The following is a 55,312-nucleotide window of genomic DNA, read 5'->3' on the forward strand; positions in this document are numbered from 1 at the left end:
CGGCTACCAGCCACCCGCGCCGGAGGTCGTCCTCTGGCCAACCGAACCGAGCGGATCAGTGCCGTCCGCGCGCCCTGCCATCGTCAGCCGACCGACGATGCACTAACTTCGAACTCGGGCCACCGAATGGGGGCAGGCCAGTCGCCGGCCGAGTCTCCGGCCGGCGCCGGGCGGCCGCGCGGCGGCGCAGGACGTAGAGCGTCAGGCCGGTCGCCGCGAAGCCCGGCATGGCCAGCGCCGCGAGGCAGAACAGCAGGGCGAACAGCTCGCCGAAGAAGCGCCCCCGGTGGACCTCCAGGATGTTGTCCATGAGGCGCCGGCCCAGCGGCATGTCGGCGGCGCGCTCGGCGGCCAGCAGCGTGCCGGTGGCGGCGTCGTAGCGGGCCTCGTTGCGGGCGCTCGGGTCATCGACGCCCTTCGGCAGCCAGCGGATCCGGATCGCCTTCGCGTCGGGGCTCGGCAGGGTCAGGATCGCGGTGCCCGCCGCACGCCCCTCGCCGCCCCGGAACGCCGCCCAGGCCCGATCGACGGCTGCCGGGCCGGATGCGTCGGTCGGCGCCGCGGGGGCGGCCCTGCGGCCGGCGGCGCGCATCGGCGTCGCCGTCTCCCGCTCGCCCACCAGCAGCCACGCGGCGCCCTCCTTGAAGGACGGGTAGGACCATGTCAGCCCCGTCAGCGCCATGACGCAATAGACCGGCATCAGCCACGTCCCCGCTACGGCGTGGAGCGACCACCAGCGCGCCCGGCCCGGCCGGGACAGGCTCGGCTTCAGCCAGACCCGCCAGCGGTGGATCTTGGGCCAGCGCAGGTAGAGGCCGGTCCCCAGGAAGACGAGGAGCGCCAGCACGCAGGCGCCGGTGATCGTGCGGCCCCAGCCCTTGGAGCCGCCGGGAAGCAGCAGCCACCGGTGCAGGTCCCGCACCGTCGTGAACGCCCCCTCCAGCCGCACCGGGCCCAGCACCGTGCCGTCATAGGGGTCGGCATAGACCGAGGGCGGCCGCTCGCGGGTCGCGGGGTCCCGGGCGAAGCGAACGGGGACGCTCGCCGCCGGGTCGTCCGACAGGGTGAGGCTGTTCACTGGAAACCCGGCTTGCCCGGCGATCCGCGCCGCCAGGACAGAGGGCGGCAGCGCCTGCCGATCGCCCGCCGTCACCGTCAGACGGTCGCGGTTGGCGAAGGCGGTGACCGCCTCCTCGTAGCTCATCAACGCCCCGGTCAGGCCCATCAGCGCCAGCACGAGGCCGGCCGTGAGGCCGAGCGCCCAGTGCAGGCGGAACAGGATGGTCCGGAGGGAGGGAATCACGCGCGGCATGGCAGTGCCGGCTGCCTAACAGAACCCGGCCAAGCTGACGATGCCGCTTGGCGCATGCCCGGCGGCCGAGGCCGCTTCCATCAGGTAATCGGCGCGGGGTTGAACAGGGTCAGGTCGTTGAACAGGCCCCACTGGTCGGACCAGGGCCGCTTGCGCCCGCTCGCCACGTCGAGGATCAGGTGAAACAGCTCCCAGCCGACCGCCTCGATCGTGGCCTCGCCGGTGGCGATGCGGCCGGCATCGAGGTCGATCAGATCGGACCAGCGCTCGGCGAGCTCGGTCCGGGTGGCGACCTTGATCACCGGCGCCTGGGCCAGACCGTAGGGCGTGCCGCGGCCGGTGGAGAACACCTGCAGCGTGATGCCGGAGGCGAGTTGCAGCGTGCCACAGACGAAGTCGCTCGCCGGGGTCGCGGCGAAGATCAGACCCTTCTCGCGCACGCGTTCACCGGGGGCCAGCACCCCGGAAATGGCGCTGGTGCCGGACTTGGCGACCGAGCCCAGGGCCTTCTCGACGATGTTGTTGAGGCCGCCCTTCTTGTTGCCGGGCGAGGGGTTGGCCCTACGGTCGGCCTCACCCTTGGCGAGGTAGGCATCGTACCACGCCATCTCGCGGATCAGGGCCTCGGCGACCTCCGGACTCTTCGCCCGGGGGGTCAGGAGGTGGATCGCGTCGCGCACCTCCGTCACCTCGGAGAACAGGACGGTCGCGCCGCAGCGGACCAGCAGGTCGGCCGCGAAGCCGAGCGCCTGGTTGGCGGTCACCCCCGAGAAGGCGTCGCTGCCGCCGCATTGCAGGCCGACCACCAGATCGGAGGCCGGGCAGCTCTCGCGGGTCCGGCGGTTCAGCACCTCCAGGCGGGCCTCGGCCATCGCCAGGATGCTGTCGATCATCGCGGAGAAGCCCCGGTGGCGCTCGTCCTGCAGGCGCACCACCCCGTCGCCGGCCGCGCCGGCATCCGGCAGCAGGCGCTCCGAGACCAGCTTCTCGCAGCCGAGGCCGACGACCATGACTTCGCCGCCGAAATTCGGGTTCTGCGCGAGGCTCTGGAGCGTCCGGATCGGCACCACCGCCTCGGGGGCGTTGATGGCCACGCCGCAGCCATAGGCGTGGGTCAGGCCGACCACGTCGTCGACGTTGGGGTAGCGCGGCAGCAGCTCCTGCTTGATCCGGCGGATCGCCACGTCGAGGGTGCCGGCGACGCATTGCACGCTGATCGAGATCGCCAGGATGTTCTTGGTGCCCACCGACCCGTCCGGGTTGCGGTAGCCCTCGAAGGTGTAGCCCTCGAGCGGGGGCAGGGGGGCCGGCACCCGGGTGGCGTGCTCCAGGGCGTCGAGGGCGGGGGCGACGGGGGTCGCGACGCGGGATTCCTCGACCCAGGCGCCCCGGGGGATCGCCTGCGTGGCGATCCCCACCACCTCGCCGTAGCGGCGGACCTCGCCGCCCTCCGGGATGTCGGAGAGCGCCACCTTGTGGCCCTGCGGCACGAACTCGACGAGCTCCAGCCCGTCCGGGAACATTGTGCCGGCCGGCAGCCCGAAGGCGTTGACCACGATGGCAACGTTGTCGGTCTCGCTCAGGCGGATCGTGCGCGGCACGTCGCCGGTCGCCTGGAGACGGGTCGGGGCTTCGATCTCGGCCTGCATCGGAAATCCCCTCAGGTCGCGGAGCGGAAGCGCCCGGCCAGCGCCTCGGCGTTGCGGGCGAGCAGGCCCAGATCCGAGCCCACAGCGGTGAACCGGGTGCCCGCCGCGATGTAGCGCTTGGCCAAGTCCTCGCTCGGCGTGAGGATGCCGGCATGCTTGCCGGCCTTCACGATCCGGCCGACGGCCTCCTCGATGGTCCGGACCACCTCGGGATGGCCCTGCTGGCCGAGATGGCCGAGGCTGGTCGAGAGGTCGCCGGGTCCGATGAACACGCCGTCCACGCCCTCGACGGCGGCGATCGCGTCCAGATTGTCCAGCGCGCGGCGGGACTCGACCTGCACGATCACGTAGATCTCGGACTCGCAGCGCGTGTGGTAGTCGGGGATGCGGCCGAACCGGGCGGCCCGGGGCGCCTGCGAGAAGCCGCGGATCCCCCGGGGGGCGTAGCGGGTCGCCGCGACCACGCGCTCGGCCTGCGCGGCATCATCGATGTTGGGGATCATCAGCGACTGCGCGCCGGCATCCAGGATGCGCTTGATGGTGATGGGATCGTCGCTCGGAACCCGCACCACCGGGTTGGTGGCGTTCTCCATCATCGCCTGAAGCTGGAAATAGATATCCCGCAGGTCGTTGGCGGAGTGCTCCATGTCGAGGAGCAGCCAGTCGAACCCGGCCCCGGCGACGATCTCGGTCGAGATCGGGCTCGCGAGGCTGCACCAGAGGCCGATCTGCTGCCGGCCCTCGGCGAGGGCCGCCTTGAAGCGGTTGGTGAGGCTGTCCATCGCGAGTCCTTCCCTGCGGCTCCGGGCGTCTGCGCGCCGTCCGCCCCATCACGCGCAGCCTTTGACCGGGAGGTCAAAGCCAAAGGCTGGATCGATCGATGCAACGGCTGCATCAACCGACGCGGCCGGGCCCGTTCGACAGCCCGTCCGACAGGATCGCGACCAGCCGGGCGATCAGCGGGTCGTCCGCGTCGCGCCGCCACGCAAGGACCAGCTCGACCGGTCGCGGCGTCGGCAGGACGAGGGGCCGGAAAACGACGCCCTCGAAGCGCAGGCACTCGGCCGCGGCCGGGATCAGGGCGATTCCCAGGGCGGCCCGCACGAGGGACAGGATCGAGTGGATCTGCGTGAGCTGCTGGACGATCCGCGGCCGGATTCCCGCCTCGGTGAACAGGCCGAGGACGAGGTCGTGGAAGTAGCGGGCCTCGTTCGGCGCGTAGGCGATGAACGCTTCGCCGCCGAGATCGCCGGGCACGAGGCGGTCATGCCGGGCCAGGGGATTGGCGGCAGGCAGCGCGACCACGAGGGGTTCGGCGAGCGCACGGACGGCGCGCAGGTCCGGATGCGTCACCGGCGGCCGTACCAGGGCGGCGTCGAGGCTGCCGGCGAGCAGCGCCTCGACCTGATCCCGGCTCACCATCTCGCGCAGCGACAGGGTGACGTCCGGCAGGGCCTGGCGGAGCGCGGTGACGAGGCGCGGCAGGAAGTCGTAGGCCGAGGCCGCCGTGAAGCCGAGCTTCAGGATGCCGGCGCGCCCCGCCGCGACCTGCCGGGTCACGTGGGTCGCGCTCTCGGCGAGCCGCAGGATCCGCTGCGCCTCGGGCAGGAAGCTGCGCCCGGCCGCGGTCAGCCGGACCGAGCGGCTGCTGCGCTCCAGGAGTTGCACGTCGAGGACGCGCTCCAGCACCTGGATCTGCCGCGACAGGGGCGGCTGCGTCATGTTCAGCCGGGCGGCCGCGCGCCCGAAATGCAGCTCCTCCGCGACCGCCGCGAAGCACCGGAGCTGGCTGAAGTCGAACATGGGGGCTCCGTGGCGCGTGGCGTCGGGGCCGATAAGGCCCGAAGCGACCGCGCGCGCTCAAGGTATGCCGCACCCGGATGGGGCGGCACAGCCCTGGACCCGGATCAGCAGCTCAGCCGTCGACCTTCCTTGCGCCCGAACACCCGCCAATGCGCGGCGCCGGATTCCATCTGACCGTTGGCCACGGCGCGGCGGACATCCGGGTTGCAGCGCAGATACTCGCGCTCGTCGAACCCATAGGCAGCGCGCCCGCCACGGTAGTCATCCCGGTCGCGATAGCCGCGGTCCCCCCGGTCATCGTAGTCGCGATCCCGGTAGCCGCGGTCGCGATAGCCGTAACCGTCATCATAGGGGCGGGGCTGCGCCGTGACCGGGCCGACCACGCCCAGAATGCCGATGCTCACAGCGGCCGCCGTCAGAAGCGCCTTCATGGTTCCAATCCTCCTATCGGTGGGCTGAAACGCGCTGCGCCGGGAATGGTTCGATCGGCTTGGCCGTGCGGCGGCATCCCGGCGCGACCCGTCCCGCTGAACGTGATTCGGGTGCGGAGCCGGCTTCGACCGATTGAGCCCCACCGAACCAGGGCCATCCGGCTTCTTGCCGCCCCGCCAGCTCACCATGCAAAATCTGCATGCATCCGCTCAGTACAATACATAGATACTAATATGACTTGTTTTTATTTGAGATTTTCTAGCGTTCATCGCTTTTAAATTGATTCATTGAGGAACAGTTGAATTGAATTTATTGTAAGGTAAAGCAGAAAGTATTGACTTAATGCTTTCGTAGATCTTAGCGGTCGGCCGCATCAGCTCAGAGATATGGTGGGTCGATGCGTTTGAACACTTGGTACGGTCCCCGGCGCCTCCGTCAGCGCTTGCAAAAGTCTGCCGGAGGCTGCCCCGCATCGCGGACCGTGCTCGTCGCCCTGGCACTCGCGGCGACGGACGCCCCGGCGACGGGACAGATCCTGACTGGACGACCGGAGGCTGCCGATCCGGTCGCGTTCCGATCCCGAGGTTCCGCGCCGCCGGACATGGTGATGCTCGACGCGGTGTCGGTCGAGTCCCGAGGCGGCGCAGCGAAGCCGGGGTTTCCGCCGCCCACCGGCACGGTCGGACAGCCGCCGGCGGCCTTCGCGGGCGGCCAGGTTGCGGGTGGCGGCCGCGTCGGCTTTCTTGGCAGCCGCAGCGTGTTCGACACGCCTTTCACGCAGGCCAATTACACCGCAGAGTTGATCCGCAACCAGCAGGCCCGGTCTGTGGGCGATGTCCTGGCTAACAACGCCTCCGTCCGGGAGACGCAGCCGCCCTACAGCGCCCAGCGGAACATCATCATCCGCGGCTTTCCGGTGAATGCCAAAGACTTCGCCTTCGACGGGCTGTACGGCCTCGTGAGCGTCCACCAGCCCGCGCTCGACGGGATCGAGCGGGTGGAGGTGCTGAGCGGGCCCGGCGCTTTCCTGTACGGCTTCCCGCCCTCCGGGAGCGCCGTGGGCGTCGTCAACCTCGTCCCCAAACGGGCGGCCGAGGCGCCCCTCACCCGCGTGGAGGCCCAGTTCCTCTCGGCCGGCACGGTCGGCGGGTCCTTCGATGTCGGCCGCCGGTTCGGGGACGGCAACGCCGTGGGGATCCGGATCAACGGCGCCTATCGCGACGGGGCGACACCGATCGATCATCTGAATCAGGGGGCGGGCGCCCTGACGCTCGGTCTGGACTACCGCGGCGAGGCCCTGCGGCTCAGCCTCGATGCCGGGTACCAGCATCTCGCCGTCGACGCCCAGAGCAACGGCTTCACCGTTAACCCGGGCTTTCGGATTCCGAGGGCCCCCCGGCTCAGCCTCAACGTACAGCAGCCCTGGGAACGGGCCGAAATCAACCAGGGCTTCGGCGTCCTGCGGGCGGAATACGACCTCACGCCGGACATGACGCTGTTCGGCGCCGTCGGCGGATCGCGGGCGGATCGCGACTTCTTCGGATCGAACGGCACGATCACGAGCGGGGCCGGCGCCGTACAGCTGCAGACCGGCCGGGTCGCGGGCAAGTATACGCAATGGTCGGGCGAGGCCGGCCTGAGGACGCATTTCCAGACGGGCCCCGTCGATCACGGGCTGGCCGTCGTCGCCACCCATTACGCGGGCGACGAGCCCTTCTACCGCACCGGGATCGGCTTGCTCCGAACCTCGCTCTACGCGCCTGTCCTGTATCCGCCGCCCGATCGGCCCGCCCGGCGCCTCGAGGTCACGACCCGGTCCGACCTGGACGGCGTGGCCGTCACCGACACGGCCTCAATCCTCGACGGCCGCTTCCAGGGCATCACGCGCGACCTGGCCCTGCCGCAGGGGGGCTCCCAGTCGCGCTATGACAAGTCGGCCGCGACCCCGGTCGCGGCCCTGATCGTCAAGCCCTGGGACAAGCTGTCCCTGTATGCCAGCTACGCGGAAGGGTTCGGCTTCGGGCCGTCCGCGCCCGCCCAGGCCCTCAACGCCTCCGCGACGCTGCCGCCGGCGGTCACCAGTCAGATCGAGACGGGGGCGAAGCTCGACCTCGACCCGGTCGGCGTTACCCTCGCGGTCTTCGAGATCAAGCAACCCTTCGGCACCCTCGAACCCCGGACCCGGGTGTTCGGCCTGAACGGCGAGCAGACCAATCAGGGGCTCGATTTCAACGTGTTCGGCGCGCCGACGGAGGGCGTCCGCGTGCTGGCGGGCCTGACGCTGATCGACGGGCGCCTCGGGAAGACGGCCGGGGGCAGCTTCGACGGGCATGTGGCGCCCGGCGTGCCCACCGCACAGGCCAATCTCGGCGGCGAACTCGATCTCCCGCCCTGGCTCGCCAAGGGCGTGACCCTGACCGGGCTCGTGATCTACACGGCGCCGCAATATTACGATCAGGCCAACCGGCAGAAGATCCCGGATTATACCCGGCTCGATCTCGGCATCCGCTACAGCTTCGTGGCGCATGGAATGCCGCTGACGGCGCGCTTCAACGTCGAGAACGCGGCCGGCGCACGCTACTGGGCGTCGGCAGGGGCGGGGGTTCTGAGCTACGGGACGCCGCGGACATTCCTGGCCTCGTTGACCGCAGACCTCTGAGCCCCGGACCCAGCGGCTTCGGCCGGCCACGACGGGCCCGGCATCCGCGGGACCGCCCGGGCCGGCTGCCGTCGCGGACCGTAGAGTGCGGTCCGCGACAGGTCGGACTTACATCCGGTGCATCATGCGGTGGCGCATCTCGCGACGCATCATGTGACGCTCCATCCGGTGGCGCATCATCCGGCGCTCCATCCGGCGGCGCATCATGTGGCGCTCCATCCGGTCCATCTGGACCGTCGAGACCATGCCGGCGGGCGCGGCGACGGCGGCAGGCGCGAGCGGGGCGGCGGAAGCCGGGAGCGCCAGGGTGCCGCCGAGGGCGGCGAGCAGCGCGGCAGTGATGATCGAATGACGCAAGGGAAATCCTTTCTTGCCGCCCCGGTGAGGACGGACATGCTCCACGAACCCACGACGGCAGAAGATCCATCCGAGGCCCGCCCAGGAAGCCGGAGGCGGCCGAAATGGTTCCCAGGCTTGAACCAGGGCTGTCGATTTCGCCTCAGGCGGTGATGCCGGCCTGCATCGACCACCACCGCCATCATGGAGAGCAACATCCCGGCGCGAAGCGAGCGATGCGCCGTCGGCCCTCTCCGCAACGAGACGCGGCGCCATTTGATTGATATTCGAATCGAAAGACGAATTTTGTAGAATAATTATAAATATCAGCGTCTCAATTCCAACGTAAGAGGCTGCATTAAACGCCATATACAAAGCACTGATTGCCTGAGATGCGTCGCTTGAAATCGCGATTGCTCCACAATCTATGCCTCGTAATCAATGATCGATGCAATTTTTACCATGCGTTTACCACGAAGCCGTAGCGCATAACGAGACGCGGCGCGAAAACCACGCGCGATGGGGGCTTCCTCGGATGAAACGGACCGTCAGTTCAGGGCTTCTTCTCGTCCTCCTGTCGCAGACCACCCTCGCCGCGGATCTTCCCCAGGCGTCCAGGCCGGATCTCATCAAGCCGGATCGCGCCCTGCCGCCGCACGTCACGTGGTCGGGCGCCTATGCCGGTCTGTTCGCCGGGTACGGTGCGCTCGGCAGCGCCACGCGCTTCATCTGCACGGATCAAGCCGGTCGCGCCGGTGGCGATTGTCCGATCCTCCCGCCGCGGAACGCCTCGGACGGCAGCTTCATCGGGGGCGGCGAGATCGGCTACAACTGGCAGGCGCCCTTCGGCCTGGTGGCCGGTGCCGCCGCGGATTACCAGTTCACCCGGCTGTGGGGCTACGGCCGGCGGCAGGGCGATTTCCCGACCGCCGACGGCTCCACCATCCCGAACAGCGTCGCCAATGTCGGTCAGCGGCTGGATGATCTCGCGACGTTCCGCGGCAAGCTCGGTTTCGCCATCGACCGGACCTTCGTCTACGCGACCGCCGGCTTGGCCGTCGGCAACGTCCGGATCGACAACAACCTGTCCCTGATCCTGCGCGATGGCCTGAGGCTGCCGCCCGTGGCCTCGTTCGACGGTCGCGGCGGGGCGGTGCGCCTCGGCTACGTGGTCGGTGCCGGCATCGAGCATGCCTTGAGCGAGCACCTCTCCGCGAAGGTCGAGGGTCTGTACTACGATCTCGGCTCCCGGGCGGTCGTGCCCGGGCAGACGGCCGGAGACCTGCCCGGCTATCGCGCCGGCACCCGCGTCACGACGGACGGCTTCCTGGCCCGGGCCGGCCTCAATTACCGGTTCGGAGCCGGGCTGCCCGACCTGGCGCCGGCGGACTCAGCCGGCCCCGCCACCTGGGCGTTCGAGGGCGGGCTGCGCTACTTCTACAGCTCCGGCAGCCCCCGGGAGACGCTGAACGACAACTACAGACCGACGCAGGTAATTCCCGCCTGATCTATGGCGGCTCGCAGGCCCATGCCGGCGAGAGCTTCGCCCGGCTCGAGCACAACCCCACGGGCCTGTTCGTCAAGGGCTTCCTCGGAACGGGCGGCGTCACGGATGGACGCCTCTCGGACGAGGATTTCCCGCCTGCTCTCAACCCGTATTCGAAGACGATCTCGACGATCAAGGACGGCGATATCAGCTACGGCGCGGTCGATTTCGGCTACGATCTGCTGCGCCGGGACGGTTTCAAACTCGGGGGCTTCTTCGGCTACCAGTCGTTCTCCGAGCTGTATAACGGGTACGGCTGCCGGCAGGTCGCCGAGAGCCGGGGCTGCGTCCCCTCATACCCGGCCACCCTCAAAAGCCTCGGCGAGAACATGCAGTGGAACGCCCTGCGCGTCGGCGTGATCGGCGAGGCGCGGTTCGACCGGGTCCGGCTGAGCCTGGAGGGTGCCTACCTGCCGGTCGTGGCCGTGGACGGCGTCGATCACCACTGGCTCCGGCCGGACATCAACCCGGGCCCCGAAGGGGGGCGGGGCGACGGCTACGTCCTGGAGGGCATCGTTTCCTACGACCTGATGCCGTCCGTCAGCGTCGGCGTCGGCGGCCGCTACTGGCGGATGCAGGCCGACAAGGCACAGACGACGTTCCCGTTTTCGCCGCCCAGTCCGATCAAGTTCGAGACCAACCGCTACGGCGGCTTCGTGCAGCTGTCCTACAGGCTGGCCGATTTCGGCCTCGGTGAAGCCGGCGCCCAGCCGGTCCTGATCCGCAAGGATTGAGGCTGCACCGGTCGCTGCCCCCCGCGGGTCACCGGCCTCTGATCCCGGCGGACCGGAGGATCCCGGTCGCCGAACCGCGGCGCGCGACAGCGCAGAGATCCGATCCGAAGAGGCGACGATGCCGTTCCACCCCCCGTCGCGGCTGCGCGCCGCCTCTCTCGCGATCGTCATCGGGCTCGGCCTGATCGCGGGCCGCGGCCCCGCCCGGGCGGAGCCCGCCTCCGACACCATGGTGGCGTGGCACTGCTACCGCAACGCCGCCGCGACGGTTCTGGCGACTGAGAAGACCGAGTCCGTCGGCAGCCGGTACTGGCTGCGCAGGAGCACCGCCGATCTCAAGGCCGATTGCGCCGTCGAGCAGCGGCCGAGCGACCGCGTCCTGGGCGCGGACGATCCGAACGACACGAAGGGCTGGAGCGCCTACAGCACCATCGCCCTCGTCAGAGGCCTCCTGATCCTCGACGAGGGAACCAGCCCGGACCGGAACCTCGTGATCGTCGAGGTCCCGGCCGGCCGCAAGATCCTCGACATGGGCTATTCGGTGCAGGAGGGCTGCAGCCCGAGTTCCGGCTGCCAGAGTGAGGAATTCCGGTTCGACGACAAGGAGCTCACCTTCTGGCGGCAGCTCGAGGACAAGCCGACGCCCAAGAATTGCCAGGGCTATGCCGGCTTCATGAAGACCACCGGCTCGGCCGCCCTCGAGGAGCAGTCGGTCTTCACCTTCGCGACCCGCACGGTGGCGGGGAGCGGCACGAAACGGTGTACCGCGCGGCAGTAGCCCGGAGGAGGGCCGGGCAGTCGTCACGCGCGGCGCCCATGCCGCAGGCGGGCGGCAAGGAATCCGCAACCATCGGATGAGAAAGCTGAGCCCAACAGCACCGCCGGTGCTTTCGGGGCGCGGTTCGCGCCGGTCGAACGGATCCGCCCGCGCCGATGCAGACAGACGCGCCTTCCCCGGCCGCGCCGCCGATCCTCGTCGTGCCCACCTCTGGACACGATCCGGAGAGCTGGGACGGCGCGGCCGGCTTCGGCCAGTGGCGCCTCGATCCCTCGACCCGCCGCGTCACCCGCTCGATCGGGCTCGCACGCCTCTTCGGGATGCCGGACGCGCGCGATCTCGCATTCGAGGACCATTTCGCCTGCTATCATCCGGACGATCGCGCGAGCGTGGTCGCCCGGGTGGAGGCGATCCTGTCCGGAGACCGGCCGGCGGGCCCGTATCAGGCGCGGGCGCGCATCGTGCGCCCGGACGGCAGCGGCCTCGACGCGATCATCCAGGGCGTACCGGAATGCGGGGCCGACGGCACGCTCGTCGCCCTGCACGGCATGCTGCTCGACGTGAGCGACCTCGTCCGGTCCGAACGGCGCGCCCACGAGACCGACCAACTCCTGCGTGGCACCCTGGACAGCATCGACCAGGGCCTCGTGGTGCTCGACGCCGCGCAGCGGGTCCGCGTGTTCAACCGCAGCGCCGCGGAGTTGCTCAACCTCCCGGGCGACGTGCTGCGCGCGGGCGTCGCCTTCCCGGACATCCATGCCTACCAGCGCGCCCGGGGCGACTTCGCGGCGGCGGAATCCGAGCTGCGGCTCGGGAGCGTCGGGCGCGAGCCAGGGGCGCTCCCACCCCTGTTCGACTGGCGCCTGCCCACCGGGATCACCCTGGAGGTCCGCCGCTCAACCCTCGCGGATGGCGGCGCGGTCCTGACCTTCACCGACGTGACGCAGCACCGGATCGCCGAGCAGGCGATGGAGGAGAGCGAGCGCCGCTACCGGCTGCTCACCGAGAACAGCACCGACATCGTCATCTGGTCCGACCTGACGACCTGCCGCCGCTACGTGTCGCCCGCCGTAGGCACCGTCCTCGGCTACGATCCGGAAGATCTGATCGGGACGCAGCCCCTCGACTTCGTCCATCCCGACGACGTGGCGGCCTACCGCGCCGTCCTCGACGGGCTGACCAGCGGCCGGACCGCGCAGGCCCTGACCTGCCAGCGCTACCGGCACCGGGACGGACGGTGGGTCTGGCTGGAGATCTCCTTCAGCCTGACCCACGACCGGGCGACGGGGGCGGCCGACGGCTACGTCGCCACCTTGCGCGACGTGAGCGCCCGCAAGGCTGCCGAGGACGCCCTGCGCCTGAGCGAGGCGCGCTACCGGGCGCTCGCGGACGCGCTGCCGCAGCTCGTCTGGATCGCCTCCACGGAGACCGGGGAGGCGACCTACGTCAACCGGCGCTTCGAGGACTTTTACGGTCCGATCGGTCCGTCCCGGGCCGCCCGACTCGCCCGCAACCACCCCGAGGATGCGGAGCGGATGGAGCAGCTGTGGCGCACGGCGCGCGCGCAGCGGACCGGCTACGAGGTCGAGGGGCGGCTGCGGCGGCACGACGGCGCCTATCGCTGGCACAAGGTCGTGGTCCTGCCGATCTGGCAGGGCGAGGCGATGGTCGGGATGCTCGGAACCGCCCTCGACATCGACGAGATCGTGACGGCCCGGCGCGCGGTCGAGGAGGCGAGCGGCCTGCTGCGCCTCGCCCAGCAGGCGGCCAGCGCGGGCACGTGGCAGATGGACCTCGACAGCGGCTTGATCACGTGGTCGGCCGGCAGCGCACGCCTGCATGGGATCGAGACCGATCGGGAATACGGACTCGACGCGCAGACCTGGCTGACCCTGATCGACCGCCAGGACGGCGCGCGCGCCCTGCAGACCGCAGCGGCCGCCGCCGAGACGGGCGAGACCTTCTCGATCGAGTTCCGGGTCCCGGACCCGGAGGGCGGCGTGCGCTGGATCAACGGCGTCGGGCGTGCCGCGCCTCAGCCGGACGGACGGTCACGGCGGATGATCGGCCTCAACATCGACATCACCGCCCGGAAGGCCGCCGAGGCGGATCTCCTCGCCGCCAAGGCCGTGGCGGACGCGGCGCGGCTGGAGGCCGAGCGGGCGAGCGCGGCCAAGAGCGAGTTCCTGGCCGCCATGAGCCACGAGATCCGCACGCCGCTCAACGGGGTGATCGGCTACGCCGACCTGCTCCTCGACGAGCCGGATCTCGGGCCGGCGGCGCGCCGGCACGCCGACCGCATCCGCACCGCCGGGGCGGCGCTCCTGACGGTGGTCAACGACGTCCTCGATTTCTCGAAGGTCGAAGCCGGGCAGATCGAGATCGTGCCCCGGCCCTTCGCCCTCGAAGCGCTCATCGACAACGCGGTCTCGATCGTGCGCCCCTCGGCCGAGCGCAAGGGTCTCGCGCTCGTGGTCACCCGCGGGCCGGACCTGCCGGCCTGGGTCGAGGGCGACGAGGACCGCCTGCGTCAGGTCCTGCTCAACCTGCTCACCAACGCGGTGAAGTTCACCCCGGCGGGGCGCATCGGCCTGACCGTCATGGCCGCCCCCGGCCGCCTGCGCTTCGAGATCCACGATACCGGAATCGGTATCCCGGCGGACAAGTGCGACCGCCTGTTCCGGCGGTTCTCACAGGTCGACGGCTCGATCAGCCGGGAATACGGCGGGACGGGCCTGGGCCTTGCCATCTCCAAGTCGCTCGTCGAGCTGATGGGCGGAACGATCGGCGTCGCGAGCGCGGTGGGGTGCGGCTCGATCTTCTGGTTAGAGGCCGTACTCCCGGAGGTTGCGTCGGCGACGCCGGTCGCGGCCCCGTCGGTCGCGACCGTCCGGGCGACCGGCAAGCGCCTGCTGCTGGCCGAGGACGTGCCGCTGAACCAGGATCTCGCCCGGACGATCCTGGAGCGGGCCGGCCACGCGGTGGACGTGGTGGGCGACGGGGTCGACGCGGTAGCGGCCGTCCAGGCCCAACCCTACGACCTCGTGCTGATGGACGTGCAGATGCCCGTGATGGACGGGATCGCGGCGACCCGGCGGATCCGCGCGCTGGGCGACCCGCGGGACCGCATCCCGATCGTGGCGATGACCGCGAACGTCCTGCCCGAGCAAGTCGCCGAGCTGCGCGCGGCCGGCCTCGACGACCATGTCGGCAAGCCGTTCCGGGCGCAGACCCTGCTCGCAGTGATCGACCGCTGGACCGGCGCGCGCGCGGAGCCGCCGCCCCCCGCCGGCACGATCGACCGTGCTGTCCTCGACGAGATGATCGAGATGGTCGGTCGCGCCCGGATGAACGACCTGCTGGCGATGCTGGCAAAGGAACTCACCCAACGGTTCGGGCCCGCCGCGCCCGAGGCGAGCCGCGACCGGCTCATGCTGGACGCCCACGCGATGGTGTCGGCGGCCAGCATGGTGGGCTTTGCCGGGCTCGCCGAGACCTGCCGGGCGGTCGAGGCCGCCTGCCGGGCGGGCGACGATGTCACGTCGATGCTGGGCACGCTCCGGGCCCGCACGGCGGTCACGCTGGCCGAGATCGAGGCCCTGCGGGCGGCCTGAGGCGGGCCGGACCGGCGCCTGGAGCCGTGTCCGACCGCGTTGCAACCCGGCACGGCTCCAAGTTTGTGTCCTGGCGCGCGCTCTGACGCCGAACCGGTGTCCAGCTCGACGGAGAGCGCTCTAGGCGGGCGCGAGCGGGACGTGCTGGACGGCGCGGATGCGGCGACGGTGGTGGTGCCGGCGCCGTTGCAGCACGGCGTAGCGCAGCCGGTTGTAATACGCGTACAGGCGCGACCTGTGCGACCGCCGATGGGCGAGGTGGACGCGGGCCGACCGCGCCGGCGCGGCCACGCGGCGCGCCACGGCCATGTCCCCCACAGCGGGTTTCGCGTTCAGGATGGCGACCGGATCCACGTAATTGACCCTGCGCACGGCCGGCCCCCCGACGCAGCCCGTGCACAGGGAGCCGTTCAGCCGGCCCCAAAGGCGCTGCTCCCGCGCCAGGACGCGCCGGTCGGCCGCGTTCGACAACTCGATCGGTGCCTTCAGCAGCAACGCGCGGCTTTCAAAACCGGGCTTCTTGGGGATGACGCCGAAATCGTCGGGCACCTCCAGCATGGGCAGCCGGACAGGCTTCGGCTTCGCGTAGACCGTGACCGGGAAGACGACCGTGGACGCCAGCAGAGACAGCACTACGAAGTCGAGTGCTAGGCGGCGCATCCTGGTCTCCGATTTGCGTGGACACCGTCACATAGCGCTGAATCGGCAGGCCCCCTACAACTAATTTCTCTCCCGAATGTCTAAAAGCACGCTCCAGATCCGCGAACTCACCGCCAGCACTAATAATATGGCCGCGTCTCAGTAGCGATTGCGGAGAACAGCCGGGCACAGGCGTCGCGGGTGGATGCGCGGGGTTGGTTCGACCCGCCGCAGCGGCTTCGATCAACGCGCGAAGACCGGCCCCGGGGCAAAGCTTTGCCCTATTGCGCGCGCCGGGTGCGTGCCGCGGTGTGGCCGGCCGAGATGGTTACGCGGCTTTGTTGCGCCTCTACAATGACGCCGCGCGGGACGCGTTGAATTCGGTGCGCGCCCCGCCAGATCGGCGTCGGGCGCAGGACGGTCGGTGGTCGGACGAGCCCGGCGCCGGGCGCGCAGGCCGAATGCAGACGAAGCATAAACCTGCTGTAGACACGCATTGCTCGATCATTGATTTCCAGTTGCAGAGCCGAGTGGCATTCCACCGCGGACAGCCCGGTCGGGCGAGGGACAATTCAGATGGATCAGGCGGCGGACGACGTCGTATCCGAGGCCGCCCTCGCCGCGGCCCTCGAGACTTCCGGCGGCGTCGGCTTCTGGATGTGGGACATCCGCGCGGACGTGGCGCGCGCCGATCCGGTGAGCGCCCTCCTGTTCAACATCAGCCCCGCCCGGTCGCGGGCCGGGGTCAGCCTCGCGGAGATCCTGAAGGCGGTCCATCCGGACGATCAGGCTCATATCTCGCAGGTGATCCTGGACTGCGTTCAGTCCGGCGGCTCCTACACGGCCGAGTACCGCGTGCGCTCGCCGGAAGGCCGGCTGCGCTGGCTGTTCACCCGCGGCCATTTCTACCACGACGAGCACGGCCAACCGACCACGGGCCGGGGGGTGATCGTCGAGATCTCGGACAGCAAATCCGCCGGCACGGCCTTCGCACAGCGCGACGGAGGCCCGATCGATGCTCTCAACCAAGCCGCGGACCTGTGCCTGTCCCTGCATAACACGCTCTCGCAGTTCGGGAATGCGCCCATGCTGGCGCTGACCGAGACCCTGCTGCTCGAGATCGGGCGGCACTTGGCGGCGCGGCAACGGATCGCGCGCGGCCACGCCCTCCACTGACAGGCCCTGGCCGGCCTTAGAGCTCCCGGATCTTCCGCTCGATGCGCGCCGCCTCGGCCTCGTCGACCTCCACCGGCCGCCCGGTGTCGTTGGGCAGGCCGCGCCCGGTCTGCGCGATGGTCTCGTCGCGGGGGCGGCCGCTCTGCCCGTCCGAGATCGGCGGCTCCTTCGATAGGTCGCGATCCTGATCCATCAGGTCCTCCTGGCGCGCGACAGCATCGCCTCGGTTCAACCCGCCGCGCGCCGGTCGGGGGACCGGATGCCGTCCGTCGAGGGAGAACCGTGCAGGCCCGGTGAAGATCCGGCCACCGGGCGGTGCTGTTTCAGCCAGAGCCCGAACGCCTGCACCGCCGCCACGACCGTCTTCAGCCGCATCCCGTCCTCGGTCAGGGCATATTCGACCCTGACGGGCGTCGACGGGTAGACGGTCCGGCTGACGAGGCCGGCGGCTTCGAGGGCGCGGAGATCCAGCGTCAGCATCCGCTGCGAGATGCCCGGCAGGACGCGCTTGAGTTCGTTGAAGCGCTTCGGCCCATCGATCAGGAAGGAGACCAGAAGCAGGCGCCAGCGTCCGCCGAGCAGATGCATCGCATACTCCACCGAGCAGCCCGTCACCGTGTCCTTCATCGATTTCCTCAGATCCGGCTCGGTATAATTTCTGTACCCAGCGCTCAAAATAGTGCGCTCTTACATCATCCGATCGACTCGGTTAATCACGATCTGCCCCGCTTTACACGGCCCGCGCAGCGGATCCACATCCGGGAGACCGATCGTGAAACTGTACACCATGCCGGCGAGCTGTGCCCTGGCCCCGCACATCGTCGCCCATGAACTCGGCCTCGATCTGGAACTCTGCCGGGTCGATCACACCCGGCACGTGACCGAGGAGGGCGACGATTTCCTGTCCCTCAACCCGCACGGCTATGTGCCCGTGCTCGTGCTCGACGACGGCAGCCTGCTCCGGGAAGGGCCCGCCATCCTGCAATATCTGGCCGACCTCAAGCCGCAGCACCGTCTCGCGCCGCCGAACGGCTCGCTGGCGCGCTACCGGCTCCAGGAGATGCTGGGCTTCCTGAATTCCGAGATCCACAAGGGGTTCGTCCCGCTGCTCTACGCGCGGCTCGCGGGCCGCTACATCGAGACGGCCCGGCCGAAGCTCGAAGCGCGCTACGCCTGGATCGACCGGCTTTTGGCCGACCGCGCCTTCCTGATGGGCGCGGATTTCACGGTGGCGGATGCCTATCTCTACGCGCTCACGGGCTGGGGTCAGGCGTCCTGGCTGACCTCGTACTATAGGGCCGACATCCATTTCGACGCCCTGCACCATCTGGCGGCCTGGTACGGCCGCGTGCGCACCCGCGACTCCGTGCGGCGCGCGCTCCGGGAGGAGGGGCTGGAGGCGGCTGCCGGCCCTGCGCCTCAGAACGGGTAGTAGCGCAGGGAGGTCAGGCCGGTGACAAGGTGGGTGGAGGGCGCGATCCCGAAGGCCCCCCGGAAGGCGTCGCGCTCCGTGTAGGAGACCTGGGCGCCCGCCACGAGGCGGCCGTAGCCGCCCTTGTAGAGGTCGTGCCAGAAGCCGCCGGTGATCTGGCGGATGTCGCGGCTCTCGGCCTGGCAGGTCCCGCTCGCCGCCCCCTCGACGTTGCAGCCGGTCACCACCAGCGTGGGCGAGCCGTAGCCCGTGGCGTTCAGCGCGCCAGCCCGGGCGGCATGCTCCCAGCCGGCATAGACGTAGACGTCGGTGCCCGGCTGGACGTGGGCGACGGCGCCGGCGAGCAGCTGGAAGGCCGGGATCGGCGCGATCGAGCCATCGGCCTTCAGGGCGAAGTCCGGCAGCTGCGCCGAGCCGTAGCGGCCGATACCCTGGCCGACGAGGCCGCTGACCTGGAGGTCGAGGCGCTTGTCGATCACCGGCAGGGTCGCGGCGCCGCCGATGCCGTAACCCAGCGCGGTGTCGGAATGGCCGGGGAGTCGGGTCGTGGCGGTGAGGTTGGTCGGGCTCAGCCGATCGTCGAAGAACCGCACCAGACCCTTGAGCTCGAAATGCCCGAAGCCCGGCTCCAGGGCGACCTTGCCGATGAGGTCGGGGGCGCTGTTGTTCGAGTAGGTGGTGGAGGTGTTGAGCTGGCCGACCGCGTCGCCGGCATTGCTGAGGTTGACGAGGCCGGGCGCCGCGAAGGGGCTCGGCGGCAGCACGCTCTGGGGTGACTCCGCCGACAGGCCGACCCATAGGCCGGGCGCCACATCCTTGACCACGCGCAGCTGCGGGTTCCGCGTCCAGTTGAAGCCCGGGACGTACTGCACATCGATGGTGAGCGGGATCTGCTCCTTGAGCGGCGTGATGCCGGACAGATCGGTGGTGAGCAGGCTCCAGGCCTGTCCGGCGAGCACGTGCCAGCCGGTGTCGAGGGCATCGACGGTGGCAAAAATCTGCCGGATGCGCGGGTTGTAGCTGTTGCTCTCGCGCGAGTTCGCGTTGGTGGCCGCCCCGAGGAAATCGATCTCGTAATAGCTCGAGACCTGGAGCGTCGGCTCGACCTTCGCGGTGAACAGGCCGCTCAGGCGGCTCTGCCGGGCGGAGAAGCGGAACTCGTTCTCCCGCGAGCGGGGATCGTTGCGGAACGGGATCCCCCCGAAATCCGTGCCGACATCCGAGACGAGGTTGGGATGGCGGGCAATGCCCGCCAGCTCGACGAAGCCGCCCGGGGTGAAGCACACCGCCGGCCCGAGGGCATAGCTGCCGGCGTTGCAGGCGAGGTCGTTGGCCAGGATCACCGGCATGTGCGCGCTCACGGCGGGCCGGGCCCCGCCGGGACCGCCGACCTGCGCCACGCGCTGCTGATGCTCGGTCCGCGCGGCCAGGCGCGCCTGCTCCCGCGACAGCACCCGGCGCTCCCGGACTTCGCCGACGATCGCCGCCTTCTGCGCACCGGATTGCCGGCGCAGGGCGGCGAGTTCCTGCTGCATGGCCAGCATCTGGCGCTGCATCGCATCCATCCGCGCCGCCATCTCGGCGACGCTCTGGGCCTGGGCCGGCAGGGCGCCGAGGCCGAGGGCAAGTCCGGTCGCAGCCGCGGTGGCGCGGGTGCTCGGCAGGTTCAGACGCGGCATGGACCTTCAGCCAACGGGTTGGAATCCCCTGGCGGGATCCTCGGCGAACACCCCAAAGTTGAGGGATGCGCCACACGACGCTCGCTTGACAATTTTCCGCGGGGTACCCCGCCGGTGTGGGAAACCGGCGGCCGGCCGCCGGTTCCGGCCCGCTGTGGCACAGCGGCCACGGACCCTAACTCTTTGTCTTCACATGGATTAATTCTGCGTCTGACCGAGCTGGACGGGTCCGGTCGCGGCCGCGCGCCGCAGAGAGCGGCGGTGCCCGCGACCTCCTGCCCGGGCTGCGCCGCCAGGAACTTGGCCGTGCGGAGCCTGCGTTCCCTGGTTGAATGGGCCGCAGAGCCCGCAACCAGACAGAGGTACCCCATGACCACGGACGCGCGCGAGATCTACGTCACGGCCCTCAAGAACACGCACGCCGTCGAGATGCAGGCGCTGCAGATCATGGAGCGGCAGGTCGAACGGCTGGAGCGCTACCCGGAGATGGAGCAGGCCCTGCGCCGCCACATCCAGGAGACGCACGGCCAGCGCGACCGCCTGGAGGAGGCGCTCCAGAACCTCGGCGACAGCCCCTCGGCCCTCAAGGAGGGGTTCCTTGGCTTCGTCGGCAACATGATGGCGCTCGGCCACGCCCCGGCCCAGGACGAGATCCTGAAGAACACCTACGCCAACCACGCCTTCGAGAATTTCGAGATCGCGGCCTACGAGTCGCTGCTCGTCATCGCCGACGCCGCCGGCCAGCAGGGCCACCGGACGGCGTTCCAGCAGTCGCTGAAGGAGGAGCAGGGCATGGCGGAGGCGGTGCGCAAGCTGATCGGGCCGACCACCGAGCGCTACCTCCAGCTGACCACCTCCGGCGCGAAGGCCGATCGGTAACGCTCCACCGAAGCGGGCGCCGGCTCGGCGAGGGAGAGCACGTCAATCCGAGACCTCAGGACGCGCCCGGTCGCCACGCGATCGGGCGCTCGTGTTTGAACGCCGCGGCCGGTGCGACCTCGGAGCACCCTCCATTCTGCCGCAGGAACTCCCCCCGTCCTGCTTGATTGCGCGGTCATGGGAACTGGAAACGCTCGACCGACCGACAGCCGCGCGCAAGACGGCGGGTCCTCCGTCAAACCTTTCGGCGACAAGTGCGTCCACCTGTGCGTGGACATGCAGCGCATGTTCGCCGCATCCACCGACTGGAAGACCCCGTGGATGCCACGGGTCCTGCCGCACGTGCATCGCCTCGCCGCGGCGCATCCGGAGCGGACCATCTTCACCCGCTTCATCCCGGCAGCCCGGCCGGGGGAGGGTCGCGGCACCTGGGCGACCTATTCGCAGCGCTGGGCCGACATGACCCGGGAGCGCCTCGATCCCGACCTGATCGATCTCATCCCGGATCTCGGACGACTCGTCCCGCCGGCGGAGATCCTCGACAAGGACGTCTACTCGCCCTGGCTCAACACCGATCTCGACGCGCGCCTGCAGGCGCGGGGGGCCGACACCCTGATCATCACCGGGGCGGAAACCGACGTCTGCGTGCTGGCTGCGGTGCTCGGCGGCGTCGATCTCGGCTACCGCATCGTGCTGGCCACCGACGCCCTGTGCAGCTCCTGCGACGAGGCGCATGACGCGATGCTGCTGATGTACCGCATGCGCTACGGCCATCAGGTCGAGACCATGACCACCGCGGAGATCCTCGACCACTGGCGGTGAGCGGAGCGCGAGCCCGGCACGAATCCAGTTATGGCCAAGCTTAAGCGCGCTCAGCGCCGGTCCGTTCCGTCGACCTCCGACTTCCGGAGACACGAGACCTCTGGAACCAGGCACGAAAAACAGTCGCACCGCGCGAACCTGCGGCCGGTGTGACCGTTGTGTCTCCAAACACCGTACCGGAGGACAGGTTATGGCCAAGCACGAGATCCTCGGCTACTTCGAGCACCGCCGCGACGGGGCCTGGGTCTGCGTCCGGCCCTTCACCCTGACCACGCGGGATGCGAGCATCGATATCCGCCAGGGCATGCGCTTCGATTACGGCAAGCGGGTCGGCGGCGTCGATCTCGCCGAGTACCTGGAGCGGCTGGGCTCGCAGTTCGGCTCGTAGGCCAAAGCCAGGCAATTGCGCGCGCTGACGAGAGGCGCCGGATCGGATCCGGCGCCTTGTCGCGTTCAGGCGCCGCCCCACTGCATCGTCAGCCCGCCGTCGACCACCAGGGTATGGCCGGTGACGTAGGCGGAGGCATCCGAGGCTAGGTAGAGGATCGCCCGGGCGATCTCCTCCGGCTGGCCGGCCCGGTGGAACGGGATCCGCTCCAGGGATTGGTCGAGGACCTCCGGCTTCTCGAACCGGTCCGCCGTCATCGGCGTCTCGATCAGGCCCGGGGCAACATTGTTCACGTTGATCCGGTCCTCGGCGAGTTCCCGCGACAGGGACCGGCACAGGGAGCCGAGCCCGGCCTTGGACATGCCGTAGGGGGCGCTCTCCGGCGTCGGCAGATGCTGGGCCACGGAGGAGACGAACACGATCTTGCCGTTGCCGCCCTGCGCCCTGCGCATCCGGATGAACGGGCGGGCGCAGAACAGCGGGCCCATCAGGTTCACCCGCAGGATCCGCTCCAGCAACGCGTCGTCCATCTCGGCCACCGGCACGCCGCTCATGGCCTGCCCGGCATTGGCCACGAGGATGTCGAGGGTGCCGAACTCGCTGCCGATCCGGTCGAAGGCCGCGTCCACCGCCGCCGGATCGCCGACATCGAGCTGCAGCACGAGCGCCCGACGCCCCGCGGCCTCGACCCGGGCGGCGGTCTCGCGGATGCCGGCCTCGTCGGTATGGTAAGTGATCGCCACGTCGGCCCCCTCGCGGGCAAACAGCTCGGCGGTCGCCTGCCCGATGCCGGAATCGGCCCCGGTAATCAGGGCCCGGGTGTCGGTCAACGTCATGGCTTATCTCTTACGGGTGCCGCGGTCGCGGCTGGATGCCGGGGCAATGGGCGCCGCCGGACCCGGTTCCGCGCGGCGCGCACCGGCCGCAGGGGAACCTCCGCCGGACCGGTATCTTTGACGCTTCGCGTCCACATGCCCTAGTGAGGACGCATGTCCGTGGCTGACACGATTCCGTGCCTGAGCGAGGAGACCGCGCCCGATACGCGCAGCCGCATCCTCGCGACGGCGGACGCCTATTTCCGCGAGATCGGCTATCAGAAGACGACGGTGGCCGACATCGCCCGGACGCTCAAGATGAGCCCGGCCAACGTCTACCGCTTCTTCGACTCGAAGAAGGCGATCAACGAGGCCGTGCTGGAACGCCTGATCGGCGAGGTCGAGGCGCTGATCTCGGAGATCGCCGACCGGCCGGGCCTCGACCCCACCGGGCGGTTCGTGGCGGCGATCGAGACGCTGCACCACGACTGCACCCGGCGCTGTGAGGCGTTTCCGCGGCTTCACGAGATGATCGAGGCCGCGATGGCCGAGAGCTGGGAGGTCTGCCGCCACCACGTGGCCCGGATCACCGCCGGGATCGAGCGGATCATCCGCGACGGCGTGGCAAGCGGCGTGTTCGAAACCGCGGATCCTGCCGAGGCGGCGGCCTGCGTCCACGCCGCGATCGCCCGCTACACGCATCCGGTGCTGGTCGGGAAGTCGCCGCCCCAGCCGGCGCCGTCCGTGGAGGCCATGACGGCGTTCCTGCTGCGGAGCCTGGCGCCGACGGGGCGCTGAGGCCCCGTCCGGTTGTATTTTTCACCGCATCCCGAGCGCTACTCGGACGCCGGCCCCACCTCCGGCGCGGGCTCCGAGGCGCTGGGCTGCGGGCCGTCATAGCCCTCGATCACCAGGATCTCGGCCTCGACGCCGCGCTGCTTGGCCTTGGCGGCCTGGTAGAGGTCAGAATTCCAGCAGGCGAGGGCCTCGTCGTAGCTCGGGAACTCGATCACCACGTTGCGGGACCGGGCCGGGCCCATCACAGCCTCATGGGCGCCCCCGCGCACGAGGAAGCGCCCGCCGAACTTGGCGAAGGCGACGCCGTTGGCCGCCACGTAGTCCTTATAGGCCTCCGCGTCGCGGACATCGATCCGCGCGATCCAGTAGCCCTTCGTCATGCTGCGTCTCCTCTGTGCGAGGCGAAGTGGGCCGGGGCCGCGGGAAAGCAATCCCGATCAGGCCATCTCGGCCACGATCGCCCGTGCCACGGCGCGGGGATCGGCGGCGCCGGTGATCGGGCGCCCGACCACGACATGGTCGATCCCGGCCTGCCGGGCCTCGCCGGGGGTCATCACCCGCTTCTGGTCGCCGGCCTCCGCGCCCGCCGGGCGGATCCCCGGGGTGACGATCAGCCGGTCCGGCCCGACGATCGTCCGGACCGCGGCCGCCTCGGCCGCGGAGCAGACGAGGCCGTCGATGCCGATCTCGGCGGCCTGGGCGGCGCGCCGGGCGACCAGCTCCGCCACCGGCAGGCCGTAGCCGGCCTCCGCGGCGTCGGCGTCGTCGTAGGAGGTCAGCACCGTCACGGCGAGGATCTTCAGCCCCGCGCCCCGGCCCCGGACCGCCGCCCGCATGGTCTGCGGATAAGCGTGAACGGTGAGGAAGGTGGCGCCGAGCCCCGAGGCGGCGCGCACCCCGGCCTCGACGGTGTTGCCGATATCGTGAAGCTTCAGGTCAAGGAAGATCTTGAGGCCCCGCGCCGCCAGACGCTCGGCGAGGGCCAGCCCGCCCGCGTAGCCGAGCTGATAGCCGATCTTGTAGAAGGTCGCGGCGTCGCCGATCCGGTCGATCAGCGCCTCGGCCTCGGCCACGCCCGGCAGGTCGAGGGCCACGATCAGGCGGTCGCGGGGGTCGGCGAGATCGGTCATCGGGCGTCCTTCGGGGTCGCGGCAGGGATCACGGCCGGGCAAGGCGTGTCAATGCGCGGCCGGCGGCCGGCCACCGTCAGCGGGTGACGTTCAGGCGGTGGCCCGGACCGAGGGGCCTGCGCTCAATGAAGCAGGAAGTCGCCCGACACGGCGCGCAGCTCGGCCGGCTTCAGGAGCTGGCAGTGCATGACCTTCACGGAATGCAGCGGCCCGTCGAGCCGGCTCTGCCAGAAGGCCAGGAATCTTCGTAATTCCGGCAGTTGCGGAAAGAGATCGTGCTGCTGCCAGATGAAGGTCCGCAGCAGATGCGGGTAGTCCGGCAGGTGATAGAGAATTTCGGCGGTCGTCAGGCTGTAGCCTTCGAGCCATACGCGGCGGCGTCTTGCATCGGACATTGATCAACCCACTCCGAAGGTTTGGCTGATGCAATATCCTGTCTCAGTAAGCCGGCTCACTCAAGGGAAAGCTGCGCCCTAATTCACCGCTCCGGCGAAGGCGTCTGCCCTGTGGCGCCGCTGCTGCAGGGTGTTGGTCCCAAGATGCGTCGCCACGGTCCGGTTCACCCCGCCAGCACCCGCGCCACCTCCGCCTTCAGCACCGGCAGCAGCTCCGCCTCGAACCAGGGCTCGCGCTTGAGCCAGCCGTTGTTGCGCCAGGACGGGTGGGGCAGGGGCAGCACCCGGGGGCGCCGGGGCTCGGCGAGGGTTTCCCGCCAGCGCCGCACCGTGCCGGTGAGCCCATCCTCCAGCTTCCCCAGGTGCCAGGCCTGCGCGTACTGGCCGATCACTAGGATCAGCTCGAGGTTCGGCAGACCGGAAAACAGCTCCGCCCGCCAGCGCTCGGCGCATTCCCGGCGGGGCGGCCGGTCACCGCCCTTGGCGTCGAGGCCGGGGAAGCACGCGCCCATCGGCAGGATGGCGACCTTGGCGGCGTCGTAGAACCGCGCCTCGTCGAGGCCGAGCCAGGACCGCAGCCGGACGCCGGATGGGTCCATGAACGGCATCCCGGTCCGGTGGGCGCGGGTGCCGGGGGCTTGGCTGGCGATGCAGAGGCGCGCGCCGGTGCTGCCCTGGACGATCGGCCGGGGCTCCTGGGGCAGGGGCGGGCCGTAGAGCGGGCTGTCCCGGCAGAGGCGGCAGGCACGCAGGCGGGCGGCGGTGTCGTCGAACGGCATGCGCCCGAGATGGCGCGGTGAGGCCAAAAAAAGAAACGGCGCGGTGTCGCGCCGCGCCGTTGTCAGTTGGTCTCTTGCCTTGGGGGAAGACCCTTTCGTCCTACGCCGGTCCGCAGCGCGGGGAGGTGCGATTCCTCACGCGCCCTTCACGCCGGAGAGGTCGAGCGGCAGGGAGCGCAGGCGCCGGCCGGTCGCGGCGAAGACCGCGTTGGCGATCGACGGGCCGAGAACCGGCACGCCCGGCTCGCCGATCCCGGTGGGCGCCACCTGGCTCGGCACGATATGCACCTCCACCTTCGGCATCTCGCTCATGCGGGTGGGCTCGTAGGCGTCGAAATTGTGCTCCTGCACCTGCCCGTCCTTGAGGGTGATGCGGTTGCGCAGCACCGCCGACAGGGCGAAGCCGACCGCGCCCTCGACCTGCGCCCGGATCACGTCCGGGTTGACCGGCACGCCGACATCCACCGCGGCCACGATCCGGTTCACACGGATCGCCGCATCCTGCGCGGTCACGTCGGCCACCATGGCGACGTAGGAGCCGAAGGATTCGTGCACCGCCACGCCGAGGCCGCGGCCCGGGTCCTGGGGCTTGGCGCTCCAGCCGGCCTTCTCGGCGGCGAGCTTGAGGACGCCGGACAGCCGCGGCGCCTGGGCCAGGAGGGAGAGCCGGTAGGCCACCGGATCGACATTGGCGGCATGCGCCAGCTCGTCGATCATCACCTCCATCACGTGCGCCGTGTGGGTGTGGCCGACCGAGCGCCACCACAGGACCGGCACGCCCTCGCGGCCATTGTGGACGCCGAACCGGTAGGCCGGCAGCGCGTAGGGCGTGTCGGAGGCGCCCTCCACGGTGGTCGAGTCAATGCCGTTCTTGACGATCATCGCCTCGAAGGGCGAGCCGATCATGATCGACTTGCCGACCATCACGTGGTCCCAGCCGACCACCGCACCCTTGGCGTCGATGCCGGCCCGGACCTTGTGCAGCACGGTCGGGCGGTAATAGCCGCCGGCCATGTCGTCCTCGCGGGTCCAGACGAGGTGGATCGGGGCCTTCTCGCCGGAGGCCTTGAAGACGGCAGCCGCCTCCGCGAGGTAATCGGCGGTGGGGGTCGCCCGGCGGCCGAAGGAGCCGCCGGCCCAGTTGCTGTGGAGGCGCACCCGGTCGGCCGTCACCCCGAGGATCGCCGCCATGGTGGCCTGCTCGATGGTCTGGAACTGGAAGCCGGCGTAGACGTCGTAGCCGCCGTCCGCCGCCTTCTCGATCGTGGCGTTGAGCGGCTCCATCGCCGCGTGGGCGAGATAGGGGAAGGTGAACTCGGCCTCGATCACCTTGGGGGCGCCCTTCAGCGCCGCCTGCGGGTCACCGCGCTCGGAGGCCGTCAGGCCGGGGCCCTTGGCCCGCTCCCGGTACTCGGCGAGGATCGCGTCGGACGAGCGGGTCTCGGCGGTGCTGTCGTCCCAGGCGACGGTGAGCGCCTCCCGGCCCTTCATGGCCGACCACGTGTCGCGGGCGATCACCGCCACGCCGCTCGGCACCTGCACAACGTCGAGGACGCCCGCGACCTTCCGGGCGGCGGCGGCGTCAAAACTCTTCACGGTGGCGCCGAAGCGCGGCGCCCGGGCCACGACCGCCGTGACCTGGTTGGGACGGCGGATGTCGAGGGAGTAGATGGCCGTGCCGTTGGTCTTGGCGACGGAATCGAGGCGCGGCACCTTCGCGCCGATCAATTTCCACTCGCTCGGGTCCTTGAGCCGCGGCTCGGAGGGCACCGGCAGGGAGGCGGCCGAGGCCGCAAGTTCCCCGAACCGGGCCTGACGGCCGGACGGGCCGTGGCGCACGACGTTGTCGGCGACGGTGATCTCGGAGACCGGCACCTTCCAGCGGAAGGCGGCCTCGGCCATCAGCATCTCGCGGGCGGCAGCGCCGGCCTTGCGCAACTGGAACCAGGAATTGGCCACCGCGGTCGAGCCGCCGGTGCCCTGGATCGGGCCCATCAGGCTGTTGTTGTAGAGCGTCGCATCCGCCGGCGCGAATTCGGTGCGGACCTTGGACCAGTCGGCGCCGAGCTCGTCCGCCAGGATCGTGGCCAGCCCGGTCGTGTTGCCCTGGCCCATGTCGAGGTGCTTGATCACCACCGTCACGGTGTCGTCCGCGCCGATCCGCACGAAGGCGTTGGGCTGGGCCTTCACATCGGCGAGGTTCGGGCCGGCGGCGGCGCGGGCGGATTTCGGATCGAGCCGGAAGGCGACCACCAGGGCGCCAGCGCCCGCCAGCAGGCCGCGGCGGCTCGGACGGAGGGGGAGGGGGCTCGGTCGACGGGCGTTCAGCATGGCGGCGAGGCTCCGGTCGGGACCGCGGGGCGGGCGGGGGCGAAGGGCAGAGGAAGGTGGGCGCCGGGACGGATCAGGCGAGGCTGCGCGCGGCTTCGTGAATCGCGGCGCGGATGCGCTGGTAGGTGCCGCAGCGGCAGATGTTACCGTCCATGGCGCCGTCGATATCGGCGTCGCTCGGCTTGGCGTTGCCCGAGAGCAGGCCGATCGCCGACATGATCTGGCCGGACTGGCAATAACCGCACTGGACCACGTCGAGCCTGCGCCACGCCGCCTGGACGGCCTCGGCCACCCGGCCGTTGACGCCCTCGATGGTGGTCACCTGCGCGGTGCCGACATCGCCGAGCTTCGTCTGGCAGGCGCGGACCGGCTGGCCGTCGAGATGGATCGTGCAGGCGCCGCATTGGGCGATGCCGCAGCCATACTTGGTGCCGGTGGCGTCGAGCCGGTCGCGCAGCACCCAGAGCAGCGGCATGTCCGGATCGGCATCGATCTCGTGGGCGACGCCGTTGACGGTGAGCTTCGGCATGATCGGCACCCCTGATCGACGCGTGAGCCCGGACGCCTGGATAACGGCGCACCGCGCGATGAGGGCCGGCCGGACAGTCAACCCTAGCGAGCCTGACCGATCGCGTGATGTGCGCGGCCGCACATCAAACCGGATGGGAGGCCAGCCTCGCCACAGGCAGCGATGATTAAGATACGCGCGATGTCGGCAGCCCCTTCTTAACATATCCGCCGCATCCTCACGGAGTGATTCCCGTCCGACACCGCCTTTTTTGAGTTTCAGTGCGCGTATGTCCGATCTCACCGTCGAGATGGTCCAGCGCGGTCGCGGCCCCTCGACGGAGGAGGCCGCCCGTCGCCTCGGGGTCGCCCGCGAGATCCGCTCGGCGCGCGAGAAGCTGACCTCGCAGACCGGCCTGGAACGGGCCTTCGACTACGAGCTGCTGCGCCACTACGCGCAGTATCGGGCCGGGGCTGGCATCCCCCTGGCGGGATTCGCGGCGGTGCTCGCCGCAGCGGCGACCTTCTGGATCACCGCGCCGGTGGCCGCTTCCTGGGCGCTCGGCGTGTTCCTGATGATCACGCTCAACACGACGCTGAGCCGGCGCTTCCTGAACGCCGACCCCGAGACGATTCCCCTCCGGCGCTGGCGTCGCAGCTTCCTGATCGGCGAGGTGCTGCAGAGCCTGTCGTGGTCGGCGATGATCGGGCTCGGCGCCACCGGCGGCTGGACCTTCGCGCTGATCGGCCTCGTCATCGCCTCGGCGGTCACCACCATGCTGGCCGCGACGGTGCCGCTCGCGGCCATCGCCGCCCTGGTGCCGCTGGCTTTGGCCACCGCGTCGCTCGCCACCCTCTCCCAAGCGGCGGACGCGCTGCTGCTCGTCACGATGGCGGGCGGCGCGCAGCTGTTCTTCCTCGGCCTGTCCCGCCGCCTCTACGCGGCGACCATGGGCGCCCTGCGCTCGCGCGCCGAGAAGGATGCGGTGTTCGGCGAACTGGAGCAGGCCAAGGCCAATTCCGACGAGGCCCGCCGCCGGGCCGAGGAGGCGAACCTCGCCAAGTCCCGGTTCCTGGCCACGATGAGCCACGAATTGCGCACGCCGCTCAACGCGATCCTTGGCTTCTCGGAGGTGATGAAGAACGAGGTGTTCGGCGCCCACATCGCACCGTCCTACCGGGAATACTCCCACGACATCCACGACAGCGGGCTGCACCTGCTCAACCTGATCAACGAGATCCTCGATCTCTCGCGGATCGAGGCCGGGCGCTACGAGCTGAACGAGGAGCCGGTGCAGCTCGCCCACGTGGTCGAGGAGTGCCGCCACATGATGGGCCTGCGCGCCAAGGCCAAGAACCAGACCTTCCACGACCTCGTGGACGATGCCCTGCCGCGGCTCTGGGCGGACGAGCGGGCCCTGCGCCAGATCGTGCTGAACCTCCTGTCGAACGCCGTGAAGTTCACGCCGCCGGGCGGCGCGATCTGGCTGAAGGTCGGCTGGACCGCCTCGGGTGGGCAGTACGTCTCGGTCAAGGACAGCGGACCGGGCATCCCCGAGGACGAGCTCGGCACCGTCCTGTCGTCGTTCGGGCGCGGCTCGCTGGCGATCAAGACCGCCGAGCAGGGTTCGGGCCTCGGCCTGCCGATCGTGAAGGGGCTGGTGGAGCTGCATGGCGGCCAGTTCCAGCTCACCTCGAAACCCCGGGAGGGCACCGAGGTGGTGGTGACCCTGCCGGCCTCGCGCGTCATGGACACGCTGCCGCCGGTCGAGATCGACGCCGAGCCCGCGGCGTCGGCCCGGGGGGCGCTCAACCGGGCGGCTTAGGCGAGTTCACCCAGCGCACAGACCCTGTCCCATTCGGCCTCGGTCACCGGCTGCACCGACAGGCGGGAATTGTTCACCAGCACCATGTCGGCGAGCGCCGGATCGGCCTTAATGGCGTCGAGCGTCACGGGGCGGGGCAGCGCCTCCACGGCGCGCACGTCGACCATGCCGAAGCGGCCGGTCTCGTCGGTATGATCCGGATAGTAGGGCCGGATCACCTCCACGATGCCGACCACCGCCTTGCCCTCGTTCGAGTGGTAGAAGAAGCCCCGCTCGCCGACCTGCATGGCCATCAGGTGCTTCTTGGCGAGGTGATTGCGCACCCCGTTCCAGAACGTGCCCGCCCCGCCGGCCGCGACCTGCTGGTCCCATGACCAGGTCGCGGGCTCGGATTTGAACAGCCAGTACGCCATTGCCGCATCCCCACCGGCCGCCCGGTTCGGCGGCGCAATCCGGGGCCTTAACGGTTCCCGATCGCGTTGCCACGCTTCACGGGGGCAAGGCCGCCTCAGTCGGACGCGGCCGGACGACTTGGGACTGCGGTCTCGGCGGGTCCAACGCGCCCGCTGGGCGCAACACGGGCCGTCGCGTCACGCGAAGCTGGGCCGCGCGAACGAGGCCGGCTCGGTCCGCTCACCGACTAAATCGACCCAAACCCGGTACGATGCTCCATCAATCACCATCGTTGTTCATGTATTAATCTCTAACCTTTAGTATTCTTAGGAATAACGACACGTAACGACCGTTGATTGTCCACATGTTGACCTGATCGGCTGCTTCGTCGGAGAACACAATCTGTGGTTGGTGGCCCTCGCGGCCCTTGTCTGCGCGCTGGCGAGCACGACGGCGATCGGGCTGCTCACCCATGCCAGGCAGGCTGGCAGGCGCGGCCGCTATCTGTGGCTCGCGGTCGCGGCGGTGGCGGGGGGCTCGGGGATCTGGGCCACGCATTTCCTGGCCATGCTCGCCTACGCGCCGGGGCTGCCCTCGGCCTATGGGATCGGTCTGACGCTCCTCTCCTACGCCGACGCCGTCGCGATCACCGGGCTCGGCTTCGGCCTGGCGACCATGGGCGGCCGGGTGCGGGCGGCGATCGGGGGCGCCGTCGTGGGCGGCGGCATCGCGGCAATGCACTATACCGGCATGGCCGCCTATGAGGTGCCGGGGCATCTGATCTGGAACCCGGCGGTGGTCGCCGTCTCGGTGGCGATCGGCGCCGTCCTGGGGGCGATGGCGCTGGTCGCGGGCCTGTCGGCCGGCACCGTCCGGGGCCGGGGCCTCGGCGCCGGGCTGCTGATCCTGGCGATCTGCGGCCATCACTTCACCGGCATGGGCGCGGTGACCATCCAGCCCGACCCGGCGGTGGCGATCCCCGAGAGCGCCATCCGGACCGAGTGGCTCGCCGCCGCCGTCGCGCTGGCGAGTTCGCTGATCCTGCTACTGGCCGGGGCCGCCGTCCTCCTCGACCTGCGGGAGCGTCAGCGCGCCGAATCCGAGCGCGAGCGCCTGCGCAGCCTCGCCAACGCGGCCGTCGAGGGCCTCGTCGTGTGCCGCGGCGGCCAGATCGTCAGCGCCAACGAGGCCTTCGCCCGGCTCGCCGGAACCGAGGCCGCGTCCCTGGTGGGCGCCAGCCTGTCCATCTACCTGCCCGGGCTCACGGCGACGGCCGGCGCGGCCGGAGAAGCCGTCGAGGCCGAACTCGTCCCGGCGGGCGGCGGAACCATCCCGGTGGAGGTGATCCTGCGGCCGATGGCGGAGTATGGCCGCCAGCCGCATCACGCCGTGGCGGTGCGCGACCTGCGCGCCCGCCGCCGCGCCGAGAGCCAGATCCACTACCTCGCCCACCACGACGCCCTGACGGGGCTCGCCAACCGGACGAGCTTCCACGCGCGGCTGGAGCGGGAGATGCGGGCGGCGGATGCGCAGCGGACCCGGCTCGCCGTCCTGTGCCTCGATCTCGACCGCTTCAAGGAGGTCAACGACCTGTTCGGCCACGCCGCCGGCGACGCGATGCTGCGCGATCTCGCCCTGCGCGTCGGCGGCCTGCTCGATCCCACGCAGCTGATGGCCCGGCTCGGCGGCGACGAATTCGCGATCCTGACACCCCTGGGACACGGCCCCGCGGACGGCTCGGCCGAGCGGCTGGCCGAGCGGATCCTGGCGATGCTCGCGACGGTACCGGCGGCCTCCGGCCCGGTGATCGCCACCAGCATCGGCCTCGCGGTCTATCCCGACGACGCGCAGGACCAGCGCGGCCTGCTGAGCCATGCCGACGCCGCCCTGTACCGGGCCAAGGCCGAAGGGCGCGGCACCTGCCGCCGCTACGACGCCAGCATGGGCGCCCAGATCCGCGACCGGCGCATGCTGGAGCACGACCTGCGCCACGCGGTGTCCCGGGGCGAGCTGGACCTCGTCTACCAGCCGCAGACGCGGATCGACACCGGCGCGGTGACGGGCTTCGAGGCGCTGCTGCGCTGGCGCCATCCGGAGCGCGGCTCGGTCCCCCCGGACCAGTTCATACCGATCGCCGAGGAGACCGGGGCGATCCTGGAGATCGGCGCCTGGGTGCTGCGCGAGGCCTGCCGGACGGCGGCCGGGTGGCCACAGCCGCTGGCGATCGCCGTGAACGTCTCGGCGGTGCAGCTCCACAACCCGCATTTCGTGCAGTTCGTCCACGGCACCCTGTTCGAGAGCGGCCTGAAGGCGGATCGCCTGGAGATCGAGATCACCGAGACCGCGCTGATCCGGGATCCGGCCCGGGCGCTGCTCACCCTGCGCCAGCTCAAGGCGCTCGGCGTGCGGATCGCCATGGACGATTTCGGCACCGGCTATTCCTCGCTGTCGAACCTGCGGTCCTTCCCGTTCGACCGGATCAAGATCGACCGCTCGTTCATCAAGGCGGTCCACAGCAACCCGCAGGGGGCCGCGATCGTGCGCTCCGTGCTGGGCCTGGGGCGCGGCCTCGGCCTCGCCGTGGTGGCCGAGGGCGTCGAGACCGACGAGGAACTGTCCTTCCTGGCCGCGGAACACTGTACCCTCGCACAGGGCTACCTGATGGGCCGGCCCTCGCCGATCACGCACTTCGCCGAATACACCCACGGGGATGCGCCGGATCCGGTCGCCGCCGTGGCCTGAGCGGCCGGATCCCGTCATGGTTTCGAAAGGGCGAGCCCTTTCGCGGGTCCAGGGCAGAGCCCTGGAGACCACCTCAGGGTGCCACCCTGAGAACCCGCCAAAGGGCTGGAGCCCTTTGGAAACCCGGGACTTTGGCTCTCAGCCGGCCGAAGACGAGCCGGCTCAGGCCCGCGAACAGCCAGGCGCAAGGCCCCCCCGTAGAGCATCACCCCGGCAAAGCCCGACGCGAGCGCCTGCCGGGCCAGCGTTGGGCTGACCGTGGAGGTGCAGATCGACAACGCCCGTCCCCTGCTCGACGGTTTCGAGGCGGGCCGGCTCGACGCGGCGATCATCCGCAGCGACGACGACCGGCGCCCGGGCGAGATCCTGGGGCCGGAATTGTTCGGCTGGTTCGCGGCGGCGGGCTTCACGCACCGGGCGGGGGAGCCGCTGCAGCTGGCCGCGTCCTTGCCCTGCTGCGCCGTCCGCGACGTGGCGGCCCGGCTGCTCGACCGGGCCGGAATCGCCTGGACGGAGGTTTTTTCAGGCGGAACGGCCGCGATCGCCGCGGCCCTGTCGGCGGGTCTGGCGGTGGCGGCCTTCCCGCGTCGGCTGGCACCCGCCGACGTGGTGGATGTCGGCCCGGCGCTGGGCCTGCCGGCGCTCCCCGCCCTCGCGATCGTGCTGCACGCCGCACCGTCCGACCCGAAGACCCGGGCCACGCTGCGGGCGATCGCGGCGGCGTTCCGGGGGGCGAGTCCTCGGATTCCAAAGGGCTAAGCCCTTTGGCGGGTGGTCAGGGCAGCGCCCTGACGCATCGGCGTCCCGGGCTTCGGGACGATACGTTCTGCCCAGGCTGGACGGATGGCAGTCCAGCAGAGCGTCACTCATCGATCTCCCCCCGCAGCGGTCGCGCCAGCAGCCCGGCGACCACATCATCGACTCCGGCCGTGCCCGCCACGATCGCCGCGACCGCCTGCGCCACCGGCATCTCGATGCCCTGCGCCGCCGCGAGCCCGGCCAGGGCCGCGGCCGTGAAGGCGCCCTCGGCGAGCTTGCCGCCGGCGGCCTCATCCGGGCCCGCCCCGGCGCCGAGCCGCTGCCCGAAGGCGAAGTTGCGCGATTGCGGCGAGGAGGCGGTCAGCACCAGATCGCCCAGCCCCGAGAGGCCCATCAGCGTCTCGGGGCGGCCGCCGAATCCCTTCGCGAAGCGCATCAGCTCGGCGAAGGCCCGGGCGATCAGCGCCGCCCGGGCGCTCTCGCCGAGGCCCCTCCCGGCCACGATCCCGCAGGCGATGGCCAGCACGTTCTTGCCGGCCCCCCCGATCTCGACGCCGCGCACGTCGTCGGTGTGGTAGAGGCGCAGGTTCGGCCCCGAGAGGAGCGCCGACAGGGACGCGGCGAGCCGGGCATCGGCCGCCGCCAGGGTCACGGCGGTGGGCAGGCCGCGGGCGACATCGGCCGCGAAGCTCGGGCCCGACAGGACCGCGACAGGCGTGCCCGGCGGCAGGACCTGCTCCGCCACGGCGCTCAGGAAGCTGTCGCTGCCGCGCTCGATCCCCTTGGCGCAGAGGATCACCGGCCCGGCCGAGGCCAGGGGAGGGCGCAGGGCTTCCAGCACGCCGCGCACGGTCTGGGCGGGGACCACGACCAGCGTGGCCCGGGCGCCGGCCAGTCTTTCGGGCTCCGCCGTCGCCCGGATGCCCGGGTGGAGCGGCACGCCCGGCAGGTAGCGCGGATTCTCCCGCCCGGCCTGGAGCCTGGCAGCGGCCTCCGGGTCACGTAGCCAGAGGGTGACGGGATGCCCGGCCGCCGCCGCGGCATTGGCGAGCGCCGTGCCCCAGGCCCCGCCCCCGACGACGTTGATCGCAGCGCCCGCGCTCATGCGGCGACCTCCCTGTCCGCGCAGTCCAACCGATAGAGTACGTGCGTGCGCAACGGCCCCTCAGGCACCGCCGGATGCGAAAATGTCCCGGCCGGGACCATGTCGATGCGCTCCATCACGGCCCGGGACCGGGTATTGCCGGCCGCCGTGAAGGCTACCACGGCGCGGATGCCGCAGCGCTTCGACAGGTCGGCCAGCGCGCACCGCGCGGCCCGGGTGGCGAAGCCGTGCCCCCAGGCATCGCGCGCGAGGCGCCACGCCAGTTCTACCGTGCGCCCGGGCCGGTCGCCGCCCGGGAAGGGGAGGGGCTGCAGGATCCGCATCGCGCCGGCAAAGCCGATGAACCGGCCCGCATGCTCGACGGCCCAGGGGCCGAACCCGTCCGCCACGAAGCGCCGGTCGAAGATCCCGGCCTCGGCGGCGCTCTCCGCCGCTGTCCGGGGGCGGGGGAAGTGGGCCATCACGGTCGGGTCGGCGTTGAGCGCCGCGAAGGGCGCCGTGTCCTCCGGACGCCAGCGGCGCAGGATCAGGTCGCCGTCCCGGAGGGTCTCGGGAACGACGGCCGGCGCGATCTTGCCACGCCACGCCAGGGAGCGGCGGTTGAGGAGGGCGAGATCCGCATCGCCGGCGAGCACGGCCTCGCCCAGCGCGATCGCGCCTTCGAGTCGATCGAGGGGCATGTTGGCGTAGGCCGGGGGGCGGACATGGTCGCGCCAGGGGCCGCCACAGGTGTTGTCGAGCAGGATCCGCGCGAAGCAATGATCGAGGCGCACCGGCCAGTCCGGCCGGGCGGCCTCGGGCAGGCGGCGCTCGACCAGAGCGCGCCACTGCGCGCGCCGCGCCGCCTCGGTCATCCGGCCGGAACCGCCGCGGCGGCTGGATCGCCCGAGAGCGGCCAGCGCGGCCGGGCCGGGGCGGTCAGGTCATCCACGAGGCCGAGGCGCAGGCGCTCCAGACCGGCCCAGGCGATCATCGCGCCGTTGTCGCCGCAGAGGTGCAGGGGCGGGGCGACGAAGCTCAACCCCGCCTCGCCGGCGAGGGCCGCGAGCGCCCGCCGGATCGCGCCGTTGGCCGCCACGCCCCCGGCCGCCACCAGGGCGGTGGGCCGCCCGGCCACGCCCGAGAAGCCGCGCAGGGCGACCCGGGCGCGATCCACCACGACATCGACCACCGCGGCCTGGAAGCCGGCGCAGAGATCGGCGACGTCGCGCTCGGCGAGCGGGGCGATCTTTTCCGCCTCGATCCGCAGGGCGGTCTTGAGCCCGGAGAGCGAAAAATCCGCCTCGCGCCGACCCAGCATCGGCCGGGGCAGGGCGAAGCGCTCGGCATCGCCCGCCTCGGCCATGCGCTCGACCTCGGGTCCGCCGGGATAGCCGAGGCCAAGGAGCTTGGCGGCCTTGTCGAAGGCCTCGCCGATGGCGTCGTCGATGGTCGAGCCGAGGCGGACGTAATCGCCGACGCCGCGCACCGCGAGGAGCTGGGTATGGCCGCCCGAGACCAGCAGCAGCAGGTACGGAAAGGCGATCCCGTCGGTCAGCCGGGCCGTGAGGGCGTGGGCCTCCAGATGGTTCACGGCCAGAAGCGGCTTGCGGGTCACGAGCGCCAGGGTCTTGGCGGTGACAAGGCCGACCAAGACGCCGCCGATCAGCCCGGGCCCGGCCGCCACCGCGATCCCGTCGAGATCGGTCAATCCGATTCCGGCCTTCTCCAGGGCGCGGGCGATCAGCCGGTCGAGCACCTCCACATGGGCGCGGGCGGCGATCTCGGGCACGACGCCGCCATAGGCCGCGTGCTCGGCGATCTGACTCAGCACCTCGTTGGCGCGGATCTGCGCGACGCCATCCGCGTCGATCGAGACCACGGCGGCGGCGGTCTCGTCGCAAGTGGTCTCGATGCCGAGCACCGTCTTCTGCACGCGTCAGGTCTCCTCGTTCGGGCGGCCTCCGAGCCGCCGGCAGTCCGGGCATGGGGCTCGAAGCCATGCTCCCCAGTAACGCTCCGTCCCGATCCGGCCGGCGCGTCTCTCCCGCCTCAGTCGACCGCGACCATCACGTCGGAGGCCTTGATCACCGCGTAGGCAGAGCCGCCGGCCACGAGCTTGAGCGCATCGACCGCCTCGTTGGTGATCGAGGCCATGACCACTTGGCCGGGGCTGATCTCGATCTTCACGTGGGACGTGGTCGCACCCTTGTCGACCGAGACGACCGTGCCCTTGATGACGTTGCGTGCGCTGATCTTCATGAGTCCGGCTCCCCTGCCGCATCGGGCGGCTCACGGCCGGCTTCCTACAACACGGTGGGCCCGCGCGCGACCGCCTTGGAGCGCGCGCCACCGAAATGGCGACCGGTTCGGCGCAAGAGAAAGCGCCACAACAAGGACGTGGGGCCGCCCCGATTGCCCTGCGATCGGGGGCGGCTCTAATGCGAATCCGGGGCCGGATCGCCGTCCGGCCCGGTCTCGTCCGCTGCCTCGGACTCTTCCTCGGGGATCGGCGCGGCGCCCCAGGCGACGAGGGTCGCGTTGAGGTCGTCGAGGACGAAGTGCCGGGCGCTGTCACGGTCGTACCCGTCGGCCAGGAGGTCGTCGTAATCGGTGAAGACGTGGCGGGCATAGGTCACGAGGGCGAGGCGCGCCGCGGTCTCGGGGGCGGCCCGGCGCAGGCCCGGGCTCGCCAGCGCCCGGGCCAGGGCGGCCTCGGCCTCGAAGGGCGGCAGGCGCGGGGCAAGCCGCGCCAGCGCCTGGGCGACGGCCTCGCGGCGGTTCCGGGGCGGGGATGCGTCGCTCATCGAAGGCCTGCCGACCGCATGATTTCAACGCCGGGATCGGTTAGGATCACGTCGGATCAGGTGGAGTGGACACGGATCCTCCGCCGCGGAGAGCAGGTGAATGTCAGGTCTTCGTCATACGGCAAGTCGTCACCTTGCACAGCGTCGTTACCGCTCAAGTCTCCGTCGCGCGGCAATCCTGGGCCTCCTGCTCGGACCGGTGCCGGCCTTCGCCCAGAGCCCGGCCCCGGGCGCGAATCCCGGCCTTGCCGCACCGACAGGCCCCACTGTCGGCGGCCGCCGGATCACGGCCACGGGCCAGACCAAGCCGCCGGGCAGCCCCGCGACGACCGGGATGCCGCAGCCGGTGAACCAGGCCGAGATGATCAAGGCCCAGAAGGCCGCGGAAGCCCGCTCGAAGGCCTGGGACAGCAAGATGCGCAACACGATGGGCTCGATCTGCCACGGTTGCTGAGGCCGGACAAACGCGAAGGGGCCGCCCGATGGGCAGCCCCTCCGTCGAGACCGTCTCCGGTCGGATCTTAGCGGGAGTAGAACTCGATGACGAGGTTCGGCTCCATCTGCACCGGGTAGGGCACCTCGGACAGGCTGGGGATGCGGGTGACGCGGGCGGTCATCTTGGCATGGTCGGCCTCGATGTAGTCCGGCACGTCGCGCTCGGACAGCTGGGTCGCCACGATGACGATCTCGAGCTGGCGGGACGATTCCTTGACCTCGATGAGGTCGCCGGCCTTCACCTGATAGCTCGGGATGTTGACGCGCACGCCGTTCACCTTGACGTGGCCGTGGTTGACGAACTGGCGCGCGGCGAACGGGGTCGCGACGAACTTCGCCCGGTAGACCACGGCGTCGAGGCGGCGCTCGAGCAGGCCGACGAGGTTCTCACCGGAATCGCCGCGCAGGCGGATCGCCTCGGCGTAGTAGCGGCGGAACTGCTTCTCGGTGATGTTGCCGTAATAGCCCTTGAGCTTCTGCTTGGCGCGCAGCTGCGTGCCGAAGTCGCTCATCTTGCCCTTGCGGCGCTGGCCGTGCTGGCCGGGGCCGTACTCACGGCGGTTGACGGGGCTCTTCGGGCGGCCCCAGATGTTCTGGCCCATGCGGCGGTCGAGCTTGTGCTTGGCCTGAATCCGCTTCGACATGTTTCGCGTCCTCGCGTGACGGGATTGAGGAACGCGCCCTCCTTTTCCCGGGCGAAGGCCCGGGACGACAGGGCGGGAAATCCCGCCCACGGGTGCGCGTGAAAACGCCAAGGGGCCCCGTGCGGAGCCCCATCGACGGGCTGCGTCATAGGGGACGGCGGCTGCGCGGTCAACCACCGGGGGATTTGGGATGGACGAAGTGGTTGTAATCCGGCGCGGTGGGCCGGCGGACGCGGAGGCGATCCGGGCGCTGGTCGAGGCGGCTTACACCAAGTGGATCCCGCTGATCGGTCGCCTGCCGACGCCGATGCAGGCGGACTACGCCGCGTCCGTGCTGGCGCACCGGTTCGACCTGCTGCGGGCCGGCGCGGACCTCGCCGCGCTGATCGAGACGCAGGCCGAGGGCGACCATCTGCTGATCGTCAACGTCGCCGTGCATCCGGCCTTCCAGGGCCGGGGCTTCGGCACCCGGCTGCTCGGCCTCGCCGAGGACATCGCCGCGGAGGCGGGGCTGGCGCGGCTGCGCCTCTACACCAACAAGAAGTACGTCGCGAACCTGCGCCTCTACGCATCGCTCGGCTACGGGGTGGAGCGAGAGGAGCTTTATGCCGGTCCGGGCCGGACCCGGGACGACGACATCACTGTGCACATGGTGAAGGAGATTGCCGGCATCGGCCTGCCCGCAGCTTGACTGCCGATGCCGCCATGACGTTGCAGCAATGTCGGGGGCTCCGCCCCGACACCCCGCCAAAGGGCTTGCCCTTTGGGAACCCCGATCAGGTCACCACGCTCGGCTCGGACCGGCCGGTGCGGGGCTCGATCTCGGCGATCGCGCGCGCCGCGGCCACCACCGGGGCCAGAACCTCGGCGACGGGGAGGTCGAGCCGGTCCGGCGCGTTCTCGTAGCGCTCCAGATAGACCCGTAGCGTCGCCCCGGCGGTGCCGGTGCCCGAAAGGCGGAACACCGCCCGCGCATCCTCGGCGAAGCCGATCCGGATGCCCTGGTGCTCGGTGAGGGAGCCGTCGACCGGATCGCGATAGGCAAACTCGTCGGCGGTCGAGACGGTGAGGTCGCCGATCCGCGTGCCCGGCAGCCCGGCGAGTTTTTCGCGTAGGCCATCCATCAGGCCGTTGGCGGCGTCCGAATCGACCTCCTCGTAGTCGTGGCGGGCGTAGTAGTCGCGCCCGTAGGTGCGCCAGTGCGCCCGGACCAGCGCGTCGGCACGCTCGCCCGTGGCCGCCAGGATGTTGAGCCAGAGCAGCACCGCCCAGAGACCGTCCTTCTCGCGGACGTGGTTCGAGCCGGTGCCGGCGCTCTCCTCGCCGCACAGGGTGATCAGTCCGGCATCCAGCAAGTTGCCAAAAAACTTCCAGCCGGTGGGGGTCTCGTAGGCCTTGATGCCGAGGGCGGCCGCGACCCGGTCGGCGGCGCGGCTCGTGGGCATGGAACGCGCGACGCCCGCAAGACCGCCCGCGTAGCCCGGCGCCCGGTGGGCATGGGCGGCCAGCAGCGCGAGGCTGTCGCTCGGCGTCACGAACAGGCCCGGCGCCACGATCATGTTGCGGTCGCCGTCGCCGTCGGACGCGGCGCCGAAATCCGGCGCGTCCGGGCCCTGCATCAGGTCGAACAGGTCGTGGCAATGGACCGGGTTCGGATCCGGGTGGTGGCCGCCGAAATCCTCCTTCGGCTCGGCATTGACCACCGTGCCCTTCGGGGCGCCGAGCATCCCCTCGAGGATCGCGGTCGCGTAGGGGCCGGTCACTGCGCTCATGGCGTCGAACCGCATGCGGAAGCCGGAGGCGAACAGGCGGGACACCGCGTCGAAGTCGATCAGCGTGCGCATCAGCTCGGCGTAGTCGGCCACGGGATCGATCACCGTGACCGTCATGGCGCCGAGCTTGGTCTCGCCGAGCCGGTCGAGGTCGAGATCCGGGGCTTCGACGAGGCGGTATTCCGTGATCGCCTTGGCCCGCTCGAAGATCGCGTTTGTGACCGACTCGGGCGCCGGCCCGCCATTGGCGGCGTTGAACTTGATGCCGAAATCGCCCTCCGGCCCGCCCGGATTGTGGCTCGCCGACAGGATGATGCCGCCGAGCGCCTGGGCCTTCCGGATCACGCAGGAGGCGGCGGGCGTCGAGAGCAGGCCGCCTTGCCCGACCAGCACCCGGCCGAACCCGTTGCCGGCGGCCAGCAGCAGCGTTGTCTGCACCACCTCACGGTTGAGGAACCGGCCGTCGCCGCCGAGCACCAGGGTGGCGCCCGCCTTGTCGGGCAGGGTGTCGAAGATCGCCTGGACGAAGTTCTCGACGTAGTTCGGCTGCCGGAACACCGGCACCTTCTTGCGCAGGCCGGAGGTCCCCGGCTTCTGGTCGGGGAAGGGCGTGGTGGCGACGGTGGTCGGAGTCGTCATGAGCGGGCGTCTCCCGGGATCCTGCGCTTCAATGCCCGTCTGAAAGCGCGGCGTCACCAGGGCGGAGCGCGCAGCGCGGGCTTTTTCAAAACGTTTCGGGAGACGGAACCGGCCCGCTGTCCAATGGCGCGCGCCGCGGAACGTTGCGCCGGGCCCGTGCGACCGGTTCAAGTCCCGGACGCCGCCGCGAAGGCGGGTGGGAGAACGCCATGTCGGACAGATCATCGCGGACGCGACCGTATCGTGACGGCCCGCAGCCGGGGCAGGGCCTTCCGCGGCGTCATCTGATCGGGGCGCTGGCCGCCGGCGCGGCGGGCGCGGCCCTTCCGGCGGCGGCCGCCACCGCGCCGGGCCAGCTGGTGACGGAGGAGTTCCGCCTGCCCTGGAGCGAGCCCGGCATCGACATCTACGTGCGCAACAAGCGACCCGCCGGGATCGACCGGTTCCCGGGCGACCGCATCCTGCTCTACGTCCACGGTGCGACCTACCCGGCGTCCGCGGCCTTCGACCTGCCGCTCGGCGGGATGTCGGCGATGGATTACGTCGCGGGCCTGGGTTTCGACGTCTACCTCGTGGACCTGCCCGGCTATGGACTGTCCGGCCGCCCCAAGGTCATGGACGCACCGGCCTCCGACAACGCACCCTTCATGCGCACGCCCGATGCCGCCAAGGTGGTGGGGCAGGTGGTCGACTTCATCCTGAAGCGACGCGGGGTCGAGAAGATCGACCTGATGGGCTGGTCCTGGGGCACCTCCACCATGGGGCTCTACACCAGCACCCACAACGACACGGTCAACCGGCTCGTCCTCTACGCGCCGCAATGGCTGGCGCGCACGCCGGCCCTGATCGGCGGCAGCGGGCCCCTCGGCGCCTATCGCAGCGTCAGCCGGGACAGCGCCAAGGCGCGCTGGCTGACGGGCGTGCCGGAGGACAAGGCCGCCGCGCTGATCCCCCCGGGCTGGTTCGACCAATGGGCCGACGCAACCTTCGCGACGGATGCGGTGGGCGCCAAGCAGTCGCCGCCCATGCTGCGGGCGCCGAACGGCGTCGTGGCCGACTCGAAGGAATACTGGCAGGCCGGCAAGCCGCTCTACGATCCGGGCGAGATCCGCGTGCCGGTGCTGATCATCCACGCCGAGTGGGACGCCGACCTGCCGAGCTACCAGGCGCAGGAGTACTTCACCAAGCTCACGCACGCCCCCTACAAGCGCTTCGTCGAGCTGGGGGAGGGCACCCACACGGTGATGATGGAGAAGAACCGCATGCAGTTCCTCCACGCCGTCGGGGCCTTCCTCACGGAGGCGGATCCGCAGGCGCTGAACTGAGCGGTCGATCCCGGTCGCACCGGCGGAATCCAACCCAAACCCCTCATCACTGAGGCGCCCGCGCCAGCGGGCCCTGAAGGAAGGCTCCGGGGATCGCGCGGCGTGCTGGAGACCTCCTTCGAGGCCTCCGCTGCGCTCCGGCACCTCAGGATGAGGGCGTGGGTGAGAGGGATCGAGGCGGCCCGTCCGGCCGCCGCGGGAGGCTCGCCCTACTCCGCCGCCTGCCGGGCCTCATACCCCAGCCGCGCGTTCAGCGCCCGGATCAGCTTGGCCGCCGCCTCGGCGATCACCGTGCCGGGCGGGAAGATCGCCGCCGCGCCCGCCGCCGTCAGCGCCTCGTAATCCCCCGGCGGGATGACGCCGCCGATGGCGATCATCACGTCGTCGCGGCCCTGCTCGGTGAGCGCCGCCTTCAGCTCCGGCACCAGCGTCAGGTGGCCGGCCGCCAGCGACGAGACGCCAACGATGTGCACGTCGTTCTCCACCGCCTGCCGGGCGGCCTCCGCCGGGGTGGCGAAGAGCGGCCCGATATCCACGTCGAAGCCGAGATCCGCGAAGGCCGAGGCGATCACCTTCTGGCCGCGGTCGTGCCCGTCCTGGCCCATCTTGGCGACCAGAATGCGCGGCCGGCGGCCGTCGTTCTCCTCGAACGCCTCGACCAGCGCCCGGACTTCCTCGACCACAGGCGACATGCCCCCCACCTCGCGCTTGTAGACGCCGGAGATCGAGCGGATCTCGGCGCGGTGCCGGCCCCAGGCCTTCTCCAGGGCCTCGGAAATTTCGCCCACCGTCGCCTTGGCCCGGGCGGCCTCGACGGCAAGTTCCAGCAGGTTGCCGGCGCCGTCGGCCGCCTGGGTGAGCGCATCGAGCCGGGCCGTCACCGCCGCCTCGTCGCGCTCGGCGCGCAGGCGCTTCAGCTTGTCGATCTGCAGCCGCCGGACATTGCCGTTGTCGACCCGCAGCAGCTCGATCGCCATCTCGTCGTCGGCCCGGAACTTGTTCACGCCCACGATGGTCTGGCGGCCGGAATCGATCCGGGCCTGCGCCCGGGCGGCGGCCTCCTCGATCCGCAGCTTCGGGATGCCGGCCTCGATCGCCTTGGCCATGCCGCCCAAGCCATCGACCTCACGGATGTGCTCCCAGGCACGGGCCACCATGTCGGCGGTCAGCTTCTCGACGTAGTAGGAGCCGCCCCAGGGATCGACGATCCGGGTGGTGCCGCTCTCCTGCTGCAGGAACAGCTGGGTGTTGCGGGCGATCCGAGCCGAGAAGTCGGTCGGCAGGGCCAGCGCCTCGTCGAGCGCGTTGGTGTGGAGCGACTGCGTCCCCCCCTGCGTCGCCGCCATCGCCTCGATGTTGGTGCGGGTGACGTTGTTGAACACGTCCTGCGCGGTGAGCGACCAGCCCGAGGTCTGCGAGTGGGTGCGCAGGGCGAGCGACTTGTCGGACTTCGGATCGAACCCCTTCACGAGCTTCGCCCAGATGAGGCGCGCGGCCCGCATCTTGGCGACCTCCATGAAGAAGTTGGTCGAGATCGCCCAGAAGAACGACAGGCGCGGGGCGAACTGGTCGATGGTCAGCCCGGCGGCGAGGCCCGCCTTGATGTACTCGACGCCGTCGGCGAGCGTGTAGGCGAGTTCCAGGTCGTTCGTCGCCCCGGCCTCCTGCATGTGGTAGCCGGAGATCGAGATCGAATTGAACTTCGGCATGTTCTTCGACGTGTAGGCAAAGATGTCCGAGATGATCCGCATCGATCCCTTGGGGGGATAGATGTAGGTGTTGCGGACCATGAATTCTTTTAGAATGTCATTCTGAATCGTGCCGGCGAGCTTCTGCGGCGGCACGCCCTGCTCCTCGGCGGCGACGATGTAGAGGGCGAGGATCGGCAGCACCGCGCCGTTCATCGTCATCGACACGGTCATCTCGTCGAGGGGGATGCCCGAGAACAGCGTGCGCATGTCGTAGATCGAGTCGATCGCGACGCCCGCCATGCCGACATCGCCCGAGACGCGGGGATGATCGGAGTCGTAGCCCCGGTGGGTGGCGAGATCGAAGGCCACCGACAGGCCCTTCTGACCGGCCGCGAGGTTGCGCCGGTAGAAGGCGTTCGAATCCTCGGCCGTGGAGAAGCCGGCGTACTGCCGGATCGTCCAGGGCTGGGTGACGTACATGGTCGGGTAGGGGCCGCGCAGGAACGGCGCGATCCCCGGATAGGTATTCAGGAACTCGAGACCCTCCCGGTCCTCAGGCCCGTAGCGGCCCTTCACCGGAATGCCCTCCGGGGTCATCCAGGGCTCGCCGAGCGCCGGAGCCGCAACCGTGAGCGATTCGCCGGCCAGCGGTATTTCGGCGAAGTTCGGGATGCGGGAGGTCATGGCGTTGACTCGTTCTGGCGTTTGTCATGCCATTATAGAGACGCGCCCGGAGGGGGCTACTCCCCTGTGGTCGAGCCCTCGGTCCGGATTCAAAAGGTCCGGGACCTTTTGCGGGTGCAGGGCGGAGCCCTGCTGGGTTTGGGCGAAGCCCAACATCAGGGCTCCGCCCTGATCACCCGCCAAAGGGCTCGCGCCCTTTGGAAACCCGGTTTTCCCTCCGCCCACTCCGCAGCAGGTAGACCATCGCCCCCGCCAGCATCAGCGCCATCCCGTACCACGTGATCGCATAGACGAGGTGGTTGTTGGGGAAGGCGATCACCGTGAGGCCGCCCACCGGCAGGCCGCCGGGATTGGGCGTCGCGTCGGCGTCCACGAAATAGGGGGCGACGTCGGTAAGGCCCCGCGCGGCCGCGATGGCAGCGACGTCGCGGGAGTACCAGCGGTCGTCCTTCGGATCGTTGGAGCGCAGGAACGCGCCCTTCGGCTCGGTCAGCCGCAGGAGGCCGGTCACCGTGGTCGCACCGGCGACCTGCCCAGCCGCCCGGGTCGCCGGGTCCCGCCGGTCGCCGGGTACGAAGCCGCGATTGATCAGCACAAGGCTGCCGTCCGGGCGGCGGAGCGGCGTCAGCACCCAGAAGCCGCCGCCGCGTTCCGTGACGGCCTGAACCAGGGTCTCGCGGTCGTTCAGGAAGGTGCCCAAGAGGGTCACGTGCCGGTAGGCATCGTCGGGGCCGACACGCGGCCAGTCTGCGGGGCCCGGGGCCGGCACGGGCGGAGCGTGGACCCTTGCATCGACCCGGGCGATCAGGTCGAGCTTCCACGCCCGCCGCTCCACCTGCCACGTGCCGAGCCCGAGCAGGACGACGAACACGAGCCCCGCGCCGGCGCCGAACACAATCCGCCGCAGCAACGAAAACGGGGCCGGGGAGGGACCTGAGCCCCCCGCCGACCCCGTGGGCCTCATCTCCGGACGCGCGCTCAGCGGGCGTTGTTCATGACGTCGTGGGCATCCATCGGCATCATGTTGTGGTTGAGGTGGTACATCACCCAAACCGAGCCGGCGAGCATGATCACCACCAGCGTGATGGTGAAGATCAGCGCCATGAAGGTCCAGCCGCCCTCCGACTTCGTGCTCATGTGCAGGAAGTAGATGACGTGCACGACCATCTGGACGCCACCGAGCGCCAGGATGACCAGGGTGGTGACGAGGCTGTTGTCGAGCACGTTGCCCATCACCAGCCAGAACGGGATCACCGTCAGGATCACCGACAGGACGAAGCCCGTCATGTAGCTTTGGAAGGAACCGTGGCCGCCCTCGCTGTGGGCGTCGTTGTGGCCGTGCCCCGCGGCGGCGTTGTGAACGTCGGCGCTCATTCGAGCACTCCCATCAGGTAGACGACCGTGAAGACCCCGATCCAGATCAGGTCGAGGAAGTGCCAGAACATCGACAGGCACATCAGCCGGCGCTTGTTCTCGACGATCAGCCCGTGCTTGCCGACCTGCACCATCAGCACGATCAGCCACAGGATGCCCATGGAGACGTGCAGGCCGTGGGTCGACACCAGGGTGTAGAACGACGACAGGAACGCGCTGCGCCAGGGCGGCGCGCCCTCATGGAACAGGTGGACGAATTCCCGGATCTCCAGCGCCACGAAGGCGGCGCCGAACAGGCCGGTCACAGCCAGCCAGATCTGCGTCTGCTTCACCCGGTCCCGGTCCATCTCCAGCATGGCGAAGCCGTAGGTGATGGACGAGAACAGCAGCATGGCGGTGTTCACCGCGATGCCCGGCAGGTCGAACAGTTCCTTCGGGGTGGGGCCGGCCGCGTAGCTGCGCCCGAGCACCCCGTAGGTCGCGAACAGGGTCGCGAAGATGAGGCAGTCGCTCATCAGGTAGAGCCAGAACCCGAGCATGGTCGAGCCCTCGGAATGATGGCCCTCCTCGTCGGTCTGGTAGAAGACCGGCGCCGCGGCGCCGGGGGGTGCGGTGTCTGCGTGCATCATCGGATCACGCCATCTCCAGTTCGCGCGTCCGCTGACCTTCCGTCCGACTCACCGTGTCGGCCGGGATGTAGTAGTCGCGCTTGTAGTTGAAGGTATGGGCGATCGCCACGACGAAGATCGCCAGGAAGCTGAGCGCTGCCAGCCACCACACGTACCAGATCATCGCGATGCCGAAGGCGAAGTTCAGGGCCGCCAGGATCGCGCCGGTGGCGGTGTTCTTGGGCATGTGGATCGGCTTGTAGCCGGTCATGGGCCGCGCGAAGCCGCGGTTCTTCATGTCCCACCACGCATCGGAATCATGGACCACCGGGGTGAACGCGAAGTTGTAGTCCGGCGGCGGCGAGGAGGTGGACCATTCCAGCGTCCGGCCGCCCCACGGGTCACCGGTCAGGTCACGCAGCTTGTCGCGGTTGCGGATCGAGACCACGAACATCACGATCTGCGAGCCGATGCCGCAGGCGATGAGCGCCGCGCCGATGGCCGCGATCACGAACCAGATCTGCAGCGACGGGTCGTCGAAGTGCTGCATGCGCCGGGTCACGCCCATCAGGCCGAGCACGTAGAGCGGCATGAAGGCGACGTAGAACCCGGTCACCCAGAACACGAGCGCCACCTTCCCCCAGAACTCGTCGAGCTTGAAGCCGAAGGCCTTCGGGAACCAGAAGGTCACGCCGGCGAACATGCCGAACAGCACGCCGCCGATGATCACGTTGTGGAAGTGCGCGATCAGGAACAGCGAGTTGTGCAGAACGAAGTCGGCCGGGGGCACCGCCAGGAGGACGCCGGTCATGCCGCCGATCACGAAGGTGACGATGAACGCCACCACCCACATCATCGGGACCTCGAACCGGATCCGGCCGCGGTACATCGTGAACATCCAGTTGAAGATCTTCGCGCCGGTCGGGATCGAGATGATCATGGTCGTGATCCCGAAGAACGAGTTCACGTCCGCGCCCGAGCCCATCGTGAAGAAGTGGTGCAGCCACACGAGGTAGGCGAGGATGGTGATGACCACCAGCGCGTAGACCATCGAGGTGTAGCCGAACAGGCGCTTGCCGCAGAAGGTCGAGGTGATCTCCGAGAACACCCCGAAGGCCGGCAGGATCAGGATGTAGACCTCCGGGTGGCCCCAGATCCAGATCAGGTTGAAGTACAGCATGGCGTTGCCGCCGAGGTCGTTCGTGAAGAAATGCGTGCCGACGTAGCGGTCGAGCGACAGCATCGCGAGAACGGCCGTGAGGATCGGGAAGGCGGCCACGATCAGGATGTTGGTGCAGAGCGACGACCAGACGAAGATCGGCAGCTTCATCATGGTCATGCCGGGCGCCCGCATCTTCACGATGGTGGCGACCAAGTTGATGCCCGAGAGCAACGTCCCGATGCCGGCGATCTGCAGCGCCCAGATGTAGTAGTCGACGCCGACGCCGGGGCTCATGGAAGCCTCCGAGAGCGGCGGGTAGGCGAGCCACGTGGCGCGGGAGAACTCGCCGACGAAGAGCGAGACCATCACCAGCATGCCGCCGGCGACCGTCATCCAGAAGCTGAAGTTGTTCAGGAACGGGAAGGCGACGTCGCGGGCGCCGATCTGCAGCGGCACGGCGAAGTTCATCAGCCCCGTGACGAACGGCATCGCCACGAAGAAGATCATGATCATGCCGTGGGCGGTGAAGATCTGATCGTAATGGTGGGGCGGCAGGAAGCCCTGCTCGTTGCCGAACGCCACCGCCTGTTGCGAGCGCATCAGGATCGCGTCGGCGAAGCCGCGCAGCAGCATCACGGCCGCGAAGATGCAGTACATGATGCCGATCTTCTTGTGGTCGATCGACGTGATCCAGTCACGCCACATCGGCCCCCAGAAGCGGTAATAGGTGATGACGCCGAGCACGGCGAGGCCGACCACGGCGACACCCGCGAACGTCGCCTGCAGAATCGGCTCATGATAGGGGATCTGCTCGATCGTAAATCGGCCGAAGAGCAGTTGCTGTAGGTCCATGTTTGCGAACATTGGGATCGGCCCGTTCAATGGGTTCGACGGCGACCGCCGGTTTACGGTGTGGGGCTCGCGCTGACGGCGAGCTTTCTCATTCGTTGAGCTGCTTGGGCGCGATCTGTCCGCCCTCGCTCTGGCCCTTGCTGTCGGGCCCCTTGACGTCTCGGCCCTTCTCCTGGCCCGGCAGCGCGGACTCGCCCTTCGCCCGCGAATCCGGGTTGCCCATGTCGGGCCTGGGCCGCATGCCCTGTGGCTGCGTCTGCCCGTGCGGGCCGGTCCCGGAGGCCGGCCCCGTCGCGCCGGGGGCCTCGTTGCCCCGATCGACCATGCGGTTGTCGTACTGCAGCCGGTCGTAATTGGCCGCGGCCTCCGCCCCGGACGCGCCGCCCCGGGCGTCGATCTTCATCATCTCGCCGACGCACATCTGCTCCGGCCGCGGGCACATGCCGATGATGCGGTCGTACAGGCCCTGCATGTAGGACTTGTAGTAGCGCGCCGGTTCGGCCTCGCTCGGCTCCTCAAGCTTCAGGTAGGCCTCCTGGCTGAGCTCGCCGCTCGAAGACTTAGCCTTGGCGACCCACTGGTCGAAGCCGTCGTTGGTCAGGCCGTGGAACTTGAAGAACATGTTCGAGAAGCCGGCGCCGCTGTAATGCGCCGAGCGGCCCTCCCAGGCCCCCTCGCGGTTGATCACCGCGTGGAGCTGGGTCTGCATGCCCGGCATCGCGTAGACCATGCCGGCGAGCGTCGGCACGTAGAACGTGTTCATCACGTCGGTGGCGGTGATCTTGAAGCGGATCGGCCGGTCCACCGGCGCGGCGACCTCGTTCACCGTGGCGATCCCGTATTGCGGGTAGAGGAACAGCCACTTCCAATCCATCGCCACCGCCTCGATCTCCAGCGGCTGCGTGCCCGCCGGGACGTCGCGCTTGGCGTCGAGCTTGCTCAGCGGGCGGAACGGATCGAGGGTGTGGGTCCCGATCCAGGTCAGGGCGCCAAGCGCGATGATGATCATCAGCGGCGCCGTCCAGATCAGCACCTCGAGCTGGGTCGAGTGGTGCCATTCGGGATCGTAGACCGCGTCCTCGTTGGTGGCGCGGTAGCGCCACGCGAAGATCAGCGTGAAGGCGATCACCGGGACGATGATGAGGAGCATCAGTCCGGTGGCGGCCAGCACGAGGTTGCGCTGCTGCTCGGCCACGTAGCCGGCCGGGTGCAGCACCACGAAGTTGCAGCCGCCCAGCATGGTCAGGAGCGGCAGGGCGAGGAGCGGCAACAGGCGCCGCCCGCGGCCGCGCACGATGTCGGTCCTGTCCGTTCGATGGGTCGTCACGATCACAGCACGCGTCTCGTCTTCCCAGGCCGCGAATGCGGCACTTCTGCCATGCCGCTCACGCGGCTCTTTTGCTATGCCGCTCACGCGGCTCTGCTGCCATGCCGCCACCACGGCGCTTCAGCCGTGCCGCGCGAGGCGGCGTTCCTGTCAGCCATCGGAGGGCCGCGCGGCCGGCGCCGCGGGCCGGACCTGCTACATCTGGCGCAGTTCCGAGCGATCGGTGAACAGAGCCACGAGGCTGCAGGCCGCACCGGACAGGAGATAGACCCCGATCATCGCCAGCCCGTAGCGCTGCGATAGGAACAGCGCGACGAGCGGTGCGAAGCCCGCCCCGAGCAGCCACGCGAAGTCCGAGGTCAGCGCGGCGCCCGTGTAGCGGTAGTGGTTGCCGAGGCGGGCGCTCACCGCACCCGCGGTCTGGCCGTAGGCGAGGCCGAGCAGCATGAAGCCGATCGTGACGTAGATCGTCTGGCCGATGGCGCTCTCGCCGAACAGGAGCGGCGCGATGATGCTGCCGAGGGCGAAGAAGCCGATCAGCGAGGAACTCATGATCAGGCTGTTGCGGCGGCCGATCTGGTCGGCGATCAGCCCGGAGGCGGCGACCGCACCGGCGCACACGATGGCACCGGAGAACTGCACGATCAGGAACTCGCCCGGCGAGCGGGTGGTGCTGTTCAGCGCCAGCCACGCGATCGGGAAGATCGTCACGAGATGGAACAGCGCGAAGGCGGCCAGCGGCACGAAGGCGCCGCGGATCACGTCACCGGTGTGGTGGCGGAACAGCTCCAGGGCCGGGACCGGGCGCAGCCGGTCGAGGTCCATCATCCGGGCGAATTCATCGGTCGCCACAAGGCGCAGCCGGGCGAACAGGGCGACCACGTTGATCGTGAAGGCGCAGTAGAACGGAAAGCGCCAGCCCCAGTCGATGAAATCCGCCTCGTCGAGATTGACCAGGAAGAAGGCGAACAGGGCGCTCGCCACCATGAAGCCCAGCGGCGCACCGAGCTGCGGGATCATCGCGTACCAGCCGCGCCGCTCCCGGGGGGCGTTCATGGCGAGCAGCGAGGCGAGCCCGTCCCAGGCGCCGCCGAGGGCGAGGCCCTGCAGCACGCGCAGGCCAGCCAGGATGTAGACTGCCGAGATGCCGATGCTGTCGTAGCGCGGCAGGAAGCTCACCGCCGCCGTCGATCCGCCCAGCAGGAACAGGGCCGTCGTCAGCTTGACGCTTCGGCCATGGCGCCGGTCGATCGCCATGAACATTACCGTCCCGATCGGGCGCGCGATGAAGGCCAGGGCGAAGATCGCGAAGGCGTAGAGCGTTCCTTTGAGCGGATTGACGAAGGGGAAGAACACCTTCGGGAAGACCAGCACGCAGGCGATGCCGAACACGAAGAAGTCAAAGTATTCAGAGGCGCGCCCGATCACGACACCGATGGCGATCTCGTTGGGATGGACCTTATGGTCTCCCATCGCCTGCTGGGCATCGCGCTCAAGGCCTGTGACCGTCGGGGTGTTCGCACTCATCTCGGATTGTCGCCCTCGCCGCGCGCCGATTTCGGCGCCTTGGCCGGAACCGCGTCTTGCGGCATGTCCAGAGGTATCGCAACCGGCCCTGGACGCAAGTTCACCCACTGACGCATGCATAGCACCGTGGCCCGCCCCGCCGAGTCGGCCGGGCCGTTCAGACGCGGTAGTGCCCTGAATTCCGTGACAGGTTGATGTTGTAATACGGATCGGCGCGCAGCTCCGGGCCCCAGCGGTCGAGCATGGTGAGCACCTCGCCCTCGAAGCGCTTCTGCTTCTCGGGCGTGTCCTCGGCCCCGCGGCTCTTCGACTCGTGGTGAATCAATCGCGCGAAGGGCGTCCAGACGATCCGGTAGCCGGCCCGGCGGATCTTCAGGCAGAGGTCCACGTCGTTGAAGGCGACCTTCAGGGCGATCGCGTCGAAGCCGCCGACCTCGGCGAACACATCGGCCCGCATGGCGAGGCAGGCGCCCGTCACCGCCGAGACCTCGTGGGCCATCACCATGCGGCAGAAGTAACCCGGATCCGCGTCGGGCACGCCGAGATGGCTGTGGCCGGCCACGCCCCCGATCCCCAGCACGATGCCGCCGTGCTGGATCGTCCGGTCCGGGTAGAGGAGCTTCGCCCCCACGGCGCCGATCTCCGGCCGGACCGCGTGGCGGACCATCTCGGTGAGCCAATCGGGCTCCAGCACCTCGATGTCGTTGTTGAGGAACAGCAGAATCGAACCGGTGGCCGCCGCCGCACCGCGGTTGGAGAGGTCGGAGAAATTGAAGGCCCCCGGCACCGTCACGATGCGCACCCGCGGATCGTCCCGGTAGCGGGCGAACAGGGCGGCGGTCTCGGGCTCGCGACTGTCATTGTCGAGGATGACCGCCTCGATGTCGGGATAGTCGGTCGCGGTCAGGAGCCCGTCGAGGGTCACCGACAGGATCTCGGCGCGGTCCCGGGTCGGGATGATCGCCGAGACCCGGGGCGGCGGCTCCGGCAGGGGCCGGATCAGGCGGTTGAAGCCGTTGGGCCCGGGCTGTGCCCGCCCGCCCCAGGGCGCCACGACCTCCTCCAGGGCGCGCAGGCGCGCGGCCTCGGCCCGGGCGAGCGACCGGTCCGAGAAGGTGCCCGAGCCCAGCGCGGCCCGCCAATGATAGAGCACCCGCGGGATGTGGCGGATGCGGGCCGGGTCGAGGCCGTCGGTGAGCCGGAGCAGCAGGTCGTGGTCCTGGCTGCCCTCGAAGCCCGGGCGCAGGCCGCCGAGGGCGCGCAGGGATTCGGTGCGCACCACCGTGAGATGGTTGATGTAATTCTGGGCGTAGAGCAGTTCCCGGTCGAAGCCGGCCTTGAAATGCGGGTCGAACCGGCGCCCGCGCCCGTCGATCTTGTCCTCGTCGCTGTAGATCAGCACGAGATCCGGATCGCGGCGCAAAGCCCGGGCGACCTCGTAGAGCGCGTCCGCGCTGAGCGCATCGTCGTGATCCATGAAGGCGCAGGCGACACCCCGGGCGAGGCCCAGCGCATCGTTGGTCGCCCGGGCGATGTGGCCGTTCTCAGGCCGGGTCAGGACGCGGATGCGCGGGTCGGCCTCGGCCGCCCGGGCGAGGATTCTTGGAATCGCGGGCCGCGTGGAGGCATCGTCGACGACACAGAGCTCCCAGTGGGGATAGAGCTGCGCGCGGAGCGAGGCGAGGGCGGCCCTGAGCACCTTCGGGTCGGGGTCGTGGACCGGCATCAGCACGGAGATCAGGGGCGGCTCGGCCCAGGCGGCGATTTCGGCGGCGATCCCGTCCCGCTCAGGCCTGCGCAGGGCATGGGTGCCGAGCCACGCCTCGTAGCCGGACACCCGCCGGTGGCGCAGAGCCCGGCCGAGGAAGCCGCGGGCCCGGACCTTCTTGCCGAGGACGCGCCAGTAGAGGGCCTGCGCGGTCAGGCCCGGCTCGCGCAGCAGGCCGCGCCCGGCCAGGATCGGCCGGGCGAGGCGGCGCAGGGCGATCCGGCGCAGCCGGGCCGGCACCCGACCGGACGGATCGGCGACGCGCAGTTCGGTCACGTCCTCGGGCAGGCGGCCGACCCACGCGAAGGCGCCTCCACCCCGTGCCTCCTGGGGCAGGAGGGAGCCCGGGCGCCCGTCGGGCCCGACGAAGCTGATATCCGGGACGGTGTCCCGGCCCTGGGCCGGGTCGTTCGCCAGGACGATCTCGACCCAGCGGCCCGCCAGCCCCGGCAGCGCCACGCGTAAGCCGTCCGCCGCGGCCCGCACCGGCAGGGGGCGCGGAGCGCGGCCGAATCCGGCGATCCGCGCCGGCGGCAGGGGAGACTCGGGCCTCTCGGCCCCGGATGCGGATGCCATCAGCGCCGGCTCTCGCCGGCCGCAGCGGCGCTCACGGGTCCCGCGGATCCGAGGCCGCGGGTCGAATCATCCGGATCGTGGTCGAAGATGCAGCGCATGTCTCGAAGCGTGAGGCGGCGGGCCGGCGCCCTGGGGCGCGGCCGGATGCCGGGCGGCAGGGCCATAGCGCATTTTCCCAAGCCCGTGCACCTCGCGCGGACCGGCCGTGTGCGGCGTCCCGAAAAGCAGGTTCCCCTTGCGCCCCAGCCGGGCAAGGGCTATAGGCCCCGCCCACCGGAGCCCGTACGGCCCCGGCCCGGGCGCGTCACTCAGCGGGAGCGCACGACCTTGACAGGGTCGTCGACACTCCTCATAAGCAGCTGAGAAGTCTGGGCTTTTTCGATGGCTTCCAGGTTCGGCGAACCTGATCGCGGTCGATGAGGAGACGTAGCACAGCGGTAGTGCATTCCCTTGACATGGGAAAGGTCACAGGTTCGATCCCTGTCGTCTCCACCACTTGCCAGCCCGGTCCATCCGGCCGCAGCGCAAGGGTCTCAGGTTCGGCGGACCGGGCGTAGGTTCAGCGGACTGCAGCCGAAGGTTCGTAGGGCTGTCATGACCGGCGAACGCAGGCATTGGTTCTAC

50 protein-coding genes, 1 tRNA gene and 1 pseudogene (1 of these 52 cut by a window edge) are annotated in these 55,312 nt (G+C 70.0%); 19 read left to right on the forward strand and 33 right to left on the reverse strand.

Features of this window, described 5'->3' with window-relative positions; translation table 11 throughout:
• Positions 1 to 157: 157 nt before the first annotated feature.
• The 5 genes and pseudogenes from MKK88_RS08465 to MKK88_RS08485 form a co-directional block, all read right to left on the reverse strand.
• A pseudogene (locus MKK88_RS08465) lies at positions 158 to 1,312 on the reverse strand (PepSY-associated TM helix domain-containing protein); the annotation flags it as partial.
• An 80-nt stretch (positions 1,313 to 1,392) separates the two neighbouring features.
• Positions 1,393 to 2,961, reverse strand: a complete 1,569-nt coding sequence (gene garD, locus MKK88_RS08470) for a galactarate dehydratase (protein WP_243998773.1) — start codon at positions 2,959 to 2,961, stop codon at positions 1,393 to 1,395.
• 11 nt (positions 2,962 to 2,972) lie between these two features.
• Entirely contained in the window at positions 2,973 to 3,743 is a 771-nt protein-coding gene (locus MKK88_RS08475; RefSeq protein ID WP_243998775.1) for an HpcH/HpaI aldolase family protein, read from the reverse strand.
• A 112-nt stretch (positions 3,744 to 3,855) separates the two neighbouring features.
• The gene (locus MKK88_RS08480; protein ID WP_243998777.1) at positions 3,856 to 4,764 is read right to left on the reverse strand and encodes a LysR substrate-binding domain-containing protein; all 909 of its coding nucleotides are present in this window, start codon (positions 4,762 to 4,764) and stop codon (positions 3,856 to 3,858) included.
• Positions 4,765 to 4,868: 104 nt separating this feature from the next.
• On the reverse strand, positions 4,869 to 5,195 hold the full coding sequence (locus MKK88_RS08485) for a hypothetical protein (protein ID WP_243998779.1): 327 nt from the start codon (positions 5,193 to 5,195) through the stop codon (positions 4,869 to 4,871).
• Positions 5,196 to 5,677: 482 nt separating this feature from the next.
• Here MKK88_RS08485 and MKK88_RS08490 point away from each other — a divergent pair, with 482 nt between their 5' ends.
• A complete protein-coding gene (locus MKK88_RS08490) occupies positions 5,678 to 7,855 on the forward strand; it encodes a TonB-dependent receptor (RefSeq protein WP_243998781.1) in 2,178 nt (725 codons plus the stop codon).
• A 108-nt stretch (positions 7,856 to 7,963) separates the two neighbouring features.
• Here the strand turns inward: MKK88_RS08490 and MKK88_RS08495 are convergent, their stop codons facing one another.
• The gene (locus MKK88_RS08495; RefSeq protein ID WP_243998783.1) at positions 7,964 to 8,212 is read right to left on the reverse strand and encodes a hypothetical protein; all 249 of its coding nucleotides are present in this window, start codon (positions 8,210 to 8,212) and stop codon (positions 7,964 to 7,966) included.
• Between the two features lie 514 nt (positions 8,213 to 8,726).
• Here MKK88_RS08495 and MKK88_RS08500 point away from each other — a divergent pair.
• The 4 genes from MKK88_RS08500 (at position 8,727) to MKK88_RS08515 (ending at position 14,863) form a co-directional block, all read left to right on the forward strand.
• A complete protein-coding gene (locus MKK88_RS08500; RefSeq protein ID WP_243998784.1) occupies positions 8,727 to 9,698 on the forward strand; it encodes an outer membrane protein in 972 nt (323 codons plus the stop codon).
• A 368-nt stretch (positions 9,699 to 10,066) separates the two neighbouring features.
• Complete coding sequence (locus tag MKK88_RS08505) at positions 10,067 to 10,471, forward strand: hypothetical protein (protein ID WP_409566629.1); 405 nt, start codon at positions 10,067 to 10,069, stop codon at positions 10,469 to 10,471.
• Positions 10,472 to 10,589: 118 nt separating this feature from the next.
• Positions 10,590 to 11,249: a hypothetical protein gene (locus MKK88_RS08510; RefSeq protein ID WP_243998787.1), complete on the forward strand. Its 660-nt coding sequence runs from the start codon at positions 10,590 to 10,592 to the stop codon at positions 11,247 to 11,249.
• 155 nt (positions 11,250 to 11,404) lie between these two features.
• Positions 11,405 to 14,863, forward strand: a complete 3,459-nt coding sequence (locus MKK88_RS08515; protein WP_243998789.1) for a PAS domain S-box protein — start codon at positions 11,405 to 11,407, stop codon at positions 14,861 to 14,863.
• A gap of 120 nt (positions 14,864 to 14,983) precedes the next feature.
• Here the strand turns inward: MKK88_RS08515 and MKK88_RS08520 are convergent, their stop codons facing one another.
• On the reverse strand, positions 14,984 to 15,523 hold the full coding sequence (locus MKK88_RS08520) for a hypothetical protein (protein WP_243998791.1): 540 nt from the start codon (positions 15,521 to 15,523) through the stop codon (positions 14,984 to 14,986).
• Positions 15,524 to 16,078: 555 nt separating this feature from the next.
• On the opposite strand from MKK88_RS08520, the gene MKK88_RS08525 reads away from it, so the two are divergent.
• Complete coding sequence (locus MKK88_RS08525) at positions 16,079 to 16,678, forward strand: PAS domain-containing protein (protein WP_243998793.1); 600 nt, start codon at positions 16,079 to 16,081, stop codon at positions 16,676 to 16,678.
• A gap of 16 nt (positions 16,679 to 16,694) precedes the next feature.
• On the opposite strand, the gene MKK88_RS08530 is transcribed toward MKK88_RS08525, so the two are convergent.
• Together MKK88_RS08530 and MKK88_RS08535 are read right to left on the reverse strand one after the other, a co-directional pair.
• Entirely contained in the window at positions 16,695 to 16,871 is a 177-nt protein-coding gene (locus tag MKK88_RS08530; RefSeq protein WP_202131140.1) for a hypothetical protein, read from the reverse strand.
• Between the two features lie 35 nt (positions 16,872 to 16,906).
• Complete coding sequence (locus MKK88_RS08535) at positions 16,907 to 17,305, reverse strand: winged helix-turn-helix transcriptional regulator (RefSeq protein WP_243998795.1); 399 nt, start codon at positions 17,303 to 17,305, stop codon at positions 16,907 to 16,909.
• A gap of 145 nt (positions 17,306 to 17,450) precedes the next feature.
• Here MKK88_RS08535 and MKK88_RS08540 point away from each other — a divergent pair, with 145 nt between their 5' ends.
• Entirely contained in the window at positions 17,451 to 18,110 is a 660-nt protein-coding gene (locus tag MKK88_RS08540) for a glutathione S-transferase N-terminal domain-containing protein (protein WP_243998797.1), read from the forward strand.
• On the opposite strand, the gene MKK88_RS08545 is transcribed toward MKK88_RS08540, so the two are convergent.
• Positions 18,098 to 19,789, reverse strand: a complete 1,692-nt coding sequence (locus tag MKK88_RS08545) for a hypothetical protein (RefSeq protein WP_243998799.1) — start codon at positions 19,787 to 19,789, stop codon at positions 18,098 to 18,100. The two genes, MKK88_RS08540 and MKK88_RS08545, sit on opposite strands and share 13 nt — an antisense overlap.
• A gap of 369 nt (positions 19,790 to 20,158) precedes the next feature.
• On the opposite strand from MKK88_RS08545, the gene MKK88_RS08550 reads away from it, so the two are divergent.
• The 3 genes from MKK88_RS08550 to MKK88_RS08560 all read left to right on the forward strand — a co-directional run bounded on the left by MKK88_RS08550 (position 20,159) and on the right by MKK88_RS08560 (position 21,878).
• The gene (locus MKK88_RS08550; RefSeq protein WP_243998800.1) at positions 20,159 to 20,668 is read left to right on the forward strand and encodes a ferritin-like domain-containing protein; all 510 of its coding nucleotides are present in this window, start codon (positions 20,159 to 20,161) and stop codon (positions 20,666 to 20,668) included.
• Between the two features lie 177 nt (positions 20,669 to 20,845).
• On the forward strand, positions 20,846 to 21,490 hold the full coding sequence (locus MKK88_RS08555) for a cysteine hydrolase family protein (RefSeq protein WP_279602165.1): 645 nt from the start codon (positions 20,846 to 20,848) through the stop codon (positions 21,488 to 21,490).
• A 190-nt stretch (positions 21,491 to 21,680) separates the two neighbouring features.
• A complete protein-coding gene (locus MKK88_RS08560) occupies positions 21,681 to 21,878 on the forward strand; it encodes a hypothetical protein (RefSeq protein WP_161393407.1) in 198 nt (65 codons plus the stop codon).
• A 65-nt stretch (positions 21,879 to 21,943) separates the two neighbouring features.
• Here MKK88_RS08560 and MKK88_RS08565 read toward each other — a convergent pair whose 3' ends face one another.
• Positions 21,944 to 22,714 (reverse strand): SDR family NAD(P)-dependent oxidoreductase, encoded by a 771-nt coding sequence (locus tag MKK88_RS08565; RefSeq protein ID WP_243998805.1) that lies wholly within the window; start codon positions 22,712 to 22,714, stop codon positions 21,944 to 21,946.
• Positions 22,715 to 22,867: 153 nt separating this feature from the next.
• Between MKK88_RS08565 and MKK88_RS08570 the strand changes: the two genes are divergently transcribed.
• Positions 22,868 to 23,491 carry a TetR/AcrR family transcriptional regulator gene (locus tag MKK88_RS08570; protein WP_243998807.1) on the forward strand — a complete coding sequence of 208 codons (624 nt, stop codon included), beginning with the start codon at positions 22,868 to 22,870 and terminating at the stop codon, positions 23,489 to 23,491.
• A 38-nt stretch (positions 23,492 to 23,529) separates the two neighbouring features.
• Here the strand turns inward: MKK88_RS08570 and MKK88_RS08575 are convergent, their stop codons facing one another.
• The 6 genes from MKK88_RS08575 to MKK88_RS08600 form a co-directional block, all read right to left on the reverse strand.
• Positions 23,530 to 23,871: a DUF1330 domain-containing protein gene (locus tag MKK88_RS08575; protein ID WP_243998809.1), complete on the reverse strand. Its 342-nt coding sequence runs from the start codon at positions 23,869 to 23,871 to the stop codon at positions 23,530 to 23,532.
• 57 nt (positions 23,872 to 23,928) lie between these two features.
• A complete protein-coding gene (gene pyrF, locus MKK88_RS08580; RefSeq protein ID WP_243998811.1) occupies positions 23,929 to 24,621 on the reverse strand; it encodes an orotidine-5'-phosphate decarboxylase in 693 nt (230 codons plus the stop codon).
• 122 nt (positions 24,622 to 24,743) lie between these two features.
• A complete protein-coding gene (locus MKK88_RS08585) occupies positions 24,744 to 25,016 on the reverse strand; it encodes an usg protein (protein WP_243998813.1) in 273 nt (90 codons plus the stop codon).
• 164 nt (positions 25,017 to 25,180) lie between these two features.
• Positions 25,181 to 25,795, reverse strand: a complete 615-nt coding sequence (locus MKK88_RS08590) for a uracil-DNA glycosylase family protein (protein WP_243998815.1) — start codon at positions 25,793 to 25,795, stop codon at positions 25,181 to 25,183.
• Between the two features lie 135 nt (positions 25,796 to 25,930).
• Positions 25,931 to 28,126: a xanthine dehydrogenase family protein molybdopterin-binding subunit gene (locus MKK88_RS08595; RefSeq protein ID WP_243998818.1), complete on the reverse strand. Its 2,196-nt coding sequence runs from the start codon at positions 28,124 to 28,126 to the stop codon at positions 25,931 to 25,933.
• A gap of 73 nt (positions 28,127 to 28,199) precedes the next feature.
• Positions 28,200 to 28,655, reverse strand: a complete 456-nt coding sequence (locus tag MKK88_RS08600; RefSeq protein ID WP_243998820.1) for a (2Fe-2S)-binding protein — start codon at positions 28,653 to 28,655, stop codon at positions 28,200 to 28,202.
• 268 nt (positions 28,656 to 28,923) lie between these two features.
• Here MKK88_RS08600 and MKK88_RS08605 point away from each other — a divergent pair, with 268 nt between their 5' ends.
• Entirely contained in the window at positions 28,924 to 30,459 is a 1,536-nt protein-coding gene (locus tag MKK88_RS08605) for a sensor histidine kinase (protein WP_243998822.1), read from the forward strand.
• Here the strand turns inward: MKK88_RS08605 and MKK88_RS08610 are convergent.
• Positions 30,456 to 30,872 (reverse strand): EVE domain-containing protein, encoded by a 417-nt coding sequence (locus MKK88_RS08610; RefSeq protein ID WP_243998824.1) that lies wholly within the window; start codon positions 30,870 to 30,872, stop codon positions 30,456 to 30,458. The two genes, MKK88_RS08605 and MKK88_RS08610, sit on opposite strands and share 4 nt — an antisense overlap.
• A 391-nt stretch (positions 30,873 to 31,263) precedes the next feature.
• Here MKK88_RS08610 and MKK88_RS08615 point away from each other — a divergent pair, with 391 nt between their 5' ends.
• Positions 31,264 to 33,594 (forward strand): EAL domain-containing protein, encoded by a 2,331-nt coding sequence (locus MKK88_RS08615; RefSeq protein ID WP_243998882.1) that lies wholly within the window; start codon positions 31,264 to 31,266, stop codon positions 33,592 to 33,594.
• 258 nt (positions 33,595 to 33,852) lie between these two features.
• Positions 33,853 to 34,353: a LysR substrate-binding domain-containing protein gene (locus MKK88_RS08620; protein WP_409566630.1), complete on the forward strand. Its 501-nt coding sequence runs from the start codon at positions 33,853 to 33,855 to the stop codon at positions 34,351 to 34,353.
• A 103-nt stretch (positions 34,354 to 34,456) separates the two neighbouring features.
• Here the strand turns inward: MKK88_RS08620 and MKK88_RS08625 are convergent, their stop codons facing one another.
• From MKK88_RS08625 to MKK88_RS08645, 5 genes are all read right to left on the reverse strand, one after another.
• On the reverse strand, positions 34,457 to 35,458 hold the full coding sequence (locus MKK88_RS08625) for an NAD(P)H-dependent glycerol-3-phosphate dehydrogenase (protein WP_243998829.1): 1,002 nt from the start codon (positions 35,456 to 35,458) through the stop codon (positions 34,457 to 34,459).
• Positions 35,455 to 36,312, reverse strand: a complete 858-nt coding sequence (locus MKK88_RS08630; protein WP_243998831.1) for a GNAT family N-acetyltransferase — start codon at positions 36,310 to 36,312, stop codon at positions 35,455 to 35,457. The genes MKK88_RS08625 and MKK88_RS08630 overlap by 4 nt, the downstream gene beginning before the upstream one ends.
• Positions 36,309 to 37,373 (reverse strand): tRNA (adenosine(37)-N6)-threonylcarbamoyltransferase complex transferase subunit TsaD, encoded by a 1,065-nt coding sequence (tsaD, locus tag MKK88_RS08635; protein ID WP_243998833.1) that lies wholly within the window; start codon positions 37,371 to 37,373, stop codon positions 36,309 to 36,311. The genes MKK88_RS08630 and tsaD overlap by 4 nt, the downstream gene beginning before the upstream one ends.
• Before the next feature lie 116 nt (positions 37,374 to 37,489).
• Entirely contained in the window at positions 37,490 to 37,699 is a 210-nt protein-coding gene (locus MKK88_RS08640) for a molybdopterin-binding protein (RefSeq protein ID WP_243998835.1), read from the reverse strand.
• Between the two features lie 176 nt (positions 37,700 to 37,875).
• On the reverse strand, positions 37,876 to 38,244 hold the full coding sequence (locus tag MKK88_RS08645; protein WP_243998837.1) for a DUF2293 domain-containing protein: 369 nt from the start codon (positions 38,242 to 38,244) through the stop codon (positions 37,876 to 37,878).
• A gap of 100 nt (positions 38,245 to 38,344) precedes the next feature.
• Between MKK88_RS08645 and MKK88_RS08650 the strand changes: the two genes are divergently transcribed.
• Entirely contained in the window at positions 38,345 to 38,698 is a 354-nt protein-coding gene (locus tag MKK88_RS08650) for a hypothetical protein (protein WP_243998839.1), read from the forward strand.
• A gap of 67 nt (positions 38,699 to 38,765) precedes the next feature.
• Here the strand turns inward: MKK88_RS08650 and rpsD are convergent, their stop codons facing one another.
• Positions 38,766 to 39,383, reverse strand: a complete 618-nt coding sequence (gene rpsD / locus MKK88_RS08655; RefSeq protein WP_010686187.1) for a 30S ribosomal protein S4 — start codon at positions 39,381 to 39,383, stop codon at positions 38,766 to 38,768.
• Positions 39,384 to 39,573: 190 nt separating this feature from the next.
• Between rpsD and MKK88_RS08660 the strand changes: the two genes are divergently transcribed.
• Positions 39,574 to 40,074, forward strand: a complete 501-nt coding sequence (locus MKK88_RS08660; RefSeq protein WP_243998841.1) for a GNAT family N-acetyltransferase — start codon at positions 39,574 to 39,576, stop codon at positions 40,072 to 40,074.
• Positions 40,075 to 40,159: 85 nt separating this feature from the next.
• Here MKK88_RS08660 and MKK88_RS08665 read toward each other — a convergent pair whose 3' ends face one another.
• Positions 40,160 to 41,794, reverse strand: coding sequence for an alpha-D-glucose phosphate-specific phosphoglucomutase (locus MKK88_RS08665; protein WP_243998843.1), 1,635 nt, complete (start codon positions 41,792 to 41,794; stop codon positions 40,160 to 40,162).
• Between the two features lie 209 nt (positions 41,795 to 42,003).
• On the opposite strand from MKK88_RS08665, the gene MKK88_RS08670 reads away from it, so the two are divergent.
• A complete protein-coding gene (locus MKK88_RS08670; protein WP_243998845.1) occupies positions 42,004 to 43,119 on the forward strand; it encodes an alpha/beta hydrolase in 1,116 nt (371 codons plus the stop codon).
• Between the two features lie 209 nt (positions 43,120 to 43,328).
• Here the strand turns inward: MKK88_RS08670 and scpA are convergent, their stop codons facing one another.
• The 8 genes from scpA to MKK88_RS08710 form a co-directional block, all read right to left on the reverse strand.
• Positions 43,329 to 45,494, reverse strand: a complete 2,166-nt coding sequence (gene scpA / locus MKK88_RS08675) for a methylmalonyl-CoA mutase (RefSeq protein ID WP_243998847.1) — start codon at positions 45,492 to 45,494, stop codon at positions 43,329 to 43,331.
• 172 nt (positions 45,495 to 45,666) lie between these two features.
• Positions 45,667 to 46,458 (reverse strand): SURF1 family protein, encoded by a 792-nt coding sequence (locus tag MKK88_RS08680; RefSeq protein WP_409566631.1) that lies wholly within the window; start codon positions 46,456 to 46,458, stop codon positions 45,667 to 45,669.
• A gap of 14 nt (positions 46,459 to 46,472) precedes the next feature.
• Positions 46,473 to 46,868 carry a cytochrome o ubiquinol oxidase subunit IV gene (gene cyoD, locus MKK88_RS08685; protein WP_243998851.1) on the reverse strand — a complete coding sequence of 132 codons (396 nt, stop codon included), beginning with the start codon at positions 46,866 to 46,868 and terminating at the stop codon, positions 46,473 to 46,475.
• Positions 46,865 to 47,497 carry a cytochrome o ubiquinol oxidase subunit III gene (cyoC, locus tag MKK88_RS08690; RefSeq protein WP_243998853.1) on the reverse strand — a complete coding sequence of 211 codons (633 nt, stop codon included), beginning with the start codon at positions 47,495 to 47,497 and terminating at the stop codon, positions 46,865 to 46,867. The genes cyoD and cyoC overlap by 4 nt, the downstream gene beginning before the upstream one ends.
• Positions 47,498 to 47,501: 4 nt before the next feature.
• Positions 47,502 to 49,502, reverse strand: coding sequence for a cytochrome o ubiquinol oxidase subunit I (gene cyoB / locus MKK88_RS08695; RefSeq protein ID WP_243998855.1), 2,001 nt, complete (start codon positions 49,500 to 49,502; stop codon positions 47,502 to 47,504).
• A gap of 76 nt (positions 49,503 to 49,578) precedes the next feature.
• A complete protein-coding gene (gene cyoA, locus MKK88_RS08700) occupies positions 49,579 to 50,730 on the reverse strand; it encodes a ubiquinol oxidase subunit II (protein ID WP_243998883.1) in 1,152 nt (383 codons plus the stop codon).
• Positions 50,731 to 51,012: 282 nt separating this feature from the next.
• Positions 51,013 to 52,344: an MFS transporter gene (locus MKK88_RS08705; RefSeq protein ID WP_243998857.1), complete on the reverse strand. Its 1,332-nt coding sequence runs from the start codon at positions 52,342 to 52,344 to the stop codon at positions 51,013 to 51,015.
• A gap of 157 nt (positions 52,345 to 52,501) precedes the next feature.
• Complete coding sequence (locus MKK88_RS08710; RefSeq protein WP_243998859.1) at positions 52,502 to 54,688, reverse strand: glycosyltransferase family 2 protein; 2,187 nt, start codon at positions 54,686 to 54,688, stop codon at positions 52,502 to 52,504.
• Positions 54,689 to 55,108: 420 nt separating this feature from the next.
• Here MKK88_RS08710 and MKK88_RS08715 point away from each other — a divergent pair.
• A tRNA-Val gene (locus MKK88_RS08715) sits at positions 55,109 to 55,183 on the forward strand.
• A gap of 99 nt (positions 55,184 to 55,282) precedes the next feature.
• Positions 55,283 to 55,312: the start of a hypothetical protein gene (locus MKK88_RS08720; RefSeq protein ID WP_243998861.1), read on the forward strand. It continues 240 nt past the right edge of the window; only the first 30 of its 270 coding nucleotides appear in the window; its start codon is at positions 55,283 to 55,285; its stop codon lies off the right edge, out of view.

Source organism: Methylobacterium sp. E-005, from assembly GCF_022829725.1.
Classification (GTDB): domain Bacteria; phylum Pseudomonadota; class Alphaproteobacteria; order Rhizobiales; family Beijerinckiaceae; genus Methylobacterium.

What these genes read in the sequence shown, in the direction of transcription:
- MKK88_RS08515 (WP_243998789.1), top strand. Translation starts at nt 11,405, where the DNA reads ATGCAGACAGACGCGCCTTCCCCGGCCGCGCCGCCGATCCTCGTCGTG.
- MKK88_RS08625 (WP_243998829.1), bottom strand. Translation starts at nt 35,458, where the DNA reads ATGAGCGCGGGCGCTGCGATCAACGTCGTCGGGGGCGGGGCCTGGGGC.
- cyoD (WP_243998851.1), bottom strand. Translation starts at nt 46,868, where the DNA reads ATGAGCGCCGACGTTCACAACGCCGCCGCGGGGCACGGCCACAACGAC.
- MKK88_RS08560 (WP_161393407.1), top strand. Translation starts at nt 21,681, where the DNA reads ATGGCCAAGCACGAGATCCTCGGCTACTTCGAGCACCGCCGCGACGGG.
- MKK88_RS08605 (WP_243998822.1), top strand. Translation starts at nt 28,924, where the DNA reads ATGTCCGATCTCACCGTCGAGATGGTCCAGCGCGGTCGCGGCCCCTCG.
- MKK88_RS08575 (WP_243998809.1), bottom strand. Translation starts at nt 23,871, where the DNA reads ATGACGAAGGGCTACTGGATCGCGCGGATCGATGTCCGCGACGCGGAG.
- scpA (WP_243998847.1), bottom strand. Translation starts at nt 45,494, where the DNA reads ATGACCTCCCGCATCCCGAACTTCGCCGAAATACCGCTGGCCGGCGAA.
- MKK88_RS08595 (WP_243998818.1), bottom strand. Translation starts at nt 28,126, where the DNA reads ATGCTGAACGCCCGTCGACCGAGCCCCCTCCCCCTCCGTCCGAGCCGC.
- MKK88_RS08485 (WP_243998779.1), bottom strand. Translation starts at nt 5,195, where the DNA reads ATGAAGGCGCTTCTGACGGCGGCCGCTGTGAGCATCGGCATTCTGGGC.
- MKK88_RS08665 (WP_243998843.1), bottom strand. Translation starts at nt 41,794, where the DNA reads ATGACGACTCCGACCACCGTCGCCACCACGCCCTTCCCCGACCAGAAG.
- garD (WP_243998773.1), bottom strand. Translation starts at nt 2,961, where the DNA reads ATGCAGGCCGAGATCGAAGCCCCGACCCGTCTCCAGGCGACCGGCGAC.
- MKK88_RS08600 (WP_243998820.1), bottom strand. Translation starts at nt 28,655, where the DNA reads ATGCCGAAGCTCACCGTCAACGGCGTCGCCCACGAGATCGATGCCGAT.
- MKK88_RS08570 (WP_243998807.1), top strand. Translation starts at nt 22,868, where the DNA reads ATGTCCGTGGCTGACACGATTCCGTGCCTGAGCGAGGAGACCGCGCCC.
- MKK88_RS08640 (WP_243998835.1), bottom strand. Translation starts at nt 37,699, where the DNA reads ATGAAGATCAGCGCACGCAACGTCATCAAGGGCACGGTCGTCTCGGTC.
- MKK88_RS08505 (WP_409566629.1), top strand. Translation starts at nt 10,067, where the DNA reads ATGCAGTGGAACGCCCTGCGCGTCGGCGTGATCGGCGAGGCGCGGTTC.
- MKK88_RS08510 (WP_243998787.1), top strand. Translation starts at nt 10,590, where the DNA reads ATGCCGTTCCACCCCCCGTCGCGGCTGCGCGCCGCCTCTCTCGCGATC.
- MKK88_RS08585 (WP_243998813.1), bottom strand. Translation starts at nt 25,016, where the DNA reads ATGTCCGATGCAAGACGCCGCCGCGTATGGCTCGAAGGCTACAGCCTG.
- MKK88_RS08645 (WP_243998837.1), bottom strand. Translation starts at nt 38,244, where the DNA reads ATGAGCGACGCATCCCCGCCCCGGAACCGCCGCGAGGCCGTCGCCCAG.
- MKK88_RS08525 (WP_243998793.1), top strand. Translation starts at nt 16,079, where the DNA reads ATGGATCAGGCGGCGGACGACGTCGTATCCGAGGCCGCCCTCGCCGCG.
- cyoA (WP_243998883.1), bottom strand. Translation starts at nt 50,730, where the DNA reads ATGCTGGGCGGCTGCAACTTCGTGGTGCTGCACCCGGCCGGCTACGTG.
- MKK88_RS08705 (WP_243998857.1), bottom strand. Translation starts at nt 52,344, where the DNA reads ATGAGTGCGAACACCCCGACGGTCACAGGCCTTGAGCGCGATGCCCAG.
- MKK88_RS08610 (WP_243998824.1), bottom strand. Translation starts at nt 30,872, where the DNA reads ATGGCGTACTGGCTGTTCAAATCCGAGCCCGCGACCTGGTCATGGGAC.
- MKK88_RS08555 (WP_279602165.1), top strand. Translation starts at nt 20,846, where the DNA reads ATGGGAACTGGAAACGCTCGACCGACCGACAGCCGCGCGCAAGACGGC.
- MKK88_RS08475 (WP_243998775.1), bottom strand. Translation starts at nt 3,743, where the DNA reads ATGGACAGCCTCACCAACCGCTTCAAGGCGGCCCTCGCCGAGGGCCGG.
- MKK88_RS08550 (WP_243998800.1), top strand. Translation starts at nt 20,159, where the DNA reads ATGACCACGGACGCGCGCGAGATCTACGTCACGGCCCTCAAGAACACG.
- MKK88_RS08670 (WP_243998845.1), top strand. Translation starts at nt 42,004, where the DNA reads ATGTCGGACAGATCATCGCGGACGCGACCGTATCGTGACGGCCCGCAG.
- MKK88_RS08500 (WP_243998784.1), top strand. Translation starts at nt 8,727, where the DNA reads ATGAAACGGACCGTCAGTTCAGGGCTTCTTCTCGTCCTCCTGTCGCAG.
- MKK88_RS08650 (WP_243998839.1), top strand. Translation starts at nt 38,345, where the DNA reads ATGTCAGGTCTTCGTCATACGGCAAGTCGTCACCTTGCACAGCGTCGT.
- MKK88_RS08535 (WP_243998795.1), bottom strand. Translation starts at nt 17,305, where the DNA reads ATGAAGGACACGGTGACGGGCTGCTCGGTGGAGTATGCGATGCATCTG.
- MKK88_RS08710 (WP_243998859.1), bottom strand. Translation starts at nt 54,688, where the DNA reads ATGGCATCCGCATCCGGGGCCGAGAGGCCCGAGTCTCCCCTGCCGCCG.
- MKK88_RS08660 (WP_243998841.1), top strand. Translation starts at nt 39,574, where the DNA reads ATGGACGAAGTGGTTGTAATCCGGCGCGGTGGGCCGGCGGACGCGGAG.
- MKK88_RS08630 (WP_243998831.1), bottom strand. Translation starts at nt 36,312, where the DNA reads ATGACCGAGGCGGCGCGGCGCGCGCAGTGGCGCGCTCTGGTCGAGCGC.
- rpsD (WP_010686187.1), bottom strand. Translation starts at nt 39,383, where the DNA reads ATGTCGAAGCGGATTCAGGCCAAGCACAAGCTCGACCGCCGCATGGGC.
- MKK88_RS08565 (WP_243998805.1), bottom strand. Translation starts at nt 22,714, where the DNA reads ATGACGTTGACCGACACCCGGGCCCTGATTACCGGGGCCGATTCCGGC.
- MKK88_RS08590 (WP_243998815.1), bottom strand. Translation starts at nt 25,795, where the DNA reads ATGCCGTTCGACGACACCGCCGCCCGCCTGCGTGCCTGCCGCCTCTGC.
- cyoB (WP_243998855.1), bottom strand. Translation starts at nt 49,502, where the DNA reads ATGTTCGCAAACATGGACCTACAGCAACTGCTCTTCGGCCGATTTACG.
- MKK88_RS08520 (WP_243998791.1), bottom strand. Translation starts at nt 15,523, where the DNA reads ATGCGCCGCCTAGCACTCGACTTCGTAGTGCTGTCTCTGCTGGCGTCC.
- pyrF (WP_243998811.1), bottom strand. Translation starts at nt 24,621, where the DNA reads ATGACCGATCTCGCCGACCCCCGCGACCGCCTGATCGTGGCCCTCGAC.
- MKK88_RS08680 (WP_409566631.1), bottom strand. Translation starts at nt 46,458, where the DNA reads ATGAGGCCCACGGGGTCGGCGGGGGGCTCAGGTCCCTCCCCGGCCCCG.
- MKK88_RS08480 (WP_243998777.1), bottom strand. Translation starts at nt 4,764, where the DNA reads ATGTTCGACTTCAGCCAGCTCCGGTGCTTCGCGGCGGTCGCGGAGGAG.
- MKK88_RS08545 (WP_243998799.1), bottom strand. Translation starts at nt 19,789, where the DNA reads ATGCCGCGTCTGAACCTGCCGAGCACCCGCGCCACCGCGGCTGCGACC.
- cyoC (WP_243998853.1), bottom strand. Translation starts at nt 47,497, where the DNA reads ATGATGCACGCAGACACCGCACCCCCCGGCGCCGCGGCGCCGGTCTTC.
- MKK88_RS08530 (WP_202131140.1), bottom strand. Translation starts at nt 16,871, where the DNA reads ATGGATCAGGATCGCGACCTATCGAAGGAGCCGCCGATCTCGGACGGG.